The organism is Microlunatus sp. YIM B11417, from assembly GCF_059617205.1.
The window spans coordinates 1,216,960-1,274,630 of the sequence record NZ_JCAMPJ010000001.1; the positions used below are offsets into that span (position 1 = coordinate 1,216,960).

Consider the following 57,671-nt stretch of genomic DNA (forward strand, 5'->3'; position numbering starts at 1 on the left):
AAGAACGCGCTGTGGATGACGAGCGCCAGCCGGCGGGCGTCCCCGCCGGCAGTCGCCAGGTCGTCGGCGTGCGCCGGGTTCGGGTCGGGCGCCGGAGTGTTGCCGGCCATGGGTCCGCTCCTCTCCTGACCTGCGAGAACACCCATTCTGGCCCAGCCCCGGCGGCCCGCGGGTCATCCGATCGGCTGACCCCGGGCTCACCCGTCCGGCGGCGGAGGACCAGCCACTGCGACGACGCGCGGACCGGGGTCGCGGCAGCAGGCTGGAAGCACAGCACGGAAAGCCCACACCACAACGAACCCACACCACAACGACATTGGGGAGTCACACCATGCAGGTCAAGAAGTTCTCGACGCGAGTCAAGGTCATCACCGCCGCCGCGGCCGTCGCCCTGGCCGGCTTCGGCACCGCCGGCGTCGTGTCCGCCGCCGCCCAGCCGCCGGCACAGCCGCCCGCCCAGCCGCCGGCCGCGACCAAGGCCGCTGTACCCGAGAAGGCGACCACCACGAGCACCCACCTGACGATCGACGCCGCGACCGACGCCGCCCAGGCCGCGCTGGACGCCGCCGAGAAGGAGGGGCAGCGGGTCACCGTCGCCGTCGTGGACCGCAACGGCAACACCATCGTCACCCTGCGCGGCGACGGCGCGGGCCCGCAGTCCTACGAGTCGGCGGTCCGCAAGGCCTACACCGCGGTGTCCTGGAACGCGCCCACCTCGGAGCTGGTGAAGCGCCTCGAGTCGGCGCCGACCCTGAAGGACATCCCGGGCACCCTGTTCCTGGCCGGCGGCGTGCCGGTCGCCGCGGACAACGCCCCGATCGCCGGGATCGGTGTGGCGGGTGCGCCGTCCGGCGACCTGGACGAGAAGTTCGCCCAGGCCGGTGCTGCCGAGCTCCGCTGAGTTCGGCCGGTTCCCCCGAAAGGCTCTCGACGCCATCCTCGCGGTGTCGAGAGCCTTTCGGCGTCCCCGGGCGACCGGGCCGACCGCGCGGATCGCTCCGGGGGCCTTCGGAGGCGCGTTCGGCAGGCACCTCCATGATCGTCTCGACCGGTCCCGCCGGTCGCTGCCGGGACCGTGGGCGACGGAGGTCAGCGGAGCGGTGTCACCTCGATGTCGTCGAACTCGTGCTGCATGTTCGCCGCCTGGTCGCTCCAGGAGCTGAAGGTGATCCCGGTGTAGTGATCGGCTGCGTTCCAGCGGTGCGTCGTGGGAGCGAAAGCGACGCCGTTCACGCTGACCCGGGCTTCGGTGCCGGTGGTGTCGATCACGACCGGCATCCACCGCTCGTTCGGTGGCTGGGGTGCCGTGCCGAGGTCCTGCCAGCCGCCGCTGGTACGGGCCCGGACCCTCAGTCGGCCGGTGCTGCCGTCCGGTGCCACCCAGAACTGCCAGGCCGTCACGTCGGCGCCGGCGGACGTCGTGCCGCGTACGGAGAAGACGACGCCGGAGCCGTACTGGGAGGCGGCATAGGAGAACCCGGCGTGCTGCGCGGGCGTGGCAGGCGTCGGCAGGGTGGCGGTCGCGATCGCCTCCGGGTCGAGGTCGACCAGGGTGAGGCGACGCCTGCTGTCCGCGCCGGGCATGATCGTGTCGGCCGTCCACGCGTACCGGGTGTTCGTGAAGCCGCGCGGCGGCGCGTTGACCGGGTCGTTCTCGAAGGTGAACGTACCGGCCGCATAGAGCTCCAGCTCGGTGACCGCAAGATCGCCCGCGACCGCGTTGATCTTGACGTACTTCGCCCGGGTGGGCTCGAGGTCGTGGTACCGCAGCGCGTAGTCGACCGTGCCGCGGACCTTGATCACCGGCTGCTGCCAGGTCTTGCCGTCCAGCGAGAACTGGACATCGGCATCGGAGGTCTTGCCGTGGTTCAACATCAGGCCGAGCTTGTCCAGCGCATAGGCCCGGTCCAGTTCCATGATCAGCGAGCCGCCCTTCTTGACCAGGGCTGCCGAGTGGCGTTCGGCGCTACCGTCGACCGCGCCTTCGATCCGCTGCTCGGGGAAGGCCGGGTCGCCGGCGGCGACGTCGCCGGACAGCTTGGCGGTGCCGGACTTCACCTTCGTCGTCAGATCGATCTTGCCGGTGCCCGGGGTGACGGCGTCGATCATGCGCGCCCACACCCGGTGCAGCTGGCCGTACTCCTTGCAGCCCCAGATGTTGGCGCAGGCATCGCCGAAGACGACCGACTGGTTCGGGCCGACGGAGACGATCGCGGTGTTGCCGCTGGAGCCGTGGAACCGCGCCGGCTGGGTGTCGCGCGGCGCGTTGGCGAAGATCGTGCGATGTTCGTCCCAGGTACGGCCGGTGCCGTCGCGGCTGACCAGCACGGTGTTGTCCGGACGCCCGTACGTCAGCACGAGCATGCCGTTGGGTTGCAGGACGACGCCGGGATCGACCCAGCCGCGCGGGGCCCCGGCGGGCGCTTCGATGACGGTCGGCGCGGTCCAGGTCACGCCGTCGTCATCGGAATAGGTCTGGTAGAGCGAGTTGCTGCCGTCGCCGCGCAGGAACCCGATCAGGCGGCCGTCGCTGGTGCGCGAGAGCGCCATCTCGTTGCTGCCCAGCGATGCCGTGGGCGGCATGATCGCGGCGTTGCGGACCGACCAGCTCCGGCCGCGATCGGTGCTCTGCAGGAGCGCAGTGCGGCCCTTCGGGTCGCCCGCCACGGACCCGTACGCGGGCATCAGCAGCGTGCCGTCGGTGAGCTGGAGGATGCCGCGGTGCACGCGCAGCGACTGGAACTTGATCTTGTCCTGGGCGAGCTTCGCCGTGCCGCGGGTCCAGGTCCGGCCGAGATCGGTGGAGCGGGCGATCCGGAGCCCGAGCGTGCCGGCCGCGTCGGTGGCGGGGAGGAACTCCGCGGCGAACAGGGAGCCGTCGTCGAGCCGGGCCATGCTGAGGGCGATCAGCCGCTCGTCGTTGCGGGCGAAGGTGCGGGCCCCGTCGTCGGACACCGCCATGCCGTCGATGCTCTCCACGGACGCGGCGTCGCGGTTCTCGGCCCAGCTGAGGATGACCTTGCGCCGCGTCACGCCGTCGACGACCGTGTCGGTGGCGAACGCCTGGGGAAAGGCGGCGAGGTAGCCGGGACCCGGGCTGTGCACGTTCCATTCCGCGCCGGGCGTGACCACGTACGCGTCGCTCTGCGCGCCCGGCAGCAGCGGCGCCGCAGACACCGAGTCGGGCGTCGGACCGCCGCTGACGAGAACGGCCACCAGGAGACCGGCCACGGCGAACCGGGCCGGACGTCGTCGGCGCCGGTGTCGACGCCCGGAGTCGTCGGCGGAGCAGTCACGGCGTCGTGCGGGAGTGGGGGACATCGGGATTCGCCTCGCCTTCTGCGTCAGTGCATCACCGTGACCATCTCCGCTGAGTCGTTCCATGTCAACGGACGTGCAACGCTGTTCCGTGTTGCGGATCCTGGTCGGACCCGTGGCCCGGTGCCCCGGGCCGTGAGCGGTGTTCCGGAGTCCGCGTGCCGCTCTATAGAGTGCGGCCATGAGCCGATTCGTCGTGTGCGGTGAGACCTTGATCGATCTGGTCCGGGTCGCGGAACCGTCGGATGATCATTTCCGGACCACCTGGCAGGCGCTGTCGGCCGGCGGGCCGATGAACACGGCGGTCGCGCTGAGCCGGCTCGAGGCCGACAGCCACTTCCTGGGGCGGCTGTCCAGGGACGCCTTCGGCCGGCAGCTCCATGATCATCTCACCGGGGCGGGGGTCGATCTTGATCTTGCGGTGGTGACCGATCAGGCCACCTCGCTGGCGGTGGTCGAGTTGGACGCCGACGGCGTGGCGAGCTACACCTTCCACTTCGACGGTACGGCGAACTTCGCCTGGCAGCCGCAGGAACTGCCGGAACTCGGTGCCGGGGACTGGCTGCACATCGCGTCCCTCGCCTGCGTCGTCGAGCCGGGCGCCGGCGTGCTGCTCGACTGGGCCTCGGCGTCCTCGGCGCCGCTCTCGTACGACATCAACGTCCGGCCCACCGTGATCACCGATCCGCGGCTCTACTGGGCCAAGGTCGAGCCCTGGCTGGAGCTGGCCGGCCGCACCGGCGGCATCGTCAAGGCCAGCGACGCCGACCTCGCCGCCCTCGCCGAGGTCGCGCCGGGCGGCGCCGATCCGGCCGGGACCGCAGCCCTGTGGCAGGACCGGTACGGGCTGCGCGCCGTCGTGATCACCCTCGGACCGGACGGGGCTGTCGCCGTCGACGCCGACGGCCGCACCGAGGTGCCCGGTCGCAAGGTCGAGGTGGTCGACACGGTCGGCGCGGGCGACACGTTCATGGCCGGCTTCCTGGACGGGTTCGTACGCCGGCAGGGCTCGCTCCGGGACGCGCTGTCCCGAGGCGTCGCCGCGGCCGCGATCGTCTGCGAACGCCAGGGCGCCCAGCCCCCGACCGCCGCCGAGGTCGACGCCCTGCTCGGGACGCCGACGGCCGGGTAGCCCGCGGCCGGGCCCGTCCGGACACGTCCCGGCCGGCCCGGTTGATCATGGCGGATTCACAGGCGACCGTCCCTAGACTGGCGACCCGACCACCCCCGACCCCCAGGGAGTTCGTGATGCCGGATGTCCGCAGTCAACTCGACCAGCTCGTCGCAGGGGCCCGCAGCCGGCGCAGGCTGCTGAGACAGGCCGGACTGGCCGCCGTCGCCCTCGGTGCCGGGGCCGGGCTGGCCGGCTGCTCGACCGGCGGCAGCGCCGGCCCGTCGACCTCCGCCGCGCCCTCGTCCGGCGCTCCGTCGACCAGCGGCGCGCCGAGCCCGAGCGGCTCGCCGAGCGCCGGCGGCTCCAGTCCCAGCGCGAGCGGCTCGGCGTCCCAGGCCCCGCCGCAGGGGATCACCGTGGCCACCGCCGACGTACCGGAAGGTGGCGGGGTGGTGATCCAGGAGAAGTATGTGGTGACCCAGCCGGCGGCCGGCGAGTTCAAGGCGTTCAGCGCGATCTGCACCCATCAGGGCTGCCCGGTGGAGAAGGTCGAGAACGCCGAGATCGTCTGTCCGTGCCACGGCAGCCACTTCGCGATCGCCACCGGTGACCCGGTGGCCGGTCCGGCCAAGGAGCCGCTGCCGGCGGTCGAGTTCACCCGGTCCGGCGACGACCTGGTGCTGCCTTAGGAGGGCGGTGTCGGACCGGCGTTCTACGCTGAGGAATGTGGCCGACCCGACCTCCTACCGACCCAAGCCCGGCTCGATCCCGGAGCAGCCCGGCGTCTACCGGTTCTCCGACGCGGACGGGCGGGTCATCTACGTCGGCAAGGCGAAGAGCCTGCGGCAGCGGCTGAACTCCTACTTCGCCGATCCGGCCGGCCTGCACACCCGGACCCAGGCGATGGTGTTCACGGCGGCCCGGGTGGACTGGACGGTCGTCCGGACCGACGTCGAGGCGCTGCAGCTGGAGTACTCCTGGATCAAGGAGTTCGACCCGCGGTTCAACGTGAAGTACCGCGACGACAAGTCGTACCCGTGGATGGCGGTGACCTGGGCCGACGAATTCCCGCGGGTGATGGTCGGCCGCGGCAAGAAGCGCAAGGGCAACCGCTACTTCGGGCCCTACTCGCACGCCTGGGCGATCCGGGAGACCGTCGACCTGCTGCTCCGGGTGTTCCCGATGCGGTCCTGCTCCAACGGCGTGTTCAAGAACCACAAGCAGATCGGCCGGCCCTGCCTGCTCGGCTACATCAACAAGTGCTCCGCGCCCTGCGTGGGGCGGGCCGACGCCGACGAGCACCGCGACATCGTGGACGACTTCTGCCAGTTCGTCTCCGGCCAGTCCGGCCCGTTGATCAAGAAGCTCGAGCGCGAGATGGCCCGGGCCAGCGCGGCGATGGAGTACGAACGCGCGGCCGTGATCCGGGACGACATCGGCGCCCTGCAGCAGGCCATGTCGAAGAACGCGATCGTGCTCGGCGACGGCACCGACGCGGACGTGATCGCGCTCGCCGAGGACCCGCTCGAGGTCGCGGTGCAGATCTTCCACGTCCGCGGCGGCCGGGTCCGCGGTGAACGGGGCTGGGTCGCGGACCGGGTCGACGACATCGACACGGCCGGCCTGGTCGAGCAGTTCCTGCTGCAGTTGTACGCGGAGCCGGAGGACGCCGACGGCCCGGAGCAGCCGCAACTGCCGCGGGAGATCCTGGTGCCTGCGCTGCCGCCGTCCGTCGACTCGCTGACCGCCCTGTTCAGCGAGCGGCGGCAGGCCCAGGTGGCGATCCGGGTGCCGCAGCGGGGCGACAAGCGGACCCTGCTGGAGACGGTCGCCCGCAACGCCGGCGAGACCCTGGTCCGGCACAAGACCAGCCGGGCCGGCGACCTGTCCACCCGGAACCGGGCACTGGAGGAGATCCAGGAGGCGCTCGAGCTGCCGACCGCGCCGCTGCGGATGGAGTGCTTCGACATCTCCAACCTGCAGGGCACCGAGGTGGTCGCCTCGATGGTCGTCTTCGAGGACGGGCTGCCGCGGAAGAGCGAATACCGCCGCTTCGTGATCAGGGGCGTGGACGGCCAGAACGACGTCGCCGCGATGAAGGAAGTGATCACCCGCCGGTTCCGCCGGCTGATCGACGAACGGACCCGGACCGCGGCCGGTCATGATCACGGCAACGGTACGCGAGCGGCGGCCGAGGTGGCCGAGGCCGATCCGGACGGCCCGATGCTGATCGACCCGACCACGGGGGCGCCGCGAAGGTTCGCCTACGCGCCGGCCCTGGTCGTGGTCGACGGCGGCCCGCCGCAGGTGGCCGCCGCCGCCGAGGCGATGGGCGAGCTCGGCATCAACGACATCGCGCTCTGCGGCCTGGCGAAGCGACTGGAGGAGGTCTGGCTGCCCGACACCGAGGACCCGGTCATCCTGCCCCGCACCTCGGAGGGGCTGTATCTGCTGCAGCGGCTCCGCGACGAGGCGCACCGGTTCGCGATCACCCACCACCGGTCCCGGCGGAGCAAGTCGATGGTGGAGTCGGTCCTTGATCAGGTCCCCGGGCTCGGGGAAGTGCGCCGCCGTACCCTGCTGAAGCATTTCGGCTCGCTGAAGAAGCTTCGTGAGGCCAGGGTGGAGGAGATCGCGGCCGTCCCCGGCTTCGGCGACAAGACCGCGCTGGCGATCAAGGCCGCCCTGTCGGAGACGCCGAAGGCGGAGGCGATCAACACCGCCACCGGCGAGATCCTGGACTGACGCCGGTCCGTTCTCGCGTGGGTTCGTCGACAGCCACACGCATCGAGACCCGGTCGAGGTCGGTAGGTCGACAAGCCCACGCGGCCGTACGGACAACGGCGGATGTGCGGCGGGTCCGAGGGGCCGTCCGGGAGCGGGGGACGGCCACCGATCCGGGGTGTCGGCGACGGGCCGACCCACCTGGACCGGAGCGTCACCGGGGACCGCCATAATGGGGCCGGTGAACTCCAGCCAGCCGATCACGGCCGCGCCCGAGGACCTTGACCCCGCCGCCGCCCCGGCTACCCCCGACCTGCGGGTCGTCGTCGTCACCGGCATGTCCGGCGCGGGCCGGACGACCGCCGCGAATGCGCTCGAGGACCTCGGCTGGTACGTGATCGACAACCTTCCGCCGAGCGTGCTGCCCGAGGTGTGCTCGCTGGCCAGCGGCGCCGGGATCACCCGGCTCGCGGTGGTGCTCGACGTCCGTACCCGCTCGTTCTTCGAGCAGTTGTCGGCCATGTTCAGCGACCTGACCGCCCGCGGCCTGCTGCCGGAGATCCTCTATCTCGAGGCGTCCGACGACGTGATCGTGCGGCGGCAGGAGTCGGCCCGGCGGCCGCACCCGCTGCAGGGCGACGGCCGGCTGCTGGACGGCATCCACCGGGAGCGGCAGTTGCTCGCCACGGTGCGGGCCGCGGCCGACCTGGTGATCGACACCTCCGCGATCAACGTGCACCAGCTCAGCTCCCGGGTCGCCCACGCGTACGCGGGGGAGACCACCGAGCAGCTCCGGGTCACGCTGGTCTCGTTCGGCTTCAAGTACGGCATCCCGGTCGACGCCGACCTCGTGGTCGACGTCCGGTTCCTGCCGAACCCGCACTGGGTGCCGGAGCTGCGGCCGATGACCGGACTCGACTCCGAGGTGAGCGACTACGTGCTCGGTGCGGACGGCGCGAACGCGTTCCTGGACAAGCTGCAGGAGTTGCTGCAGATCATGGCGGCCGGCTACATCCGGGAGGGCAAGCGGTTCGCCACCATCGCCATCGGCTGCACCGGCGGCAAGCATCGCAGCACGGCGATGACCGAGGAGTTCGCCCGCCGGTTGCGCGCGCTCGGGCTGCCGACCAAGGTGTTGCATCGCGATGTGGGACACGAATGACCACCCCACGACGCAGTTCTCCTCCGCTGCGCTCCCCCGAACTGCGACGCGGGGACCCCGGATGAGGGAACGTTCATGAGCAGCGCCCTGCCGACACTGCCGTCGGTGGTCGCGTTCGGCGGCGGCCACGGGCTGTCGGCGTCGCTGAGCGCGTTGCGCAGGGTCACCGACAAGCTGGCGGCGGTGGTCACGGTCGCCGACGACGGCGGTTCGTCCGGGCGGCTGCGGGCCGAGTTGGACTGCCTGCCGCCGGGCGATCTGCGGATGGCGCTGGCCGCGTTGTGCGGCGACGACGAGTCCGGCCGGACCTGGGCCGAGGTGCTGCAGTACCGGTTCGCCTCCGACGGCGAGCTGAACGGTCACGCGATCGGCAACCTGCTGATCGCCGGGGTCTGGGCCCGGCTCGGCGACCCGGTGGCCGGGCTCGACCTGGTGGCCCGGCTGCTCGGTGCGAAGGGCCGGGTGCTGCCGATGGCCGCCGTACCGCTGCAGATCGAGGCGGACGTGATCGGGCTCGACGCGGCGCATCCGGACGAGACCGGGCTGGTCCGCGGCCAGGCCGAGGTCGCGACGACGACCGGCCAGGTCTCCGCGGTCCGGCTCACCCCGGGCGACCCGCCGGCCTGTCCCGAGTCGGTCGCGGTGGTCGAGGACGCGGACTGGGTGGTGCTCGGCCCGGGTTCCTGGTTCACCTCGGTGATCCCGCACCTGCTGGTGCCCGACCTCGCGTCGGCGATCTTGAACACGCGGGCCCGGCGGCTGCTCACCCTCAACATCGGCTACGACGGCGAGACGCACGGCTTCAGCGCCGCCCGGCACCTGGAATTGCTGGCCGAGCACGCGCCCTGCCTGCGGCTCGACGTGGTGCTCGCGGACAGCGCGTTCGCCGCCGACGATCCCCATCTCAGCGCGTACGCGAGCTCGCTCGGCGCCGAGCTGGTGGTGGCCGACCTGGCCGTCCGGGACGGTACGCCGCGGCACGATCCGCTCCGCCTCGCGTCGGCGTACGCGGAGATCATGAGCATCCCCGGCTGAGCTTCAAGATCACGAGATGACCAGGGGGTGGACCTCACTCCGGTCGCGAGTCTGGCATCATGCACCAATGGCCATGACAGCTCAGGTGAAGGCGGAACTGGCGACGATCAAGGTCACCAAGCCAAGCTGTCGGAAGGCAGAGGTCGCCGCGATGCTGCGGTTCGCGGGCGGCCTGCACATCGTCAGCGGCCGGATCGTCATCGAGGCCGAGCTCGACACCGGCGCCGCGGCGCGGCGGCTGCGGACCGACATCGCCGAGGTGTTCGGGCACCCCAGTGACCTGGTGATCGTCAACGGTTCCGGCATCCGGCGCGGGACCCGCTACGTGGTCCGGGTGATCAAGCACGGCGACGCGCTGGCCCGGCAGACCGGGTTGATCGACTCGCACGGCCGGCCGGCCCGCGGGCTGCCGGCCCAGGTCGTCGGCGGTGGTGCGGACGAGTGTGCGGCGGCGTGGCGGGGCGCCTTCCTGGCGCACGGCTCGCTGACCGAGCCGGGTCGTTCGATGGCGCTCGAGGTGACCTGCCCGGGGCCGGAGGCGGCGCTGGCGCTGGTCGGTGCGGCCCGCCGGCTCGGCATCGCCTCCAAGGCCCGCGAGGTACGCAACGTGGACCGGGTGGTGATCCGCGACGGTGACGCGATCGGCGCCCTGCTGACCCGGATCGGCGCCCACGAGTCCGTGCTGGCCTGGGAGGACCGCCGGATGCGCCGCGAGGTGCGGGCCTCGGCGAACCGACTGGCCAACTTCGACGACGCGAACCTGCGCCGGTCGGCCCGCGCGGCCGTGGCGGCCGGCGCCCGGGTGGAGCGGGCGCTGGAGATCCTCGGCGAGGACGTACCCGATCATCTGAAGGCGGCCGGCGTGCTGCGGATCGAGAACAAGCAGGCCAGCCTCGAGGAACTCGGTCAGCTGCACGAGCCGCCGCTGACCAAGGACGCCGTCGCCGGCCGGATCCGGCGGCTGCTCGCCACCGCGGACAAGCGGGCCGCGGAACTCGGCATCCCGGACACCGAGTCGAGCATCAGCCCGGATCTCCTCGACGCCGACTGAGCCTGTTCAGCGGGGCGGGCTCGGCTCCGGACCGGAGGAGTAGACGGCCCGGATCGTGCTGAACTCGGGCACCCGGCCGCGGTCCGGGTCGAACCGGATGAACTGGCCGGCCGGCACCGTAGGGCTCGGCTCGGTGGTCCGCCGCACCGTGAACCCGGCCTCCTCGAGCCGCTCGGTGGCGGCCTCCGGACTCAGGCCGAACAGCATCGGCAGTTCGACCAGCCGTCCCTCGGTCAGGTCCCGCGACGGTGCCTGGAAGCGGGTCTCCGGCTTCCCGTCGAGGTACTCCTCCATGGCCGGCTTCCAGATCTCCTGGCCGGCGTCGCCGCTGCCGGAACCCTCCAGGACATAGCCGGTCGACGGCACCCGGTAGCCCTTGACACCGCTGGACCGGAAGTCGTCGCCGCCGCGCTTGAACGGTTCCCGGGTGACGTCGACGGAGATCATCGCCGCGCCGGCCACGTCGGGCGTGTAGCCGGCGAACGCGACCGCCTGGTTGCCGCTGGTGGTGCCGGTCTTGCCGGCCTGCGGGCGACCGTCGTCGGTGGCGACCCGCTGCCCGGTGCCCTCGGTCATCACGCTGGCCAGCAGATCGTTCATCGCGTTCGCGACGTCCTCCTCCAGCACCCGCCGGCAGTTGCCGCTCGGTACGGCCAGCGCGCTGCCGTCCGGCCGGGTGATCGACTCGAGCACGATCGGGTCGCAGCGGATCCCGCCGGAGGCGAACGTCGCGTACGCCTCTGCCAGCGACAGCGGGCTGATCTCGACCGTGCCGAGGGTGAAGGACGGCTTGTCCTGGTAGTACGACAACGGCCGATCGGCGGTGGTGCTGACGATGCCGAGCTTCTCGGCCATTTCGACCACCCGGCACATGCCGGTGTCCAGCTCCAACTGCACGTAGTAGGTGTTCACCGAGCGCTGCGCCGCGCGGTACATGTCCATCTCGCCGTTGGTGCCGGTCGAGTTGGACACCTTCCAGTCGCCGTAGACCTTGCCCTGCCCGTCGCACGTCTCGAACGTCTCGCCGGAGAAGTCCATCGTGGCCCGCGCGTCGTACCGCTTGCTGAGCGGGATGCCCTTCTCCAGCGCGGCCGCCGAGGTGATCGCCTTGAACGTCGAGCCGGCCTGGAAGCCGCCCTGCTCGCCGATCGCATAGTTCCAGTAGGTCTCGCCCTTCTTCGTGTCGTCGCCCATCACCGGCCGGCTCTGCGCCATCGCGATGATCAGGCCGGTGCCGGGCTGGATGATGTTCATCGTGGCGATCACCGGGTCGGTCGGGCCGACCACGTCGCTGACCGCATGCTGGGCGATGTCCTGAGTCTTCGGGTCGATCGCGGTCCGGACCGTCAGCCCACCGCGCTTGATCGCGTTCTCCCGGTCGTCCGGCGTCGCGCCGAGGCTCGGCGTCTGCATCAGCGCGTCGTACACGTAGTCGCAGAGGAACGGGTAGTCGGTGCCGACGCAACCGTTCCGGGTGCCCCGGACCAGGTCCGCGTCGAAGCCGGTCTTCTTCGCCGCGGCCACCTCGGCCGGCCCGACCATGCCCAGTTCGGCCATCCGGTTCAGCACCACGTCGCGCCGTTCCAGCGCCGCGCCCTCGTTGACGACCGGGTTGATCCGGGTCGGGTTCTGCACCAGGCCGGCCAGCATCGCGGCCTGCGCCAGGGTGAGTTTCGCGGCCGAGGTGTCGAAATAGTGCCTCGCCGCCGCTTCCACGCCGTAGGCGCCGTCGCCGAAATAGGCGATATTCAGATAGCGTTCCAGAATCTCGTCCTTGGACAGTTCCTGCTCCAGGGCGATGGCATAGCGTAATTCCTGGATCTTCCGTTCGTACGTACTCTCCTGCGCGGCCCTTACGGCGGCCTCGTCGCCGCGCCGTTTCGCCTCGTCGATCAGGACCATCTTCACGTACTGCTGGGTGATGCTGGAGCCGCCCTGGGTGACCCCGCCGGACACCTGGTTGGTGAGGAACGCACGCAGGGTCCCGATCGGGTCCAGCGGGCCGTGCTCGTAGTACCGATGATCTTCGATCGCCAGCAGCGCCCGCGACATCACCGGCGCAATCTCCTGCAGGGGCTGGTAAACCCGGTTCTCGGCATAGAAGTACGCCAGCACGTCACCGTTCACGTCGAGGATCGTCGAGCGCTCCGACGGGGCCGGCACCTCGAAGTCCGCCGGCAGGTTGCCCAGCTGGTCCGACGCCGCCCGCGCCCCCAGCCCGAGACCGCCCGCGAACGGCGCCACCAGGGCGGCCACCAGAAGCCCGGCGAGGGCGCTGACGGCGACGAAGAGAACAGCCGAGGAGATGACGCGAACGACGCGCCGGGCAGACCGGAGCACCTTGTGCAGAGTAATCACGGACGCTGTGAATTCCGGCGTCGAATGCACAGGTTCTCCCCGGAACTCAGGGTGTCGAATCCTCGTTGAAATGTATTCGTGAATTCGCGCGGCCTGCGGAATTCCGTAAGGCCGGATCGACCCGGCCGGGCGGACGGGTTGCGGTGCCCGGGTCGTACGCGGAAGACTCGACGCGCTCCCTCGTCCGACCACGCCGCCGATGACAGACCAGCGGGGTGGTGGTCTAATGCACGTACCACAGCCGGTTCCGGTCCGCAATCGCTCGGCGGCGGTTCGTTAGTGTGGCCGTGGCGGGGGAATCACCCGACAGAGCTCATCTTGTACGAGGAGTGGAATCAAGCATGACGGTACGTGTTGGCATCAACGGCTTCGGCCGGATCGGCCGCAACTTCTTCCGTGCGGCGCTGGCCGCCGGCGCCGACCTCGAGATTGTGGCCGTCAACGACCTCACCGACAACGCGAGTCTGGCGCACCTGCTGAAGTACGACTCGATCCTGGGCCGGCTGCCCAGCGACGTCGTCGCGACCGACACCGACATCTCGGTCGACGGCAAGGCGTTCAAGGTGTTCGAGGAGCGGGACCCGGCCGCGCTGCCGTGGGGCGACCTCGGCGCCGACGTGGTGGTCGAGTCCACCGGCATCTTCACCGACGCCACCAAGGCGAAGGCGCACATCGACGGCGGCGCCAAGAAGGTGATCATCTCCGCTCCGGCGAAGAACGAGGACCTGACCGTGGTGCTCGGCGTGAACGACGACGCCTACGACCCGGCCAAGCACACCATCATCTCCAACGCCTCCTGCACCACGAACTGCCTGGCGCCGATGGCCAAGGTGCTGAACGACGAGTTCGGCATCGTCAAGGGCCTGATGACGACCGTGCACGCCTACACCCAGGACCAGAACCTGCAGGACGGCCCGCACAAGGACCTGCGCCGGGCCCGCGCCGCCGCGCTCAACGTGGTGCCCACCTCGACCGGCGCCGCCAAGGCGATCGGCCTGGTGCTGCCGGAGCTGAAGGGCAAGCTGGACGGCTACGCGCTGCGCGTCCCGGTGCCGACCGGCTCGGCCACCGACCTCACCTTCGAGGCCGGCCGGGAGACCACGGTGGAAGAGGTCAACGCGGCGGTGAAGGCGGCCGCCGAGGGCTCCATGAAGGGCTACCTGCGCTACACCGAGGACGAGATCGTCTCCAGCGACATCGTCACCGACCCGGCCTCCTGCATCTTCGACGCCGGCCTGACCAAGGTGATCGGCAACCAGGTCAAGGTCGTCGGCTGGTACGACAACGAGTGGGGCTACTCCAACCGTCTGGTCGACCTGGTCGGGATCGTCGGCAAGAGCCTCTGACCGAACCGCCGAGACGGCCCCGACCGGGCCGGGGTGACGTCTCGGCGAACTTCTCGCGGACTGCCGGTGCCCTCGTGCTGAGGGGCACCGGCCGTCCGCCCGGGGCGCCGTCGCCGACCGCGGTCGTGCCGCTACGGTGATCCCGGAACCGCGCCGCCGACCCCGGCCGGAGCGCGATCGAGCCGTGACAACCGCTGCGACCTGCCGCGAGAACGCTTGCGGGCCAGGCGTCCCGGCGGAGGGAAAGGATTCTTGTGAAGAGCGTTGATGATCTTGGGGACCTGCGCGGGAAGCGCGTGCTGGTCCGGTGCGACCTGAACGTGCCGCTGGACGGTGATCAGATCACCGACGACGGGCGGATCCGGGCCTCGCTGCCGACGCTGACCAAGCTGCGCGAGGCCGGCGCCAAGGTGATCGTGCTGGCCCACCTGGGCCGGCCCAAGGGCCAGGTCAAGCCGGAGTTCTCGCTGGCACCGGCGGCGAAGCGGCTGGCCGAGCTGCTCGGCACCGAGGTCGCGCTCGCCGAGGACGTCGTCGGCGAGTCGGCGACCAAGATCACCTCCGAGCTCGCCGACGGCGGCGTGGCGATGCTGGAGAACGTGCGCTTCGAGCCGGGCGAGGAATCCAAGGACGACGCGGTCCGCGGCGAGCTGGCCGACAAGTACGCGGCACTCGGCGACGTGTTCGTCTCCGACGGCTTCGGCGTGGTGCACCGCAAGCAGGCCTCCGTCTACGACCTCGCCACCCGGCTGCCCGCGGCCGCCGGCACCCTGGTGTTCGCCGAGGTCGAGGTGCTGCGCCGGCTGACCGAGGACCCGGCCCGCCCGTACGTGGTGGTGCTCGGCGGCGCCAAGGTCTCCGACAAGCTGGCCGTGATCGACAACCTGATCAAGACCGCCGACACGCTGGCGATCGGCGGCGGGATGGTGTTCACCTTCCTGGCCGCACAGGGCCTCGAGGTCGGCAAGAGCCTGCTCGAGGAAGATCAACTGGAGACGGTGAAGGGCTACCTGGAGCAGGCGAAGCAGGCCGGCAAGCGGATCGTGCTGCCGACCGACATCGTCGTCGCGCCGGAGTTCAAGCAGGACTCGACGCCCACCGTGGTCGCGGCCGACGCGATCCCCGGTGATCAACTCGGGTTGGACATCGGCCCCGAGTCCGGACAGGCCTTCGCGGAGTTGATCAAGGAAGCCAGGACCGTCTTCTGGAACGGCCCGATGGGTGTGGCCGAGTGGGAGAGCTTCGCCGCCGGCACCAAGGCGGTCGCGCAGGCGCTCTCCGACGTGGACGGGCTGTCCGTCGTCGGCGGCGGCGACTCGGCGGCTGCCGCACGCGATCTCGGGTTCAGCGACGACGACTTCTCGCACATCTCCACCGGAGGCGGGGCGTCGCTGGAATATCTGGAGGGCAAGACCTTGCCCGGCCTGTCCGTACTCGATCAGGAGAAGTGAACGACGTGGCACGCAAGCCGTTGCTGGCCGGCAACTGGAAGATGAACCTGAACCACGTCGAGGCGGTCGGCCTGGTCCAGAAGCTGGCCTGGACACTGGAGGACAAGAAGCACGACCCGGACAAGTCCGAGGTCGTCGTACTGCCTCCGTTCACCGATCTGCGCACCGTCCAGACCCTGGTCGAGGGCGACAAGCTCAAGCTCGGCTTCGGCGCGCAGGACGTGTCCGAGCACGCCGGCGGGGCGTACACGGGCGACATCTCGGCCGCCATGCTGGCCAAGCTGAACTGCTCCTACGTGACCGTCGGGCACTCCGAGCGCCGGCAGTTCCACGGCGAGGACGACGCGCTGGTCAACCGCAAGGCGAAGGCTGCCCTCGGTGCCGGGATCACGCCGATCATCTGCGTCGGCGAGGGCCTCGAGGTCCGTCAGGCCGGCGAGCACGTGCCCTACACGGTGACCCAGTTGGACGGGGCCCTGGACGGCCTGTCCGCGGAGCAGGTCGCCGGGCTGGTCATCGCCTACGAGCCGGTCTGGGCGATCGGCACCGGCGAGGTGGCCACGCCGCAGGACGCCCAGGAGGTGTGCGCTGCGATCCGGTCCCGGATCGGCGAGCTGCACGGCCCGGAGGTGGCGGACCAGGTGCGGGTGCTCTACGGCGGTTCGGTGAAGGCGAACAACGTGGCCGCGATCATGGCGCAGCCCGACGTGGACGGCTGCCTGGTGGGTGGAGCGAGCCTCGTTGTCGAAGAATTCTCCGCGATTTCACGCTTCTACGCCCTGCCGGTGATCTGACCAATCCCACCGCCGGCCGGGGGTGAGATTCGGTCAATCTTTGGGTTACAGTACCTCGGTGATTGTTGCGCCCGTTCCGATGATGACCGTGCCGGTGTTGGTCTTCTCGATCGTGCTGGTCATCACCAGCGTGATCCTGGCCCTGTTCATCCTCATGCACAAGGGGAGAGGCGGCGGTCTTTCCGACCTGTTCGGCGGAGGCATGTCGACGTCCATGGGCGGAACGTCCGTGGCGGAGCGCAATCTGGACCGACTGACGATCATCGTCGCAGCGGTTTGGCTGGCCAGCATCGTGGCCTTGGGTCTGCTCTACAAGCTCCAGAGTTGAGCGCGGACATCTCCGCTGCCGCTCCGTGTCGGCTTGATCATCGCTTTCCTGTGCTCGATATCTGAGGGAGATTTCTACCGTGGCTAGTGGGAGCGCCATCAAGGGCAGCCGTGTCGGCTCAGGCCCGATGGGCGAAGCGGAGCGTGGCGAAACGGCTCCGCGGCTCTACGTTTCGTACTTCTGCGCGAACGCGCACGAGACCAGGCCGGCCTTCGCCGCCGAGGCGCAGATCCCGGACACCTGGGACTGCCCGCGCTGTGGCCTGCCGGCCAACCTGGACTCCGACAATCCGCCGCCCCCGCCGCGGATCGAGCCCTACAAGACCCACCTCGCGTACGTGAAGGAGCGCCGCACCGATTCGGAGGCGGACGACATCCTGAGCGAGGCCCTGCAGTCCCTGCGGGACCGCCGCGCCCGCGGCGAGGTCATCTACTGATCAGCTTTTCCTGCCTCGCCGTGGACCCGACCGCGGCGAGGCGGTAGGACCCTGCGGGTTTCAAGATCATGATCGACTGCGGATCACCTTGATCAACTTCGCCCCGACCGGCGGGGTCTCAGCGGAATACTTCGTCGAGCGTCGTCGCGGTGAGGACGCGGGTGGCCCACCTCTTCAACTGTTCGGTGGTGGCCCCATGAACGGTGTCGAGGGTCGCCCGGGACAGCGGGCCGAACTTGTGCGTGAGCTGCTCCTCCAGAATGTCGGCGCCGCCCTCCGCTCGACCCTCGGCTCGGAGCATTTCTGCCGTGGTCATGTAGGCCTCCTCTACTGCCGGTCCGAGCTCCGTGAACAGTTCGCGTAGTTTCGATCCCGCCGCTGGTCTCCAGGATCGCACGGAGGTCGTCGGCCCAGGGCCGCAGGTCGTCAGCGAGGCGGGCGTTGCCGGCGGCGATCTTGAGCAGCAGCAGAGTGATCCGGGTGGACGGTGTCAGCGGCCGGTCGCGCAGTTCCTGGGCGTCGACGTGAGTCAGATCCTCGAGCAGAAAGCGGAATCGAGGCAGGTACGCGCCGGCCGCATCCCAGGTGGCGGCGTCAAGATCGAACATCTCGGAGATGTCGGTCGGGCCGTTCCACGGGCGGCGGTTGTGATGGACGACCAACGGCAACACGGCCGGCAGCCGGGTGGCTCCGCGGTGGTCCTTCAGGTAGCGGTCCCAGATCCTCACGATGTAGTGCAGCATCCGGAACGGCATCAGTGGATCGGTGCGGCTCTGGTGCTCCACCAGCACGTAGATGAAGGCATCCAAGCCGTCGAGCGGAGCGGTGAACAGCAGGTCGGTGTGCCGCCACTGAAGGTCCTCGTCGACGAAGTTCTCCGAGACCCGGGTCAGCTGATCCAGGTCGAGCCGTTCAGCCAACTCGGCGGGCAGTACCGAGCGCAGCTGAGAGGCGGCGTTCGCCGGTTCGCCGAGGACGCGGCGGAACACCGCGTCGTGATGGCTCGGCTGGGACATGGTGCCAACCTAGAGAGTCGTACCGACGTTTCGGAGATCCGCCAGATCGAGTGGTCACCACTGCAGCGACACGCCGCCGAAACGGCTGCTTTTGTGACCGGTCGACGGCGTCTTTGGGGGTTAGAGGATGCCGCGTTGGGTGAGGTCGACGGGGAGTTCGGCGGCGGCTTCGCGGTCCAGCAGCCACAAGGTACGGTCTCGGCCGCGGGCGCCGGCGCCGGGCACCTGGACCGGGCCGGTGCGGAGCAGGGCGAGGGCGACGGCCTTCGCCTTGTCGGCGCCGCTGACCAGGAACCAGACCTCGGCCGAACTGTTGATCACCTCGAGGGTCAGGCTGATCCGCTCGGGTGGCGGCTTGGGGGAGGAGCGGACGGCGATCACGCGGCCGGGTTCGTACGAGGACGGGTGCTCAGGGAACAGCGAGGCGACGTGCCCGTCCGGGCCGAGGCCGAGCAGGCAGATGTCGAAGCTCGTCGCTCCGAGTTCGTCGTCGTAGGCCTCGGCCGCGTCGTCCAGCCCGGCGCCGCCGTCGGTCGCCGGCATCGGGTGGATCCGGTCGGCCGGGATGCCGAGCGGGGCGAGCAGCGCGATCGCCGGCTCGGCGTTGCGATCCTCGCTGCCGGTCTCGACGAACCGCTCGTCGCCCCACCACAGCTCGACCCGGCTCCAGTCGACGGCGGAATTGCCGCCCTCCGCCGCGAGCCGCTGGTAGGCGCGGGTGGCGATCCGGCCGCCGGTCAGGCAGAGCCGGGCCACCCGGCCGGCCGCCTGCAGCTCGACGATCCGGGCCAGCAGCCGGGCGACCAGGGCCTCGGCGACGGCGTCCGCGTCGGCGTGCAGCAGGACGCTGCCGTCGCTCACCGGGCCGCCTTCCGGGTGCTCTTCTTCGCCGCGGCCGTCTTCTGGGCACTGCCGCGGGCGGACGCCGTCTTCTGCGTCGCGCTCCTCGCCGCGGCGGTCCGCTGCCCGGCCGACTTCTTCGCGGCGGTCTTCTTGGCCGGGCCGCGCCCGTTCCGCCGGTACGCGTTCAGGGTGGCGGCGAAGACGTCGTCATGGTCCATCCGGCGCAGTTCCTCGGTGATCAACTCGGTCACCTCGCGCCGTTTCAGCGCGACCAGCCGGTTCGGCTGCCCGGGCACCGAGTACGAGGCCAGCCGGCCGTCCGGCCGGGTGATCGCGATGTCGCCGGCCGCCGTGGTCATCCGGACCGCGGTGATGCCCGGCCCGTCGCTGGGACGCAGCTTGACCTCCACCTTGAGCCGGGACCGCAGCCAGGCGGCGAGCAGCTCGGCCGACGGGTTGGACCGCTCCGCCTCCACCTCGGCGCTGCGGATCCGGGCCGGGTACTGGTCCAGCGAGGCGGCCAGCAGCGCCCGCCAGGGCGTCAGCCGGGTCCAGCACAGATCGGTGTCGCCCTCCTCGTAGGTCTCGGCCCGCTCGCGCAGAGCCGCCAGCGGCCGGGTCGCGGCCGCCGAGTCGGTGATCCGCCGCCGGGCCAGCTGGGCCAGTTCGTCCTGGGCCGGGTTGTTCGGGCACTTCCCGGGCCACCAGATCACCACCGGCGAGTCCGGCAGCAGCAGCGGCCGGACCACCGACGCCTGGTGCCGGGCCAGCTCGCCGCGCATCCGGATGATCACCACCTCGCCGGTGGTGCCCTCGCCGATCCGTACCTCGGCGTCCAGCCCGGCCCGCCGGCCGTTGCCCGACACGACGAGCAGGATCCGGCAGGGATGCTCCCTTCCGGCGGCGACGGCCGACTCCAGGGCGTCCTGGTAATGATCTTCGTCGGTGACGATGATCAAGGTCAGCACCATGCCCATGGTGGGGGAGCCGGCGTTGCGCCGGGCCCGCAGCAGGGCGCTGGAGATCTTGGCCGACGTGGTGTCGGACAGACTGATGATCATGCTGCGTCCTCTCGGTTCATGATCACGGCCGGCGCCAGGAGAAGCCGTCGCGCGCCAGCATCAGGTTGGCCTCCTCGGGTCCCCACCCGCCCGGCTGGTACGTCTCGGGCCGGGTGCCGAGGCTGGCCCAGTAGTCCAGGATCGGGTCCAGGATCTGCCAGGACAGCTCGACCTCCTCGTGCTGCGGGAACAGCGGCGGGTCGCCGAGCAGCACGTCCAAGATCAATCTCTCGTACGCCTCCGGGGACGATTCGGTGAACGAACCGCCGTAGGCGAAGTCCATGTTGACCTCGCGGATCTCCATCTGGGTGCCCGGCACCTTGGCGCCGAACCGGAGCGTGACGCCCTCGTCCGGCTGGATCCGCAGCACCAGGGCGTTGTAGCCGAGTTCCTCGGTGTCGGTCTCGGTGAACGGCAGGTGCGGCGCCCGCTTGAAGCCGAGCGCGATCTCGGTGACCCGCCGGGCCAGCCGCTTGCCAGTGCGCAGGTAGAACGGCACGCCGGCCCAGCGCCGGTTGTCGATGTCGACCCGGATCGCGGCGTACGTCTCGGTGGTCGAGTCGGCCGGGATGCCGTCCTCCTCGAGGTAGCCCTTCACCTTCTCGCCGCCGGCCCAGCCGCCGCCGTAGATGCCGCGCGCGGTGTGCTTGGCCAGGTCCCGGGGCGGTCGCGCCGCCGCCAGCACCTTCTGCTTCTCCGCCCGCAACTGGCGCGCCTCGAACGAGGTCGGCTCCTCCATCGCGGTCAGCGCCAGCAGCTGCAGCAGGTGGTTCTGGATCACGTCCCGGGCCGCACCGATGCCGTCGTAGTAGCCGGCCCGGCCGCCGATCCCGACCTCCTCGGCCATGGTGATCTGCACGTGGTCGACGTAGTTGTTGTTCCAGACCGGCTCGAACAGCTGGTTGGCGAAGCGCAGCGCCAGCAGGTTCTGCACCGTCTCCTTGCCCAGGTAGTGATCGATCCGGAACACCGACGACGACGGGAACACGCTGGAGACGACCTGGTTCAGTTCCCGGGCGGATTCGAGATCATGACCGAACGGCTTCTCGATCACGACCCGGCTCCACCGGCCGGGCAGCTGGTCGGCCATGCCGTGCTCGCGCAGCTGGCCGACCACGGTCGGGAACAGGCCGGGCGGGATGGACAGGTAGAAGGCGTGGTTGCCGCCGGTGCCGCGGGCCTCGTCGAGGTCGGCGATGGTCCGGCGGAGCCGATCGAACGCCTCGTCGTCGCCCAGTTCGCCGCGGACGAACCGGATGCCCTCGGAGAGCTGCTTCCAGACCTCCTCGCGGAACGGCGTCCGGGCGTGCTCCTTGACCGCGTCGTGGACGATCTTGGCGAAGTCCTGGTGCTCCCACTCGCGGCGGGCGAACCCGACCAGCGCGAAGCCCGGCGGCAGCAGCCCCCGGTTCGCGAGGTCGTACACGGCGGGCATCAGCTTCTTGGTGGACAGGTCACCGGTGACGCCGAAGATCACCAGTACACACGGCCCGGCGATCCGGGGCAGCCGGCGATCCTGCGGATCCCGGAGCGGGTTTGGGCGCTCCTCGGTGATCATCAGGCGTTGCTTCCTGGGTTCGAGGCGGCCGCGGCGGCGTTCGCGGATGCAGTGGCGGCGGCCAGGGCCGCGGTCACGGTGTCGACCAGTTCGGTCCAGGAGGCGGCGAACTTCTCGACGCCCTCTCGCTCCAGGACGGCCACCACATCGTCGTAATCGACGCCGAGCTCGGCCAGCCCGTCCAGCACGGCCTGCGCGTCGGCGGCGGTGCCGGTGACGGTGTCGCCGCGCACCTCGCCATGATCGGCGAACGCCTGCAGGGTCTTCTCCGGCATCGTGTTCACGGTGTCGGCGACCACCAGCTCGGTGACGTAGAGGGTGTCCGGATAGGCGGGATCCTTGGTCCCGGTGGACGCCCACAACGGCCGCTGCCGACGGGCCCCCTTCGCCTCCAGCGCGGCGAACCGGTCGCCGCCGAACTCCTCCTCGAACAAGGCGTACGCGAGCCGCGCGTTGGCGATCGCCGCCTTGCCGCGCAGCGCCGTGGCCAGGTCGGAGCCGATCTTGTCCAGCCGCTGGTCCACCTCGGTGTCCACCCGGGACACGAAGAACGACGCCACGGAATGGATCTGGGCAAGATCACGACCGGCCGCGGCCGCCTGCTCCAGCCCGGTCAGGTAGGCGTCGATCACCGCGCGGTAGCGCTCCAGTGCGAAGATCAGCGTCACGTTGACGTTGATCCCCTCGGCGATCGCCGCGGTGATCGCGGGCAGCCCGGCCTCGGTGGCCGGGATCTTGACGAACGCGTTCGGGCGGTCCACCAGGGCCCAGAGCTGCTTGGCCTGGGCGATGGTGCCCTCGGTGTCGTGGGCCAGCCCGGGATCGACCTCGATCGACACCCGGCCGTCGACGCCGCCGGTGGCCGCCGCGGTGGCGGTCAGCACGTCGCAGGCGTTGCGGACGTCATCGGTGGTGATCTTGGTGATGGCGTCGGCCGGCGTGGTGTCCACCGCGGCGAGTTCGGCGATCTGCTCGTCGTACGCCGTGCCCTTGCTCAACGCCGTGGCGAAGATCGTCGGGTTGGTCGTGACGCCGACGACGTGCGAGTCCTTGATCAACTCGGCCAGGTTCCCGGTGTTCAGCCGGTCCCGGGACAGATCGTCGAGCCAGATCGAGACGCCGGCCTCCGACAGTGCCTTCAGTCGATCGGTCATGGGAAGTAGCTCCTCGGGATAGTTAGCGATCGTTGGTCGCCGCGCCAGGGTTCGCCGCGTCGTCCCCCGGGCCGATCGGGCCGGATGCGGCGGTGTGTGCCGGGGCGGGCCCGGACAGGGCCTTGGCCGCTGCCACGCTGTCCTCGGCCGCCGCGGTGACGGCCTCCGGCGTGAAGCCGAACTCCTTGAACACCGTGCCCGCCGAGGCGCTCGCACCGTAGTGGTCGATGCTGACGATCCGGCCGGCGTCGCCGACCAGGTCCCGCCAGCCCTGCCGTACGCCGGCCTCGACGCTGACCCGGGCCCTCACCTGGGGTGGGATCACCGAGTCGCGATAGTCGTCGTCCTGGGCGTCGAACCATTCCTTACAGGGCAACGAGACCACTCGGGCCGCTATTCCCTTGGCCTTGAGTTGATCTTGGGCGGCGACCGCCAGCTGCACCTCGGAGCCGGTACCGATCAAGATCACGTCCGGGTCGCCCTCGGCGTCGCGCAGCACGTACCCGCCCTTGGCCACCCCGGCGGCGTCGGCGAAGCCGTCGGCGCCGCGCGGGAAGGTCGGCACGTTCTGCCGGGTCAGCGCCAGGCCGGCCGGGCGGTCGGTGTTGGACAGGATCGTCGCCCAGGCCACCGAGGTCTCGTTGGCGTCCGCCGGCCGCACCACGTCCAGGCCCGGGATCGCCCGCAGCGCCGCGATCTGCTCGATCGGCTGGTGGGTCGGGCCGTCCTCGCCGACGCCGATCGAGTCGTGCGTCCAGACGTACGTCACCGGCAGCTTCATCAGCGCCGCCAGCCGGACCGCCGGCCGCATGTAGTCACTGAAGACCAGGAAGGTGCCGCCGTACGGGCGGGTCCCGCCGTGCAGCACGATGCCGTTGAGGATCGAGCCCATCGCGTGCTCCCGGATGCCGAAGTGCAGCGTGCGGCCGAACGGGTTGCCGGGGAACTTCTTGGACTGCCGGTCGTCGGGCAGGAAGCTCGGCTGATTGTCCATCGTCGTGTTGTTGGAGCCGGCCAGGTCGGCCGAGCCGCCCCAGAGCTCGGGCAGCACGTCGGCCAGCGCGTTCAGCACCTTGCCGGACGCGGCCCGGGTGGCCAGGCCCTTCGGGTCCGCCTCGAAGACCGGGAACGCCTTGGCCAGATCGTCGGGCAGCGCCCGCCGGCTGAGCCGGTCCAGCAGCGCCTTGCGCTCCGGGTTGGCCGCGGCCCAGGCCTCGAAGCCCTTGGTCCACTCGGCCTCGGCGGCGTCGCCGCGCTCGCCGAGCTTGCGGGTGTGCGCGAGCACCTCGTCGGCCACCTCGAAGGACTTGGCCGGATCGAAGCCCAGCACCTCCTTGGTCGCCGCGACCTCTTCCTCGCCGAGCGCGTTGCCGTGCGCGCCGCCGGTGCCCTGCAGGGTGGGGGCCGGCCAGCCGATGATCGTCTTCAGCTCGATGAAACTGGGCTGGTCGGTCACCTCGCGGGCCGCCGCGAGGGCCGCGTCGAGCGCCGCGACGTCCTCGACGTAGCTGGTGTCGCCGTTGGTCCAGTCGACCGTCTGCACATGCCAGCCGTACGCGGCGTAGCGGGCCGCGGTGTCCTCGGAGAGGGCGATGTTGGTGTCGTCCTCGATCGAGATCTTGTTGCTGTCGTAGATCAGGGTCAGGTTGCCCAGTCGCTGCGTGCCGGCCAGCGAGGACGCCTCGCTGGCGATGCCCTCCTCGATGTCGCCGTCCGAGGCGAGCACGTAGATCTGGTGATCGAACGGCGAGGTGCCGGGGGCGGCCTCCGGGTCGTACAGGCCGCGCTCACGACGGGCCGCCATCGCCATCCCGACCGCGTTGCCGACGCCCTGGCCGAGCGGCCCGGTGGTGGTCTCCACGCCGGCCGTGTGGCCGTGCTCCGGGTGGCCCGGCGTCTTCGAGCCCCAGGTACGGAGCGACTTCAGGTCGTCCAACTCGAGGCCGAAGCCGCCCAGGAACAGCTGCAGATAGAGGGTCAGGCTGGAGTGCCCGCAGCTGAGCACGAACCGGTCCCGGCCGATCCAGGACGGGTCGTTCGGGTTGTGCCGCATCACCTTCTGGAACAGCAGGTACGCCGCCGGGGCCAGGCTCATCGCCGTGCCGGGATGGCCGTTGCCGACCTTCTGGACGGCGTCCGCCGCGAGCACTCGTACGGTGTCGATCGCGCGGGCGTCCAGCTCGGTCCAACCCTCCGGCAGCACGCTCTTCTCTGTGGTGTTGGTCACTCGGTTTCCCCTTGCTCGGTCGGGCCTTCGATCAGGCCTGAGCCTACTCGGAGCGCACCTCGGCGTCGTGCCAGGGCGGAGGTGTGGACACGGGTCGCCGGGCCGAGTGTGCGCCCGCCGACGAGGGACCCTAGACTGCCGGAGGCGGACTGCCCACCGTAGCGGTTTCCGCCGAGTCGTTGACCCCCGAGTACGAGTGAGCGAGACAAGTCTGTGACGAGCGTCGAGGTGCCCGGTCCGACCGCGACCGAGCCCCGATCCGACCCGCAGACGGACCAGTCGGCCGTCCGCGTCCGCGACGTGCTCGCGGCCTATGTGGGCCTGACCAAGCCCCGGATCATCGAGCTGCTGCTGGTCACCACGGTGCCGGCCATGTTCCTGGCCGCGCGGGGCATCCCGTCGCTCGCGCTGGTCGCGCTGACCCTGGTCGGCGGCACCCTGGCCGCCGCGAGCGCGAACGTCTTCAACTGCGTGCTGGACCGCGACATCGACGAGCGGATGCGCCGGACCCGGCGCCGGCCGTTGCCGCGGCACGCCGTCGGTCCGCGGGCCGCCACGATCTTCGGCGCCGTGCTCGGCGTGGTGTCGACGCTCTGGCTCGGCCTGCTCGTGAACTGGCTGTCCGCGTTCCTGGCGCTGGGCGCCAACGCCTTCTACATCTTCGTCTACACGCTCTGGCTCAAGCGCCGTACCTCGCAGAACATCGTCTGGGGCGGCATCGCCGGCTGTTTCCCGCCCCTGATCGGCTGGACCGCCGTGACCGGGTCGCTGGACTGGGCGCCGTTCATCCTGTTCGGGGTCGTCTTCCTCTGGACGCCTCCGCACACCTGGGCGCTGGCCATGCGCTACCGCGAGGACTACGCCGCGGCCGAGGTGCCGATGCTGCCGGTGGTCAAGTCGGCCCCGGTGGTGGCGAAGCGGATCTGGATCTACTCGCTGGCCACGGTCGGCATGTCGCTGCTGCTCTGGCCGGTGGCCGGCACCGGCTGGCTCTACCCGCTGGTGGCCGGCGTGCTCGGCGCCGCGCTGATGGTCGAGGCCACGCTGCTGGTCCGGCGTGCCGCGCAGGGCCGGACCGACGCCGCGCTGAAGCCGATGCGCCTGTTCCACTGGTCCAACTCCTACCTGGCCCTGCTCTTCGTCGCCGCAGCAGTGGACCCGCTGATCTTCGGCTGACCCGACGATCGCGGTGCGAGAGCACCGGGGAAACTCCTGGCGCGGAATTCGCATTCCAGGTGAATTTGTGGCATCCAGGGGTAGCGGACCGCCCATTCCGCAGGGTTGACTCTCAGGTACAGGCAACTTTTCGGCTCGACTGCGAGGAGACGAACGATGTGCACTGACCACGAAACCACCCAGCCGACCGGGACCCTGCGGAGACGCGGTTTCCTCCGTGGCGTCGGCATCGCCGGGCTCGGCGTCGCGGGCGTCGGAGCGCTCGGCGTCTCGCCGGCGTTCGCGGCGACCTCCCAGAACGGCTGGCCGGCCGCCGAGAACCTGGCCGTGAACCGGGACTTCAACGTCGGCGGCGTGAAGTTCCCGCAGGGCGTCGCACCCGGCGCGCCGGAGACCATCCTGGGCTTCGTCGCCCGGCAGTACGTCGAGACGGTCGAGGCGCTGATCACGCCGGGCTGCTGGGGCTTCAACTACCGCACCATCGGTGGCGGCACCACGCTGTCGAACCACGCCAGCGGCACCGCGCTCGACTTCAACGCGCCGAAGCACCCGCAGGGCAGCCGGGGCACCTTCAACGCGGCCCAGGTGTCGGCCATCCGCGCCATCCTCAACTACTGCGAGGGTGTGGTGCGCTGGGGCGGCGACTACTCCGGCACCGCCGACGAGATGCACTTCGAGTTGAACAAGCCGCCCGGCGACCCGGCCGTCGACGCACTGGTGGCCAAGATCGGCGGCACCCCGCCGCCCCCGCCGACGATCAAGGAGGGCAGCTCCGGCGAGGCGGTGAAGCGGGCCCAGACCGCGCTGAACGCGAAGGGCAACTACGGCCTCGTCGTCGACGGCGTGTTCGGCGCCAAGACGAAGGCCGCCGTGATCGACTTCCAGACCAAGAACGGGCTGACCGCGGACGGTATCGTCGGGCCGAAGACCTGGGAGAAGCTGCTCGCCTGACCGGGCCCGCCGAGAGGAGAAACGATCATGAGAGTCAAGAAGTCGATCATGGGCGTCATCCTCGGGGGTGTCGCCGCGGTCACGCTGGTGGCCGGCATGATCATCGTCGGGGCGACCGGTTCGGCGCGCGCCGAGGACCCGGCGACGTTCTTCGCCGCCGCCAAGGACCCGGCGCAGGCCGGCGAGCGTGAGTTCGGCGTACCGGCGTCGGTGGCGATGGCGCAGGCGGCGCTGGAGTCCGGCTGGGGTGAGTCGTCGTTGACCAAGGAGGGCAACGCCTACTTCGGGATCAAGTGCGGCACCGACAACGGACCGATCTCCAACCGCTGCATCGAGAAGGTCACCCAGGAGTGCGATCCGCAGGGCAACTGCTGGGACGAGGTGGCCCTGTTCCGCGGGTACGCCAGCGCCACCGACTCGTTCCGTGATCATGGCCACTTCCTGCGGAACCGGCCGCGCTACGCCGCCGCTTTCGATCACACCGGCAATCCCGACCAGTTCATCCGCGAGGTGCACAAGGCCGGCTACGCCACCGATCCGGCGTACTCGGACAAGATCATCTCGATGATGCAGAAGTACGACCTCTATCAGTACAACGTCGGTGGCGGTACGCCGAGCAAGCCGACGATCAAGGAAGGCTCGAAGGGTGCCGCGGTCAGTGAGTCCCAGCAACTGCTGAACAGCAAGGGCTCGTACGGGCTCACGGTCGACGGCGTCTTCGGTGCCAGGACCAAGGCCGCGGTGATCGACTTCCAGTCCAAGAACGGGCTGACCGCCGACGGTGTCGTCGGTCCGCAGACCTGGGCCAAGCTGCTCGCGTGAAGCGGGCTTCGCCGGGTGCGGCGGGGTAGCTTGTCGCCATGCAGATCTCCATCGACACGAGCTTCCTGCCGCACCAGGACCCGGAGGCGTCGCTGACCTTCTACCGCGACGCGCTCGGGTTCGAGGTGCGTAGCGACGTCGGCCGGGGCACGATGCGCTGGATCACCGTCGGCCCGCCCGGGCAGCCCGGCACCTCGATCCTGCTCGCTCCGGCCGGCGCCGATCCGGGAGTCACCGAGGACGAGCGGCGGACCATCGCCTCGATGATGGCCAAGGGCACCTACGGCTGGATCCTGCTGTCGACGCCGGATCTGGATGCGACGTTCGAGAAGGTACGCGCGGCCGACGCCGAGGTGATCCAGGAGCCGACCGAGCAGCCGTACGGGGTGCGTGACTGCGCCTTCCGCGACCCGGCCGGCAATCAGATCCGGATCCAGGAGGTCCGCTGACCCCTCCCCGGGCTGCGCATAACGCGCAGCCGAAGCTGCGTGATTTGCGCAACACGGGCTAGGCTGAGCGGGTGGGCGCTGAGCAACGACGGGCGGAGATCCTGCGGCTGGCGACCGAGCACGGGCCGGCCGGCGTCGACGACCTGGCCGGCCGGTTCGGGGTCACCGCGTCGACGATCCGGCGCGACCTGGCCCGACTGAGCGACAGCGGGCGGCTGGCCCGCACCTATGGCGGAGCGATCGCGGTACCGGAGACCTCGCTGCGGCAGCGCGGCGGCGAGGCCGCGGACGCCAAGCGGGCCATCGCACTGTGGGCCGCCGGCCGGATCGAGCCGGGAGCCTCGGTGCTGCTCGACGCCGGCACCACCGTGGCCCTGGTGGCGCGGCAGCTGCCGGCGGGTCTCGGGGTCACCGTGACCACGGCGAGTATTCCGGTGATCGGCCAGTTGCACGGCCGGCGGGATGTCGCCACCGTCTGCCTCGGCGGCCGGGTCCGGGCCCTCAGCGACGCCTTCGTCGGCCCGCTCACCGAGGCGGCCCTGGAGCGGCTCAGCTTCGACGTCGCGTTCCTCGGCGCCGACGGGGTGACCAGCGACGGCGGCCTCTGCGAGGCCGAGCCCGAACAGACCCGGCTCAAGGAGCTGATGGCACGCCGGTCCCGCCAGGTGTACGTGCTCGCGCACGCGGCCAAGCTGAACCACCGGCCGTTCCACGCCTGGGCGCGACTGGACCGCCCGTGGACCCTGGTCACCGACGACGCGGCCCCGGACTCCGTGGTGGCGGAGTTCCGGGCCGCCGGCATCGAGGTCGTCCTGGTCCCGACGCCGGGCCCGTCGTGACGCTCCGGGTCACGGTGGTCGGCGACGACCTGACCGGCACCGTCGAGAGCGCCGCCGTCTTCCACCGGTACGGCTTCGCCGGCACGGTCGGGATCGGCCTCCGGCCGGACGCCCGGCCCGTCCCGGGCACGACGATCTGGACCGTCGACACGGACACCCGGCAGCGGCCGGCCGACGAAGCCGGCGAGCGGGTCCGGACCGCACTCCGGGCGGCGCCGGCACCGATGCTGGTCGCCAAGCTCGATTCCATGCTGCGGGGCCGGCTGGTCGCCCACCTGGCGGCCCTCGAACCGGACCGGTATCCGCTGGTGTGTGCGCCCGCCCTGCCGGTCCAGGGCCGGGTGGTCGTGGGCGGCGCGGCCCGCCGGGCCGACGACGGCCGGCTGATCGGAGCTCGTCCGCTGCCCGACCTGCTCGCTCCGCTGCCGACCGCCGTGCTGCCCGAGCTCGCGGTGCCCGAACTGGCGGACCGGATTGCGCAGACCGCGCAGGCCGGGCGGATCGCCCTCTGCGACGCCACCGACGACGCGGCGCTGGACCGAGTGGTGGCGGCGAGCGTGGCCCTGCCCGGCATTCGCTACGCCGGCTCGGCCGGCCTGGTCGCTGCCCTCGCCCGCCGGCTCGCCGTTCCGGGCCCTGAGCCTGTCGAAGGGCAAGGCCCGCTCGGACTCGGCCCTTCGACAGGCTCAGCGCGCGTTCGGCCGGCCGTCCTCTTCGTCGTCGGTACGGCAGCGTCGCCGGTCACCGGCCAGCTCGAGTCGCTGACCGCCGCGGCGCCCGGCACCCGGGTCTGGACCCGGCCGCACGATCCCGGCGGCTGGCCGGACCGGACGGCGGCCGAGGTGCGGGCCCAGCTGGCCGGCGGCGGCCCGGCCGTGCTGCGGCTCCCCGAACTCGCGCCGGGCCGCGAGGCGAACGAGCCCGACGACGCCCGCCTGGTCGCCGAACTCGCCGCGCTCACCGAACGCGTGATCGCCGGCACCGACGCCTCCCTGGTGCTGACCGGCGGCCACACCGCCCGGGCCGTGCTGGACCGGCTCGGCGTCGCCGCGCTGGACCTGTGTGGCGAGATCCACCACGGTGCCGTCGAGCTGCGCACCGCCGACGGCCGGTGGCTGGTGACCCGGCCCGGCAGCTTCGGCGGACCCGACTCGCTGGTCCGCATCCTCGACCGACTGTCCGCCCCGACCCGACAGGACCACCCATGACCATGATCAACACCGGGAACGAGCCGCCGCTGGTGGCGGTGACGATGGGCGACCCGGCCGGCGTCGGGCCGGAGATCTGCGTCGGCGCGCTGCGCGGCGACGGCCCCGCGGCCGAGGTGGCCAGGCTCTGCCGACCGGTGGTGATCGGCGACGCGGCCCGGCTGCGGCAGGCGGCCGAGATCCTGGCCGTGCCGGTCGAGGTGATCACCATCGACGAGCCGGCGCAGGCCCGGTTCGCCCCGGGCGTGATCAACACGATCGACCTGGGCCTGGTGCCGGCCGACCTGCCCTGGGGCGAGGTCAGCCCGGTGGCCGGCGACGCCGCGTACCACTTCATCCGGGTCGCCGCCGAACTCGCCCAGCGCGGCGAGGTCGCGGCGATCTGCACCGCGCCGATCAACAAGGCCGCGCTGCACGCCGGCGGCCACGTCTTCCCGGGCCACACCGAACTGCTGGCCGCCCTGACCGGCACGCCCGAGGTGTCGATGATGCTGTCCACGCCGAAGGTCAAGGTGATCCACGTGACCACCCACGTCGGGCTGCTGGACGCGATCGCCATGATCGAACCCGGCCTGGTGGAACGCACCATCCGGCGCGGCCAGGACGCCATGCTCGGCGCCGGCCTGGAGCGGCCGCGGATCGGGGTCTGTGCGATCAATCCGCATGCGGGGGAGAACGGCCTGTTCGGGTACGGCGAGGAGGCGACCAAGATCGAACCGGCGATCGCCGCCGCCCGCGCCGACGGGATCGACGCCCGCGGGCCGCTGCCCGCCGACACCGCCTTCTTCCTGGCCGGCCGAGGCGACTACGACCTGATCGTGGCGATGTATCACGACCAGGGCCACGGCCCGGTCAAGGTGCTCGGCATCGAGGCCGGGGTCAACATCACCGTCGGCCTGCCGGTGATCAGGACCTCGGTCGACCACGGCACCGCGTTCGACATCGCCGGCACCGGCCGGGCCTCGGCCGACAGCATGATCGAGGCACTCCGCCAGGCCGCCGGACTCGGCCGCCGGCGCCTCGGTCCCTGAGCCCGTCGAAGGTCAGCCCGACCGGGCTAGGCGCTTCGACAGGCTCAGTGCGCGGAGGCGATCAGTGGGTCCAGTCCAACTGAGGCTCCGGTACGCGGAGCGTCCGGCCGTGCTCCTGCGCCTCGGCCCGGGCCAGCTGATCACCCCGGCGGTAGCGGAACACCCGCCCCGGGAAGATCACGAAGATCTCCTCGTCGTTGTGGAAATCGGCATACCAGCCCGGCTGGTCGAGCACCTCGGCCAGCGCGTCGGCGAGCTCCACCGCGTGCTCGTCGGCGACCTCGAACACGAACTCGGTCCACACCGGCGGCTGGTCGGCCGACGCCGTCTTCACCGCGTAGCGGCTCAATCGGCGCGTGATCAGCGGGAACGCCTCCAGGCTCGTCCCGACCCGCAGGCTCTCCATGATGATGGCCCCGTCGTACACCCGTCTGCTCCTCTCGTCGTACCGTCAGCGGGACGCTACGCGGGGCCACTGACAGCGGGTCCAGCGAACCGTTGCCGGGGCATGATCATCACTTAGGGAATTCCTGAGCCGGTGTTGATCATCAGCTGGGATTCGGTCGGCTAGAGTTTCACCCAGGTCGGCTCTCCTGGGTACCCGCAGGCCCGGTTGAGAGCCGACCGACCTCTTTCCTGCGGAGCCTCTTGATCAGCTTCCTGATCAGTGGCACGGTCAGTGCGAAACCGATGATCATCAGGCTGACCAGCGATGCGTACCGGTCGATGGTGAGCACCAGATCGACCGCGTGCTGGCCCAAGCCGTAGCCGAGACCGGCGACCAGCCCGGTGATCAACAGCGACCCGAGCGCGTCCAGCAGCAGGAACGGGATCAGCCGCATCCGGGTCCAGCCGGCCAGCGCGAAGATCACCGGGCTCGGCACCCCGGGCAGCGGCGCCAGCACCACGGCCAGCCACAGCAGCCAGGGATTGAGCTGCCGGGCGTTCTCGGCGAACCGCTTGGTCCGCTCGCTGGTGGTGAAGAAGTTGATGATGCCGAGGCCCCACTGCCGGCCGGCCCACCAGGTCAGCCAGTCGAGTTTGATCATGCCGGCGACGCCGGCGACGATGGCCAGCCACAACGGCAGCTCGCCGATCCGGGCGAACGCTGCGGCGGTCCCGATCTCCGCCAGCCCGCCACCCAGGAACTCGAGCAGTACCGGGTTCGAGGCGATCAGGAACGGCCGCAGCGGCCGGACCACCAGCCCGAGGACGATCACCCCGCCGATGGCGGCCATCAGCGCGACGTCGACTGCGGTGGCCCGGCCCTGCCAGGGCACCCAGCGCCGACCCTGCTCGGCGAACGGAAGGCTGCTCATGCTGCCGAGCCTGCCCCCGCCGCGGCGTCGGCGGCACCTGCGTGCTGTCACCGTCGGGCCTGCAGTGTGCAGGTCCCGACGGGCGGCTCAACCGAACGGGCCGCCGTCGGCGAAGGCGAGCGCGGCGAAGCGTTCCCCGATCCGGCGCTGGGTCGCGGCGTCCGGATGCAGCCCGTCGGGCAGCGGCAGCTCGGCGGTGTCGCCGTCGCCGTACAGCAGCAGGCCGTCCAGGTAGTGCAGGTTAGGATCCGCGGCCGAGCGCTGCTCGACGATCCCGGCCAGCTCGGACCTGATCATGGTCAGCGACAGCCTGCCGGCGGCCCGCTCGGCCGGGTCGCCGGTCGCGACGAAGCTCAGCCGCCCTTCGGCCAGCCCGGCCGGATCCATCGCGCTGGGGCCCGGGACGTCCTCGTGGATCGGGCACAGGATCGACGAGACCACCAGCAGCGGCGCGTCCGGGTGGCCGTCCCGGAGCGTGTCCAGGAAGCCGTGCACGGCGGGGCCGAGCGCGCGCTGTCCCAGCAGGTCGGCGTTCACCAGGTTGATCCCGAGCTTGACACTGATCAGGTCCGCCGGGACATCCCGCATCGTCCTTGCCGTGAAGGGATCCAGCAGGGCGTTGCCGCCGAGGCCGAGGTTGATCAACTCGACGCCGCCGAGCGCCGCCGCCACGGCGGGCCAGGTGCCGGTCGGATGGTCGGCGTTCGAGCCGTGGCTGATCGAGCTGCCGTGGTGCAGCCAGACCCGGCGACCGCGGTCCGGTGCCGGTTCGACCCCGGCGTCCGTACGGAGTGCGATCACCTCCGTGACCTCGTTGTGCGGCAGCCAGAGCTCGACGTCCTTGACCCCGCCGGCCAGGCCGGTGAAGCGGACCGTGCCGGCCGGCCCGGGCTCGAGCCGGGTCGTCCAGGTCGACAGGTCGGTGATCAAGGCGTTGCCCTCGGCCAGGCTCGCCTGACCGGCGAGCGCGCCGTCGACGACGAGGTCGTACACGCCGTCCGGGCGCGGCGGTGCGCCCGGATAGACGCGCTTGGTCGGCAGGGCGTCCAGTTCGATCACCGTGGCCGCGGTGCGGAACGCGAGCCGTACCCCCGAGGGCTGGGTCTCGGTCCAGCCGAGTTCCTCGGTGACACCGCGCTGCCGGGCGTGCCGCGGCAGCCGGTGCGGCAGCAGGCCGTGCTCGGTGGTCTCCAGCTCGACGGCGCCGCGGATCAGGTCCGCGGTGATCGGGGTGGTGATCACGATTCGCTGGTCCCTCCCGGATCGTCGACGTCACTGCGGCAGAATCGTACGGGTGCCGCTGCCCGAGACCTTCGGCCGGCTGCGACGAGTCCGCCGGCTCGGCTCCGGCGCGTTCGCCACGGTCTGGCTGTATCGCGACGACGTTCTCGCTGCCGACGTGGCGGTCAGGACGCCGGCGGAGGGCCGGGCCGATCTCGGCGAAGTCTTCCTGCACCAGGCGCGGATGCTCCGGGCCGTGCGATCGGACCACGTCGTCGAGGTGTACGACCTCGGCCGGACCGCCGACGGCACTCCCTTTCGGGTGCTGGGCTACGCCGACCTCGGCACGGTCGCCGACCTCCTCGCCGACGGAACGCCGGCGCCGACGGAAGCCGTTGACCTGATCGACCAGGCGGCGCGCGGACTGGCGGACCTGCACGCTGCCGGCGTGGTGCACCGGGACGTCAGGCCGCAGACGCTGCTGCTGTGCTCGGACCCGGACCGAGGCCGGCGGGTGCTGGTCGCGGATCCCGTCCCGGCCGAGCCGGCCTCTCCCGGCCAGGCCGACGCTCGGGCCGACGTGTACGGGCTCGGGACCGTCGCGTACCGGTTGTTCGGCGGGCCACCGGACGAGGTCGGGCCCGCGGGGCCGGTCGGCGAGGTGATCGCCCGTGCGCTGGACCCGGACCCGGACCGGCGCTGGCCGGATCCGCCGGCGTTCGCCGAGGCGCTGCGGGCCGCGGTCACCGAGGCCGATCGCCCGCGGGCCGCCGCCGCAGTGCCCGCGCGGCGACGGTGGCATTGGGTCGCGGCCGCGGCAGCGGTCCTGCTGGCCGCGCTGCTCGGGCTGGGTCTCGCCGCCGGCACGCCAGGCCGGCCGTCCTCCGGTCAGCCGGTGGCGTCGGCTCCGGCCGCCTACTGCACCGGGCTGGTCGAGCAGGGCGAGGCGCTCAGCGGCCTGTCGGCCTCGGACCCGCAGGATCTGCGCCGGGGAACGTCGGCGGTGCACACGATCCGCCGGTTGGCGCCGCCGGAGGTCGCCGCCGACTGGGCCAGCCTGGACGATCCGCTGCTCGCCTTCGAGGCGGCGCTGACGGAGACGGGCACCAGCTGGGAGGAGTACGCCGCGGACCCGGACCGGGCCCACCCGCGGGTGGTCGAGGCCGCGGCCGCCATGCGGCGCGACCTCTCCGGCGCGGCGGAGACGCTCGGCCGGATCCAGCAGCACGCCCGGCAGGCCTGCCGTTGATGATCTTGCTCGGGGCCCGCCCGGGACCGTTCAGTCGAGGCCGACCTCGACGGCGCCGCCGTTGATCCGGACCGGATAGCTGCGCAGCGCGAGTTCCGGAGCGGACAGTCCGACGCCGGTACGGAGGTCGTAGATCTCCTTGTGCAGCGGGGAGGCGACGGTCGGCGCTTCGCCGCGGGACCCGACGATGCCGCGGGCCATCACCTCCGCGCCGGTGTGCGGATCGGTGTTCGAGGTCGCGTACACCTCGCCGTCGTCCAACCGGAACAGGGCCACTTGCGTCGCGGCGCCGTGATCGTCGATGATCAACGCCGCCTCGCCCCAACCGGGTTCGAGGTCGTCCAGCCGGCACACCGGGATCCAGGTCCGGGTGGCCACGGGTTCAGTGATCGTGATCATGGTGCGGCCAGCGTAGGCGTGGGGTTGTTGCGGGCGGATGGCTGCTTCGTATCAGCAGCGTTACGGCCTCCTCACAGCCCGGAGCGTGCACCGTGTGATCGCTGTCATGCCGCGGTTACATCGGGGAAATGGCCGGGTAATCGCGGCTGCTTAGCGTCGAGCCATGACCCGACGAGTAGTGGTGGTCGGCGGTGGACCCGCGGCCCAGCGATGCGTGGAACGACTCGTGGCCGGCGATCCGGCCGGCGAGTTGTCGATCATGGTTCTGACCGAGGAGCCGTGGGCGCCGTACGACCGGGTGGCGCTGTCCCGCCGGCTGACCGGCGACGTCGACCTGACCCTCGGCGATCCCGGCCTGTGGCAGCACCCGAACGTGACGCTGCGCACCGGCGAGCGGGTCACCGAGATCGACCGGGAACGCCGCTACGTGAGGACGACGGCGGCCGATCACGCCTACCACGAGCTGATCCTGGCCACCGGGTCCTACCCACTGGTGCCGCCGATCACCGGCGCCGGCGACTGCCACGTCTATCGCACGCTGGAGGACGTCGACCGGCTGCGCGGCGAGCTGCGCACGCTGCCCGAGACGCTCGGGCGGAAGCCGCGGGTGCTGGTCGTCGGCGGCGGCCTGCTCGGCCTGGAGGCGGCCGGCGGCGTGGCCGAGCTCGGCGCCGAGGCGATCGTCGTGAACGCGGCCGGCTGGCTGATGAACACCCAGCTCGACCAGGGCGGCGGCGAGGCGCTCGGCCGGCTGATCGGGGACACCGGTCACACCGTGCTGCTGGACGTCTACCCGACCGAGGTACGGGTCGACGGCGCCGGCCGCCGGGTCGAGCTGAGCGACGGCCGGGAACTCTCGGTGGATCTGGTGATCATCGCGATCGGTGTTCGCCCCCGGGACGAACTGGCCCGGCAGGCCGGGCTGGCGGTCGGGGAGCGGGGCGGCGTGGTGATCGACGACTGCTGCCGTACCTCGGACCCGGCGATCTTCGCGATCGGCGAGGTGGCCTGCTTCGACGGCCGGACCGTCGGCCTGGTGGCGCCGGCGACCGCGATGGCCGACGTGGTCGCGGACCGGCTGACCGGCGGCGATGCGCGCTTCGCCGGCTTCGACACGGCGACCAAGCTGAAGCTCTCCGGGGTCGAGGTGGCCTCGTTCGGCGACGCGTTCGGGCAGCTGCCGGGCTGTCTCGAGGTGGTGTACGCGGACCCGGCGCGCGGGCTCTACCAGAAGATCATCGTCACCGGGGACGCCAAGACGTTGCTGGGCGGCATCTTCGTCGGCGATGCGGATCCCTATCCGTCGTTGCGGCCGCTGCTGGGCCGGGACCTGCCCGAGCCGCCCGGCCGCTATCTCTCGGTGGCGGGCGGCGACCGGCCGGCGACCGAGCTGCCGGACGACGCGATCCTGTGCTCCTGCAACAACGTGCCGGTCGGCACCGTGAAGAAGTTGATCAACGAGGATGCCTGTACGGACCTGGGTGAACTGAAACAGTGCAGCCGGGCCGGCACCGGCTGCGGTTCCTGCGTGCCGATCCTGAAGCGGACCCTGGACGCGGAGTTGATCAAGGCGGGGATCACCGTCTCGACAGCGCTCTGCGAGCACTTCGCCTCGTCCCGGCAGGAGTTGTTCGACGGTGTACGGGTGCTCGGCCTGACGTCGTTCGAGGAGGTGCTGAACCGTTACGGGACCGGCCGCGGCTGCGACATCTGCAAGCCCGTGGTCGCCTCGATCCTGGCCAGTCAGGGCGGCGCGTACATCCTGGACGGCGGTCGCGGCGGCCTGCAGGACACCAACGACCGGGCGCTGGCCAACCTGCAGAAGGACGGCACCTACTCGGTGGTGCCGCGGATCCCCGGCGGCGAGATCACGCCGCAGAAGCTGGCCGTGCTGGCCCAGGTCGCCGAGGAGTACGGGCTCTACACCAAGATCACCGGCGGGCAGCGGATCGACCTGTTCGGGGCCCGGCTGGAGCAACTGCCGGAGATCTGGCGCCGGCTGGTCGACGCAGGCTTCGAGTCCGGTCACGCCTACGGCAAGGCGGTCCGGACCGTGAAGTCCTGCGTCGGCTCGACCTGGTGCCGGTTCGGCGTCCAGGACTCGGTCGGCCTGGCCGTCGACCTGGAGCTGCGCTACCGCGGTCTGCGGGCGCCGCACAAGATCAAACTCGGCGTCTCCGGCTGCGCCCGGGAGTGCGCCGAGGCCCGCAGCAAGGACGTCGGGGTGATCGCGACCGAGGCCGGCTGGAATCTCTACGTCGGCGGCAACGGCGGCTTCCAGCCGGCCCACGCCGTCCTGTTCGCGTCCGACCTGGACACCGCCACGCTGGTCTCCTACATCGACCGGTTCCTGATCTACTACGTCCGCACCGCGGACCGGCTGCAGCGAACCTCGGCCTGGCTGGCCTCGATCGACGGCGGTCTTGATCACGTCAAGTCGGTGGTGATCGACGACTCGCTCGGGATCGCCGAGGAACTGGAGGCGGCCATGGCCGATCACGTCGACCGCTATGTCGACGAGTGGGCGGCGACGCTGGCGGACCCGGACCGGTTGCGCCGGTTCCGGCCGTTCGTCAACGCGCCCGCCGCAGCGGCGTCCGGTCCGCCCCTGATCTCCGGCCCGGCGATCGGGCGCCGGTCATGATCGGCGAACTGGACCTGACCGGCAGCGTGGTGCTGTTGATCGGCTCCGAGTCCACCGGCCGGCGGGCCGACCGGCGCTACCGGGCGGCCGGCGCCCGGGTCCGCCGGGTCGGCGCGTCCGAACTGCCGCACAGCGACGACCCGGTCGCCTGGCGGCTGGCCCTGCTGCCGGTGGCCCAGGTGCCGCCGGCCCGGTGCGTGATCATCGACGGCGACCCCGGGTTGCCGTCCGGGCGCGTGGCGGCGATCCGGCAGCAGTGCCGTCGGTTGGGCGTGCCGACGGTGCTCGAACCGGCAGCCGGCGCGGACGGCCGGGTGACCCTGGTCGGCGGCGGGCCGGGCCCGGAGGACCTGCTCACGATGGCGGCCCGGGCGGCGCTGGCCGATGCCGACGTGATCTTGTACGACCGGCTGGCGCCGCACGAGCGGCTGGCCGAGCTGGCCCCGGGCGCGACCCTGGTCGATGTCGGGAAGCGGCCGTACCACCATCCGGTGGGGCAGGACCGGATCAACGAGTTGATCATTCGCTACGCCCGGAGCGGCGCCTCGGTGGTCCGGCTCAAGGGCGGCGATCCGTACGTCTTCGGGCGAGGCGGCGAGGAGGTCGAGGCCTGCCGCCGGGCCGGGATCGAGGTCCGGGTGGTGCCCGGCGTGTCCAGTGCGATCGCGGTACCGGGCGCGGCCGGCATCCCGGTCACCCAGCGCGGGGTGAGCCGGTCCTTCACCGTGATCTCCGGCCACGAGGCGTTGTCCGACGAGGAGTTCGACGCGCTGGTCCGGGCCGGCGGCACGCTGGTGATCATGATGGGGGTGGCGAACCTGCATCAGCTGGGTGCCGGGCTGGTCCGGGCCGGGCTGGAGCCGGACACCCCGGCCGCGGTGATCGAGCGCGGCCTGCGACCGGGGCAACGGACCACGTTCGGCACCATCGGCACGCTGCCCGGCGAGGCGGCCCGGATCGGGGTCCGGTCGCCCGCGGTGATCATCGTCGGCGAGGTGGTCCGGGCCCACGCCGACCTGGCTCCGTTGCTGGTCACGGCCGGCCTGGGCCAGGCATGAGCCTCACCCCGACGCCGTCCGGAATCCCCGCCCTGCAGGGATTCCGGGTCGGCGTGACGTCGGACCGGCGGTCGGAGGACCTGATCACCGCGCTGGAACGGCGCGGTGCCGAGGTGCTGCACGCGCCGTCGCTGCGGATCGCGGTGAACGAGTCGGACGCGTCGCTGATCGAGGACACCCGGCAGCTGATCGCGGCCCGGCCCGAGTTCGTCCTGATCACCACCGGCTACGGGATGCACCGTTGGCTCGAGGTGGCCGACGTGGCCGGCCTGGGCGCGGAGCTGATCGACACCCTGGAGCGGTCCCGGGTGCTGGCCCGCGGGCCGAAGGCGCTCGGCGCGATCCGGGCCGCCGGCCTGGACGAGGCGTCGCTCAGCGATGCGGAGACGACGGCCTCGCTGGTCGACGCGGTGATCGCCGGCGGACCGGGCAGCCGGGTCGGGATCCAGTTGCACGGTTACACGGACGAGGTCCAGCTGGCCCGGCTGCGCGAGGCCAGTGCCGCGGTGCACACGGTGGCGCCGTACCGGTGGACGTCGGTGACCGGCGACGATCGCTCGCAGCGACTGGTCGACGCCGTCTGTGACCGGGCTCTTGACGCGCTCACCTTCACCAGCGCGCCGGCTGCCGATGCCACCCTGGCGCTGGCCCGGGCCGGTGGCCGGTGGCCGGAGTTCCTCGCCGCGTTGCGTTCCGACGTGATCACCGTCGCGGTCGGCCCGGTCACGGCGGCACCGTTGATCGAGGCCGGGATCGACGTGATCACCCCGGACCGGTATCGGATGGGTGCCCTGATCCGGCTGGTCTGCGACCGGTTGAACCGGGACCGGGTGCGGCGGTACCGATCCGTGGTCGGCGCCGGCGGGGAGGTGCTGGAGTTGCGCGGCCAGACGGTCCGGGTCGGCGACCGGCAGGTCCGGCTCGGCCCGACCGCACTGGCGCTGTTCCGCCGCCTGGCCGACGCCGAGTCGGCGGTGCTGTCCCGGGACCAGCTGATCGACGGGCTGAACGATCAGACCGACACCCACGCACTCGAGGTCGCGATCAGCCGGCTGCGCCGGAACCTCGACGTGCCCGGCTTGATCAGCACGGTGATCAAGCGCGGTTACCGGATGAACGTCCGTCGCCTCACAGCCCCCGAAACCGACTGTGCGCAAGAGCTAACCGGGTCGTGACCCGATCGCGCCCAGCCCGACACGGCGCCTTCCTAGCCTGAGGTCAGGCAGCAGTTCCATGATCATCGAGGAGACGAGATGGCGCTCGACATCGATGCGGCCGGTCAGGCCCGGACGGCAACGGCGGTCGCCCCGACCCGGCGGCCCGGCCGCTGGCTGGACGACTACGACCCGGAGGACACCGTCCAGTGGGCCAACGGCGGCCGGGCCATCGCGCACCGGAACCTGCGCTGGTCGATCTTCACCGAGTTCCTGGGCTTCGTGGTCTGGGGACTGTGGAGCATCGTGGTGGTGTCGCTGCCGGCCGCCGGGTTCCGGTTCAGCACCTCGGAGATCTTCTGGCTGATCTCGCTGCCCAGCCTGGTCGGAGCGACCATGCGGTTCCCGTACACCTTCGCGGTGGCACGGTTCGGCGGACGGAACTGGACCATCGTGTCCGGCCTGCTGCTGCTGATCCCGGCGATCGGCCTGGCCCTCGCGGTGGCGAATCCGTCGACCCCGTTCCCGGTGATGTTGCTGATCGCCGCCACGGCGGGATTCGGCGGCGGCAACTTCGCCTCGTCGATGGCCAACATCACCTACTTCTTCCCGCGGACCGAGAAGGGCTGGGCGCTCGGCCTGAACGCGGCCGGCGGCAACCTCGGGGCGTCGGTCGGGCAGCTGGTGGTGCCGATCGTGATCACGATCGGCGCGGCCGCGGCGGTGAACCTGCCGATGGCGGGCCTGGTCTGGATCCCGTTGATCATCGTCGCGGTGATCGGCGCCTGGCGCCGGATGGACAACCTGTCCGGTGCGCGGTCCGATGTCGCGGCCTCGCTGGCGGCGCTGCGGCAGCCGCACCTGTGGATCATCGCGGTGCTCTACATCGGCACCTTCGGCTCGTTCATCGGCTTCGCCGGCGTGTTCCCGAAGTTGATCAGTGACGCGTTCCCGTCCTACTCGGGTTTCAAGGTCGGCGCGGCGACCGTGTCGCTGGCCTTCCTCGGCGCGTTCGTCGGCTCGCTCGCCCGGCCGTTCGGCGGCCGGCTGGCCGACCGGTTCGGTGGCGCGCGGCTGACCGCGTTGTCGTTCGTCGCGCTGGCCCTGGGCGTGTCCGGCGCGATCTTCGCGATCAGGTCCGGCAACTTCTGGATCTTCCTGGCCTGCTTCTGTTTCCTCTTCATCGCCACCGGCGTCGGCAACGGCTCCACGTACCGGATGCTGCCGGCGGTCTTCCATGCCGCCGGCGGGATGAGCGGGGCACGGCTGGCGGCGGCGTCGCTCGGCATCGTCTCGGCGATCGGCGCGTACGGCGGCTTCGTGATCCCGCAGGTGCTGCGGATCTCGTACGAGCAGACCAAGGGGTACGACCTGGCGTTCGGCTGCTTCGCCGGTGCGTATCTGATCATGCTGGCGATCACCTGGTTCTGCTACCTGCGGCCGGGTTCGCCGATGGCCGCGCGGCGGATCTGAATGGCGGCGACGCACTGCCCGTACTGCGCGCTGCAGTGCGGCATGGAGCTGGCTCCGGGCGCGGCCGGGGTCGAGGTGGCCGGCCGCGACTTCCCGACCAACCGCGGCGGGCTGTGCCGCAAGGGCTGGACGTCGGCCGCGGTGCTCGGCGCGCCGGACCGGGTGACCGAGCCGCTGATCGCCGATGGGCGCGGCGGCTTCGCGGTCGCGTCCTGGGACACCGCGCTGGACCTGATCGCCGAGCGGTTGACCGACCTTCGCTCCCGGTACGGGGCGGACGCGAACGGGGTGTTCGGCGGCGGCGGGCTGACCAACGAAAAGGCCTATCTGCTGGGGAAGTTCGCCCGGCTCGCGCTCGGTACGGCCATGATCGACTACAACGGCCGGTTCTGCATGTCGTCGGCCGCGGCGGCGGCGAACCGGGGGCTCGGCCTGGACCGCGGGCTGCCGTTCCCGGTCACCGATCTCGATCAGGCCGGTCAGTTGCTGCTGCTCGGCTCCAACGTCGCCGACACGATGCCGCCGTTCGTGCAGCACCTGGACGGGATCCGGGCCGGTGGCGGCCTGATCGTCGTGGACCCGCGCCGTTCGGCGACGGCGGACCTGACCGCGGACGGCGGCGGACTGCACCTGCAGCCGGTGCCGGGGACCGATCTCGCCCTGCTGCTCGGCATGATCAGGATCGCCATCGCCGAGGACCTGGTCGATCATGACTACCTGGCCGCGCGGACCGAGGGCTTCGAAGCGCTGGCCCGGTCGGTGGCCGGCTGGCACCCGGCCAGGACCCAGACCGTCACCGGGGTGCCGGCGACGCTGATCCGGCAGGCCGTACGGCTGCTCGCGTCCCGGGCCGGGAGCTACGTGATCACCGGCCGTGGCGTCGAGCAGCACGCCGACGGGACCGACACGGCGACCGCCGCGATCAATCTGGCCCTGGTGCTCGGGCTGGTCGGCCGGCCCGGCTCCGGCTACGGCACCCTGACCGGTCAGGGCAACGGGCAGGGCGGTCGCGAGCACGGTCAGAAGGCCGACCAGCTCCCCGGCTACCGGCTGATCACCGACCCGGCCGCGCGGGCCGCGGTCGCCGAGGTGTGGGGCGTGCCGGCCGACCGGCTGCCCGGCCCCGGCCTCCCCGCGGTACGGCTGCTGGCCTCGATCGGCGAGCCGGGCGGGATCAGATCCCTGCTGGTGCACGGTTCCAACCCGGTCGTGTCGGCGCCGCGCTCGCTGGCGGTCGGCGAACGGCTGCGCGGGCTGGACTTCCTGGTGGTGTCCGACTTCGTGCTGTCCGAGACGGCGCGGCTCGCCGACGTGGTGCTGCCGGTCACCCAGTGGGCCGAGGAGGACGGCACGTTGACCAACCTGGAGGGCCGGGTGATCCGGCGCCGCGCTGCCGTACCGCCGCCGGCCGGGGCGCGCAGCGAGTTGTGGATCCTCACCGAGCTGGCCCGTCGGCTCGGCGAGACCACCGGTTTCAGCGATGATCCGGAGACCGTGTTCGACGAACTGCGGCGCGCGTCCGCCGGCGGTCGCGCGGACTACTCCGGGATCAGCTACGCGCGGCTGGACGACGGCGAGGCCTGCTATTGGCCGTACCCGCAGGGCGGCCGGTCGACACCGCGACCGTTCGCGGACGGCTTCCCGACGCCGAACGGCCGGGCGAAGTTGATCACCGTCGAGTACCGGGGACCGGCCGACCGGCTGCACCGGCGTGGCGAGCTGGTGTTGATCACCGGGCGGCTGCTCGAGCACTACCAGTCCGGGGCCCAGACCCGCCGGGTTCCGGAGCTGGCGTCGGCCCGGCCGGAGGCGATGCTCGAGATCCACCCGGCGACCGCGGCCGCGCTGGGGATCGGCGACGGCGACCGGGTCCGGCTGCACAACGACCGTGGCGAGTGCCAGGTCCGAGCCGCCTACAGCAGGGCGATCCGGCGCGACACCGTCTTCCTGCCGTTCCACTTCCCGGACCGGCAGCGGGCGAACCTGCTCACCACGGAGGTGACCGACCCCGTGTCCGGGATGCCGGAGTTCAAGGTCGCCTCGGTCCGGGTCGAGCTGATCGCGGTCGACGCGCCGATGGACATTCAGCCTGTGGAGGTGGCGGAGTGAACGGACCGGAACGCGTGGTGATCATCGGCTTCGGCCCGGTGGCGGCCCGGCTGATCGACCGGTTGCGCGCGGCCAACCGGAGTCGACGGGCGGCCGGCGAGCCGGAGCAGTTCGCGATCACCGTGATCGGAGCAGAGCCGGAACCGGCCTACCACCGGGTCATGATCGGCGAACTGGCCACCGGCGTCGCGACCCGGGCCTCGCTCTGGCTGTCCGATGCGGCGGAGCTGATCGGCGACGGCGTGGACGTACGGCTCGGTGCCGTCGTCACCGAGGTCGACCGGGAGGCGCGGACCGTGGTGCTGGCCGGTGGTGAGGTGATCGGCTGGCACCGGCTCGTGTTCGCGACCGGAGCCCGCGCCTACGTTCCTGCCCTGGAAGGACTCTCCGGCCGGATCGACCGGCGCGAGCTGAGCGGCGTGCAGGTGCTGCGGTCCCTCGACGATGCCGACCGGCTGCGCGACTCGGTGGCGGCCGACCGACGGATCGTCGTCCTCGGCGGCGGCGTACTGGGCCTGGAACTGGTGCTCGGCCTGGCCCGGGCCGGGCTCGACGCCACGTTGATCCACTCGGGCCCGTACCCGATGGCCCGCGCGCTCGACGCCGACGGCGGCCGGTTGCTGCTGCAGTCGCTCCGGGCCGCCGGTGTCTTCGTCGTGTCCGACGTGATCTGCCGGGCCCTGCTCAGCGAGTCCGATGATCATGGCCGCCGGTTCACCGGGATCGAGTTCTCCGACGGCCGGTTCGTCCGCGGCGACGAGCTGGTGCTGACCTGCGGAGCGCTGGCCCGGACCGAGCTGGCCGAGGCGGCCGGGCTGCGCTGTCACAACGGGATCCTCGTCGATCATGATCTCGCCTGCTGGGGTACGGAGTCGATCTTCGCCATCGGCGACTGCGCGGAGGTGCGGTGTGCTGAGAGTCCGTACTGTCCGGAGTGCGCCGAGCGCCCGCTGAAGACCTCGGCCCCGGCCGGGTTGATCGCGCCCGGTTGGGAACAGGCGGAGGCGCTGGCCGACCGGCTGATCGACGGTACGCCCTCGCGGGTGGGCACCGGCATCGACGGCATGATCCAGCTGAAGGCCGATGATCTTGATCTGGTGGCCGCCGGTGACACCCTGGCCGGCCCCTGGACGCCGGGACTCGAGGTGGCCCAGTGGCTCGACCCGGCGCACGGCCGGTACGTGAAGATGATCACCCGGGCCGGGCGGCTGACCGGCCTGGTCAGCCTCGGCATGCCGAACGCCGGGGCGGAACTGGCCTGGCTGTACGACACCGGGGCCGAACTGCCCTGGGACCGCTCGCTGCTGCTCCGCGGCGACGGCCCGGACGGCGGCGACGAGCCCTCCGGCGCCCCGGTCTGCCGCTGCAACGGCGTGCCCAAGGAGACCGTCGAGGCCGCGATCGTCGCCGGCTCCCGTACCGTCGCCGACGTGGGCCGCGAAACCCGCGCCGGCACCGGTTGCGGCGGCTGCCGGAGCAAGATCGCCGCTCTGCTCGAGGACCGACAACCCCAGCGCTGAAGGAGGGCTGCGACGATCATGGGAAACTGCCGATCATGGACCGACGACACCTCCGCGCCGAGATCTCACGGACCGACGGTCTCGATTCTCTGATCTTCACGCCGTCGCGGATCCCAGAGCCGTGGCCGGTGCTGCTCTTCCTGCACGGCTCGGGGGAACGGGGCGACGACCTTGAGCTGGTCACGGTCCACGGTCCGCCGAAGCTGGCGGCCGAAGGGGACGAGCTTCCGTACCTCCTGGTCGCCCCGCAATGCCCGGCCGACAGTTGGTGGACCTGGCATCAGGACGCGTTGATCGCCCTGCTCGACGAGATCGAAGCCGGATTCCCGGTCGACCCGTCCAGGGTCTACCTGACCGGCCTGAGCATGGGCGGCATCGGCAGTTGGGAGTTGGCGATCCGCCATCCCGATCGGTTCGCCGCCCTGGTGCCGATCTGTGGCGCCGGCCAGCCGTGGCTGGCGGGACGGTTGCGCGACGTCCCGGTTCGGGCGTTCCACAACGCCCACGACGAGTCGGTCCCGGCCCGAGGCACCAGCGACATGGTCGCCGCTGTCGAACGTGCCGGCGGGCGGGCCGAGGCCACGATCTACGACGCGCAAGGACACGACGCCTGGACGAACGCCTATCAGGATCCCGAACTCACGCGCTGGTTGCTGGCACAGCGCCGCGGCGCCTGACCGGCAGAGGCGGCGGGCACCTGGCTGCTGTCGTCATTTCTCCTCAGCTCACCTGATGAAGCGCTTCAGCGGCTTCCAGCGTTCGAGCTGTGGAGTTCTCGCGACACCCTCCAGCGCCTCCGGGCCGGGTGGCGTGGTGCAGGGGGCCGGAGTTGATCGTCCACGTCGCCGGCAGCGTCCGGGTCGGCGAGTTCCGGACCGCGCCGGCCGGCGACCGGCCGCGCGAGGCCGCCGACGACTACCGTCGGCCGGAGCGGGACACCGCCGAATACCGGGACGCCAACGTCCGCGAGACCCAGATGGCCGCCGCTCAGCTGACCGGCAGCGTTGCCGACCTGCTGGCGGATTCCCTGGGCGACGCGAGCGCGGCGCTGGCCGACGATGATCTTGATCGCGTCGTCGAGGTGGCCCGGGTCGGACCGCTGCGGCTCTCCGACTGGCTGTCGACCCGGGTGATCTCACTGGCGGCGCACGGCCTGGACGTCGCGCTCTCCCTCGACCGGCCGCCGTGGACGACGAGGGAGGCGCACGCGGTGATGGCGCCCGTGTTCCTCTCGCTGCTGGGCCGCGACTGGCCGGCCGGTCTGGGCTGGACCGAGGCCCGCGAGTTGGCCGTCGCGACCGGGCGGGCCGGGCTCACGGACGCGGAGCGGGACCTGCTCGGCCCGGACGCGACTCGAATTCCGCTGCTGTCGTAGGCGACTCGGCTCGCCGCCGCAGCCGGCGGTCGAGCCAGACCAGTCCGGCGACCGTCAGCGCGGCGATCACGGCGAGGCCGACCTGATCGACGACGGTGCGGGCCATGATGATCAGTCCCGCGATCGTGTGGGCGACCAGGGCGCCGCCGATCACGGCCAGGCTGTGCCGATCGGTCCAGCGGGTCGAGTTGATCATCCGGGTCAGCAGCCGGTAGGCGATCGCGACACCGGCGATCGCCGCGGCGACGGGGATCAGGACGGTCATCCCGACGGTGAAGGCCGGCTGCCGGGCGCCGAAGATCGGGAAGGTGAGAAAGAGCACGATCATGATCGCCATGGCCGAGCCCAGATAGAGGGCCGGCAGCCCTGGCACCTGACCGTCGTGCGGCCGCGGCGAGGCCGGCGGCACGACGCGCAGGGCCAGGAAGCCGAGGACGATGATCACGGCGCCGCAGCCGATCAGGAACGGCACCGGGGCCTGATAGCCGGGATCCTGTGACGGCGGCACACTGACCCGGAGCAGGATCACCCCGATCAGGGTCACGATCGCGGCGATGATCATGCCGCCCCGCTTCAGGTACGGGCGACCGCGGTGGCTCGGGAACAGCAGATTGACCACGGCGATCGGGATGATCACGGTGAAGATGCCGTGATAGATCATCTGGGCGACCCAGTAGGGCACGTTGAACCCGAGGATCCGGGCGCCCCAGTCCGCCGCGTGGTAAAGGTTCGGGCTGGTCAGCGCCTGCAGCCCGAACCCGTCCTCCAGGAGTTCGTACGCGATCGCGAGCAGGACCAGGCTGGGCCAGCCGCGACCGGTACGGACCACGAGCTCGCGGATCAGCAGCACTCCGGCGCCGTACACCGGCATCCAGATGATCACCAGCCAGGCCAGCGTGATCGGTGTCGAACCGAGCGCGAGCTCGGCGATCAGCGGGGTCAGGACGATCAGCGCCCAGGCCGCGCCGCGGTGGCCGGGGCGAGCCGGCTTCGGATGGGTGTGGGTGTTCATGTTCGTGGCCTCCGTCGATGGGTTGCCTGCCGCAGGGTGGTGATCAACTCGTCCCGGTAGTGGTCGAGGTCGAGGCCGGGGTCGCGGGCCCAGTCGCGGAGCAGACCGTCGAGCGCACCGCGAACGACGCCGGCCATGATCGCCGGGTCGAAGGTTCGGAACTCGCCGGCTCGCTGACCTTCCTGGAACAGCAGCGCCAGCGCGTCGAGCTCGCCCTGGAGCCGGGCGGCGACCGGCCGGTAGTCCGACTTGAGCGTGCCGGCGATGATCTCGCCCAGCGCCCCGATCCGGTGTGGCTCGGCCCGGTAGAACGCGACGCTGCCGGCGATGAAGGCGTCCAGCATCCCGGCGGCGGAGCCGGACGCGTCCATGGCGGGCCGGATGGCTCGGTGCCCGGCCGCGTAGCAGTCCTCGACGACGGCGTCGATCAGCGCGGTCCGGGTCCGGAAGTGGTAGTTGATCAGCGCCCGGCTGACGTCGATCCGCTCCGCGATCCGGCCCATCGAGGCAGCCGCATAGCCCTGTTCGGCGATCACGCGGATGGCCGCGTCCAGGATCTGCGCGCGGCGAGCGTCCTCGATGAAGGTCACCGAACCGAGGTTAACAGTGATGACAGAATCCTGACAGGGGTGTCAGGAAGTGGAGTCGAGCGGGTCTCACAGCTGCGCGCGGAAGTCCTCGGCGAGTGTCTCGGGCCAACCGGTGAAGTTGATCACCAGGTCTTCGGCGTGAGTGAGCTGATCGATGGCTCCGACCCGGGGCAGGTCGCGCAGCTTCGGATCGGTGATCGACGCGACGAGGGCGTCGATGTAGGCGCCCGAGTTCAGCACCGGGTAGGGCCGGACGGCCCCGTTGACGCCGACCTCGAACGGCCCGATCGCCGGCGGCACCGGCTCGGTCAGCGCGAGCGCGTTGTGCCGGTGCCCGGCCAGGATCAGGGCCTGCAGCAGCGGCGCGTCGTCCCGCCCGGTCGGCGCCTCGGTCAGGGCGCGATCGACCAGGTCGCCGAGGTCGTCCGCGGCCGCGAGATCGTCGAAGGCGCGGCTGAACCACTTGTCGTACGGCCGGTAGCGACGTTCCTGCAGCAACGCCAACTCCATGATCAACCGGCACAGCCGGGCGATGATCAGCCGCGCGCCGCGAAGATCACCGAGCTCGACGGAGCGGCCCAGGAAGGGCGCCTGGTTGCCGATCAGGTACCACTGTGCCGCCAGGATCCAGCGCCAGACGTCGTCCGGATACCAACGGTACGTCTCGCGCAGCCGGGTCAGCTCGCCGAGATCGTCGCGGAACACCCGGCCGGCGGTGAGCTGCAGCAGGTGCTGCTGCGGCACGCTCAACCAGGTCGCGATGTCAGGGCGGTCCGTGCTGATCGTCGGAAGCCGACGGGCGAGCCAGTCGGTCAGCGTAGCGATCTCGAGATGGTGTGCGTCCCGGCCGGCGTCCAGGGAGAACCAGCTCGTGGGCCGATCGAGGTAGTGCGCCGGAAGTCCTCGCTCGATCCGTTCCCGGACGGGCGCCACGTCCGCCGCGGCGAGAAACACCTGGAGCCGCGGTCCCCACTCATGGTCCGTGGACCGCGCGGTGTCGTACCCGAGCACCTCGGACCCCTCGCCGATCAGGCAGGCCGTGTGCGGCCGCTCGATCAGCGGTGCCACGACCTCCCGGTAGAAGCCGTGCGCCAGGTCCAGCCCCTTCACGAACTCCGCCATCCGGCCGACGCTAGTGCCGCCCTCGTCGACGCGCGAGTGAATTCCTCGTCGGCCGACGGCCGCGCAGCCAGTGGCTCAGGAGGTCCAGCGGAAGGTGGCGCGGGCGGCGACGCCGCTGATCACCAGCCAGCCCACCAGCACCAGCACCGGCCACCACAGCGGAGTACCGGCTGCCGCGGCGCGCAGTCCTTCACCCAGCGCGGCGGTGGGTAGGAACGGCAGGACGGGGCGCAGGACTTCCGGATAGCTGTCGATCGGGACGACCAGGCCGCCTGCTGCGGCGAAGATCAGATAGACGAGGTTCGCCAGCCCGAGGGTCGCCTCGGCGCGGAGCCGGCCGGCCAGCAACAGGGCCAGGCAACTGAACGTCGCGATCGCCAGCACCATGATCAACAGTGCGGCCAGTGCCGGCACCGACCCGAACCGCGGGCGCCAGCCGAGCAGCAGGCCGACCGCCGAGATCACGACCAGCTGGCCGGCCACGATCATGATCACGGCCAGGGTCTTGCCGGCCAGCAGCCCGGACCGGCCGAGGGGAGTGGCGGCCAGCCGTTCCAGCACGCCGTACCTCCGCTCGAAGCCGGTCGCGATCGCGACCGAGGTGAAGGCGCTGGACCAGACGGCGAGCCCGAGCACCGACGGGACCAGGCTGCCGAGGTCGCCGAACGGGCCGCCGACGATCCGGCCGATGATCATGATGCCGACCGGGATCACCAGGGCCAGCAGCAACTGCTCGCCGTTGCGGACCAGCAGCGTCGCCTCGATCACGGCGTGCTGCAGGATCCGGCGGGAGGCCGGGGCGGCCGCCGGGGCCGGCGTGAAGTCCAGGGCGGTCATGGCGTTCCCGGGTGGGTCGAGGACAGGAAGATCTCCTCCAGGCTGGCACCGTCGGCGGTCAGCTCGGCCACCGTACCGGCGATCTTGATCACGCCGCCGTCCAGGATCGACACCTGGTCGGCCAAGGCCTCGGCCTCCTCCATCGCATGCGTGGTGAGCAGGATCGCCACACCGGCGGTACGGAGCTCGCGAAGCAGGTCCCAGGTCGCCCGGCGGGCGTGCGGGTCCATCCCGGCGGTCGGTTCGTCGAGGAAGATCAACTTCGGCCGGCCGATCAGCGCCCCGGCCAGGTTGACCGCCTGCTGCTGACCGCCGGACAGCCGGCGGTACGGGATCCGCGCGTACGCGTCGATGCCGAGCCGCTCCTGCAGCGCTGCCGGATCGAGCGGCTCGCCGTACAGGGAACTCAGATAGCGCAGCAGTTCCCCGGGCCGCACCCCGGACCAGGCACCGGTGCTCTGCGGCATCATGCCGACGCCGGCCAGGGCGGTCGGCGAGCCCGGCGTCGCACCGAGCACCGAGATCCGCCCGCCGTCGGGCGTGATCAGACCCGAGCAACAGCGGATCAGGGTGGTCTTGCCGGCCCCGTTCGGTCCGAGCAGGGCGGTCAGCCGGCCGTGCTCGACCCGCAGGTTCACGTCGGCCAGGATGCTGCGGCCGCCCAGCCGTACCGACAGCCCGTCGATCGACAGGGCGGGATCCGGCTCGGGCACGGAAGCGATCCTACGGCGCCCGGATTCGGTTAGCGTGTCGACATGGACCTCCCCGTGCAACCGCCGGTGAAGCCGATGCTGGCCAAGTCGGTCAAGCAGATCCCGGCCGGCGACTTCAGTTACGAGCCGAAATGGGACGGCTTCCGTTCGATCATCTTCCGCGACGGTGACGAGGTGGAGATCGGCAGCCGCAACGAACGCCCGATGACCCGCTACTTCCCGGAGATGGTGGAGGCGGTCAAGGCCAACTTCCCCGAGCGCGCGGTGATCGACGGCGAGCTGATCGTGATCGGCGAGTCCGGCGACCGGCTCAACTTCGACCTGCTGCAGCAGCGGATCCACCCGGCCGCGAGCCGGGTCAAGCTGCTGTCGGAGCAGACGCCGGCCCGGTTCATCGCCTTCGACCTGCTGGCGCTCGGTGACGAGGACTACACCGACCGGCCGTTCACCGAACGCCGCGCCGCTCTCGAGCAGGCGCTGGCCGAGGCCGACGCGCCCGTCCACCTCACCCCGGTCACGCGCGACGCCGGGCTGGCCGAGGACTGGTTCACCCAGTTCGAGGGCGCCGGCCTGGACGGCGTTGTGGCCAAGGGGCTCGCGGTCACGTACCAGCCGGACAAGCGGGTCATGTTCAAGATCAAACACGAACGGACCGCGGACTGTGTGGTGGCCGGCTACCGGACCCACAAGAGCGGCCCGGACGCGATCGGCTCGCTGCTGCTCGGCCTCTACAACGACGACGGTGATCTTGCCTCGGTCGGAGTGATCGGCGCCTTCCCCGCGGCCCGGCGGAAGGAACTGTTCACCGAGCTGCAGCCGCTGGTGACCACCTTCGATGATCATCCGTGGGCCTGGGCCAAGCAGGAGGAAGGCACCCGTACCCCGCGCAACGCCGAGGGCAGCCGGTGGAGCAACGGCAAGGACCTCTCCTTCACGCCGCTTCGGCCGGAGCGCGTCGTCGAGGTCCGGTACGAACACATGGAGGGCGTCCGGTTCCGCCACACCGCCCAGTTCAACCGCTGGCGCCCGGACCGCGAACCGCGCTCGTGCACGTACGAGCAGCTGGAGGAGCCCGTGAAGTTCGACCTCGGCGACATCCTGGCCGGCTGAGGGTGATGGGCTTCGCCAGCCTGACCGCGTTGGCGTCCTGTCGACTGACGGAAGTACCGCGACCTTCGCGGCAGGGCGAGGCGCCGCGGGACCTGGAGCGCCGACTGGCCGCGATCAACTCGGCCTACCACGCGGGTCCGGGCCCGTTGGCCGTGTGCTGGCATCGTCCCGATGCGGCAGGTCCGGTTGAGGTGCATGTCGCCGGTCCGGCCCTGGTGTCGCCCCTCGCGGAGTCCGGCGAGGCTATGGTCAGCCTTCCGACCGGCGGCCGCGGTCGGACGACAGCGCCGGGCGTCTTGGCCGGGACGTTGCGAGAGGTGCCGTACTGGGCTCCGATCGGGATCGCTGCCGATCCGGTTGCTGATCCTCCCGGCCGCCCGCCTCAGCTCGACCACCGGCCACCATCGCTCGAGGACTGCCTGTTGCAGGTCTGGCACGAGCCGTTCAGTTGGCTGGTGATGGCCGAACCGGTCGTCGGTGATCAGTTGGAGGAAGCCGTTGCCGAGGTCAGCCATGAGCTACGGCGAGCGGCCGCGCGGTCCGGTGCATCGCCGGAGCACACACTGGCAGCGGAGCGATTGCGCCGGCGTCACCGCGAGCTGAGCTTGGGCGAGACCGGCGGCTTATGGCGAGTGCGCTATCTGGCCGGAGGAGGATCGGCTGCAGCAGCTCGGCGGATCGCAGCGGTCCTCGCTGCGTCGGTCGGCGTCGACGACCTGCCCTACACCCTCGTTCCTGCCCGCGGCGCTGCTCGACTTGACTCCGCCCTGGACGACTCAACCGTCCGGTCCGAGTACGTCAGCTCCCGACTTCTCGCTGCCCTTGCGGTGCCTCCCGCGGTCGAGATTCCCGGCGTTCGCTTCCGCCTGGCGCCGGAGTTCGACGTCACCACCGAGCCCGAGGCCGACTCGAGTCGGCAGCCGGGCGTCCGCCTGGGTACGGTTCTCGACCGCCAGCGGCGGGCCGCCGAGGACCTGACACTGCCGTTGCCGAGCTTGAACCGGCACACCTTCGTCTGCGGCGCCACGGGTGCCGGCAAGTCGCAGACCGTGCGTGGGTTGTTGGCGACCGCGACGGAGCAGGGAATTCCGTGGCTGGTGATCGAACCCGCCAAGGCGGAGTATCGCCTGATGGCGTCGCGGCTGAAGGCAGCGGGACAGCAGGTGATCGCGATCCGGCCCGGAGCTCCAGATCAGCCGCCGGCCGGGCTGAACCCCTTGGAACCCGCCGTCGACAAGGCGGGGAATCGCTTCCCTCTGCAGACCCATCTTGATCTTGTACGGGCCTTGTTCCTGGCTGCGTTCGAAGCGGACGAGCCGTTCCCGCAGGTCCTCAGTTCGGCGCTGACGCAGAGCTACCAGAAGCTCGGCTGGGACCTCGCGCTCGGCGAACCGGCCAGGCCTGGAATCGTGCCCCGGTACCCGACCCTCGGTGATCTCCAGCGGACCGCCGCCGATGTCGTCGACGACATCGGCTACAGCCAGGAGATCACCGACAACGTGCGCGGCTTCATCGCGGTCCGCCTCTCCAGCCTGCGGCTCGGCACGACCGGTCGGTTCCTGGAGGGCGGCCATCCGCTCGATCTCGATGCGGTGCTGCGGTCCAACGTCGTGTTCGAGATCGAAGACGTCGGTGACGACCGGGACAAGGCCTTCCTGATGGGCACGGTCCTGATCAGGCTGGTCGAACACCTCCGTCTTGAGCAGAAGCACAACAACGGACCGTCGACCGGTCTGCGCCACCTGACGGTGTTCGAGGAGGCGCACCGCCTGCTCCGCAACGCGACCGAGGGTCCCGCCGCCCACGCGGTCGAGATGTTTGCCGGGCTGCTGGCCGAGATCCGCGCGTACGGCGAGGGCTTGATCATCGCCGAGCAGATCCCGTCCAAGCTCCTGCCGGACGTGATCAAGAACACCGCCGTCAAGATCGTCCACCGACTTCCGGCTCAGGACGACCGCGACGCCGTCGGTGCCACCATGAACCTGACCGAGGCGCAGTCCGACTACCTCGTGACGCTGCCACCCGGGCAGGCCGCGGTCTTCACCGACGGCATGGACTACCCGGTCCTGGCCGCGATGCCGGACGGAACGGTCCTGGAGGACTCGTCAGTTGCATCCGGCCCGGGCTCGCAACTGGTGAAGTCACGGACCGCAACCTGTAGCCGCTACTGCCACGCCGAACCCTGCACGACACGCCAGATGATCATGGCGGGGCGTGCCCTGCGAAACGAACCGCATCTCGTGCTGTGGTCGGAACTGGCGGTCGTGGCGCACCTGATCGGCCGGACTGTTCCGGTGCCGGATGACCCGTTGCTCCAGACGATTCGGCGAATTGCTGCCCGGACGCGTGAGTGTGCGATCTCTCACGCGGTGGACGACGCCGTCGCCTCGCGCTCGACGGTGATCTCGGATCGGATCAGTCCCACCGGGTTAGCGGATCATGTCGCCTCGACGCTGCGGGCCATGATCGCCACCGGCGGACATCACATCGGGAGCGAGCCCGAGTGGCTGGCGACGCCGTACCGCTGGTCGGTGATCCAGGATCGCCTGACACGCGCGCACCGTGATCTTCCCGATGCCGGGCGTCACCCTGAGAGTGCGGCGTGGGAACACGAGACCAGCCGGCCGATCCCGGGCCAATCCGTCCGGGAGCAACTCCGGACGGTGTCGGCATGGGTTGATTCGGCTCAGAAGGACCACGAGTCGATGCGGCTCATCGCTTTCGGAGATCCGTTCGGGCCGGGGCTCGTCGCGGCGGTCGGCATTGCGCCGGACCATCCCGAGTGGGACGAACGCCTTGGCTCGATGCTCACATCGTTTGTCGCCTGTCGCTGGCCGCTCGCACATTTCGCGACGATCGGGGCCGGCTGATTTCGTGACGGACTCCGGCTGATCCGGTCCGGCCGACTCGAATCGAAGCGAGGGCGATGGTCGCGCCGGGGACGGTTCGCGTGACAGGGTTGAGGCAGTCGAACGAGGAGGTGGTGACGGTGGCTTTCGACAGGCCGGCGAAGGAACAGGAGATGCCGAGTGAGTCGCCCGCCGCCGACACACGGAATCAGGCGGCCGACCAGTCCGGGGCGTCCTTCAATCGCGCGGCGACGAACCATCCGGAACGCGCGACGGAGAGCCTGCGAGAGGATGAGGATGCGGAGCTCCTGGCCGCATTGGAGAGCCGGAACCGCACCACGAATGCGGACGGCAGTGGTGAGGGCGTGCGTCGTACCGACATCCGGAGCGCGGAGCGAGCCCGCCAGGCGGATGACGGCGCCGGCGATCCGGCGGTTGAGGAGCCCCGGGCTGACAGCCGTCCGCAGGAAGCACGCGATCCCGACCTGAGCGGCCGAAGCGCCCGCGGCTGGGCCGACCGGGGCGACACACAACCGGACTCTGAAGCGGTGAACTGCGAGGACGAAGCGGAGCGGGGTGACGGATCGCAGGATCACGCGGCAACAACCGGCGAGACTGCGAACGATGGTGATGATCATGACCGTGCTGGGATCGCCGCGGGCGAGAGTCCGGGCGGTGGCCGCGAGTCGCGGCTGGCACACGACGCGAAGGACGCCGACGCCACACCCGTGGATCAAGATCGCCGGTCAGATCATCGGACGGATGACGCTCGGCAACGGGACCTATCGGCCGAGGGCAACCGAGGTCCCGACCCGCAGTCCCGGACCATGGGGCCCCAGGACGTGCCTTCTGAGCAAGGACCGCCGGAGGCGGGTCGCACGGTGCATGATCCCGGCGCGAAGGAGGGCGGATCGCGAGCTGCCGATGCCAATCGATCACGATCCGAACAGTCGGGCAAGGGAAGTGGGCCCGCCGAGGCCGGACGGAAGGCGGAGTCCAGGATCGATCAGTTCGCCACCGGGGCTGACTCCAAGCCGTCTGAGAGGGATTTGAGCCCGAAAGCTCGCGACACTGATCCGCAGGACATGGTCATCACGATCGAGGTTCAGAAGCCACCGGACCAACTTCCGGAGGATGATGACAAGAAGCGGCCCGCCGACAAATTCAGGCGTGCGGTCAACAACAACCTGGACTCGATATTGAAGGAAACCAAGGACGGAGTCAATGTCACGAGGGACATTCTGAATCCTCCGCCGCCGTCAGGTCGTTCTGAGACGAGAGTCAACGATGGTCCCCATATCCACCAGTCGCCGCACGGTGTGCCGGATGTTGGCGGAATGGTGTCGGGAGTAGTGTTTGCTGTTGCACTCACGGCTGAATGGCTGGCGCGTGTTTGGAAGAAACATACCGAGAGAGATCATCAATGAGTAACGAGAGAAATTCCGTCGCAGCTTTGCGTGCCTATCTTCACGGAGACATGGATGAATTCGGTAGCATTTCCGAGTCCCTCTCCGAGGTGCAATCGCGAGAGTTGGCGTCCTTGATTCCGGCAGCCTTCTTCACGGCGGCCGAGAAAAGGTTCTCGCTCGACGATCCGAGGCCGGCGGTGATCGAGTTCGTGACCAGGATCCGGCTCCGCTCCGATCGAGTCGCCGCTGCTCTTGATCCGCGGGTTGCCGAGCGTCTCCTGCTTGCGGTGGTGAGTGACGAGGAGATCGATGACATCGACGGCGACGTACAGGCAGCTCACTACGGGCCGCTTCTTGCGGGATTGGTTCACGATGCTCAGATGTCCAATTCTGACCTGGACAACTTCCTCCTCGAGGCGCATGGGCTCGCGATGACGTGGCTTGATGGTGAGTGACGGGAGGCCTGCCGCGGATGCATTCGGATCAGCGTGCTGTCGACACGCTTCGTGCCCATCTGTCTGGTGACTTCGCCGCCGCGGCTGAAGGCTATGGGAGACTCACTGGAGACGGTGCCACAGAGGCTTGGGTTCTATATGCGGCCCACGTCTCGGCAACCTTTATCCTGGCTGCCGGGCGACATTTCGGGCAGACGTACGATCGTGGTCAAGTCGTTCGCTATGTCGCGGATATTCGCCTGAGAAGCCAGGAGAACGCAGAACTGGACCCGCAGTTGGCCGAAGTTCTGTTTCTGAACGCGTTGGGCGACGGCGATGCCATCGAGGGCGACCCTCTGGCCAGACTTCGCACCGAGATGGTGCTACTCGAATCCATGGTCCGGGACGCACAACTCCGGGACGCCGAGATTCTCGATCTGGTCCAGGACGCATCGGCGCGGGTGCCTCACTGGTTCCCCGGAGCGGAGAGTGAGTGATGTCCGATTCCAACCTCGAGGAACTGGCGGACCTGGCCACGCCCTGGGCGATCCGGGTCGTGATCACGCTCGGCCTACCCGAGCTGCTGGCCGACGGACCACGATCGGCTGAGGAGTTGGCCGAT

The 57,671-nt window shown here is 70.8% G+C and carries 52 protein-coding genes (2 of these 52 only partly in view); 34 read left to right on the forward strand and 18 right to left on the reverse strand.

What is annotated here, in order from left to right; all coding sequences use genetic code 11:
* Positions 1–110 carry the 5' end (the start) of a sensor histidine kinase gene (locus AC6CCG_RS06195; protein WP_496653598.1) on the reverse strand. The gene continues 1,123 nt to the left of window position 1, outside the view, so the window shows 110 of its 1,233 coding nt (coding positions 1–110); the start codon lies at positions 108–110; the stop codon falls past the left edge of the window.
* A gap of 221 nt (positions 111–331) precedes the next feature.
* Here AC6CCG_RS06195 and AC6CCG_RS06200 point away from each other — a divergent pair, with 221 nt between their 5' ends.
* Positions 332–901, forward strand: a complete 570-nt coding sequence (locus tag AC6CCG_RS06200) for a GlcG/HbpS family heme-binding protein (protein ID WP_496653599.1) — start codon at positions 332–334, stop codon at positions 899–901.
* A 188-nt stretch (positions 902–1,089) separates the two neighbouring features.
* Here AC6CCG_RS06200 and AC6CCG_RS06205 read toward each other — a convergent pair whose 3' ends face one another.
* A complete protein-coding gene (locus tag AC6CCG_RS06205) occupies positions 1,090–3,216 on the reverse strand; it encodes an exo-alpha-sialidase (RefSeq protein ID WP_496653600.1) in 2,127 nt (708 codons plus the stop codon).
* A gap of 283 nt (positions 3,217–3,499) precedes the next feature.
* Here AC6CCG_RS06205 and AC6CCG_RS06210 point away from each other — a divergent pair, with 283 nt between their 5' ends.
* From AC6CCG_RS06210 to whiA, 6 genes are all read left to right on the forward strand, one after another.
* Entirely contained in the window at positions 3,500–4,450 is a 951-nt protein-coding gene (locus AC6CCG_RS06210) for a carbohydrate kinase family protein (protein ID WP_496653601.1), read from the forward strand.
* 116 nt (positions 4,451–4,566) lie between these two features.
* Positions 4,567–5,121: a Rieske (2Fe-2S) protein gene (locus tag AC6CCG_RS06215; protein WP_496653602.1), complete on the forward strand. Its 555-nt coding sequence runs from the start codon at positions 4,567–4,569 to the stop codon at positions 5,119–5,121.
* Positions 5,122–5,158: 37 nt separating this feature from the next.
* On the forward strand, positions 5,159–7,177 hold the full coding sequence (uvrC, locus tag AC6CCG_RS06220) for an excinuclease ABC subunit UvrC (protein WP_496653603.1): 2,019 nt from the start codon (positions 5,159–5,161) through the stop codon (positions 7,175–7,177).
* Positions 7,178–7,415: 238 nt separating this feature from the next.
* Positions 7,416–8,318 (forward strand): RNase adapter RapZ, encoded by a 903-nt coding sequence (gene rapZ, locus AC6CCG_RS06225; protein ID WP_496654395.1) that lies wholly within the window; start codon positions 7,416–7,418, stop codon positions 8,316–8,318.
* A gap of 75 nt (positions 8,319–8,393) precedes the next feature.
* The gene (locus tag AC6CCG_RS06230) at positions 8,394–9,353 is read left to right on the forward strand and encodes a gluconeogenesis factor YvcK family protein (RefSeq protein WP_496653604.1); all 960 of its coding nucleotides are present in this window, start codon (positions 8,394–8,396) and stop codon (positions 9,351–9,353) included.
* A gap of 67 nt (positions 9,354–9,420) precedes the next feature.
* Positions 9,421–10,404 (forward strand): DNA-binding protein WhiA, encoded by a 984-nt coding sequence (gene whiA / locus AC6CCG_RS06235; protein ID WP_496653605.1) that lies wholly within the window; start codon positions 9,421–9,423, stop codon positions 10,402–10,404.
* 6 nt (positions 10,405–10,410) lie between these two features.
* Here the strand turns inward: whiA and AC6CCG_RS06240 are convergent, their stop codons facing one another.
* Positions 10,411–12,744 carry a transglycosylase domain-containing protein gene (locus tag AC6CCG_RS06240; protein ID WP_496653606.1) on the reverse strand — a complete coding sequence of 778 codons (2,334 nt, stop codon included), beginning with the start codon at positions 12,742–12,744 and terminating at the stop codon, positions 10,411–10,413.
* A gap of 359 nt (positions 12,745–13,103) precedes the next feature.
* Between AC6CCG_RS06240 and gap the strand changes: the two genes are divergently transcribed.
* The 5 genes from gap to AC6CCG_RS06265 all read left to right on the forward strand — a co-directional run bounded on the left by gap (position 13,104) and on the right by AC6CCG_RS06265 (position 17,117).
* Complete coding sequence (gene gap, locus AC6CCG_RS06245) at positions 13,104–14,108, forward strand: type I glyceraldehyde-3-phosphate dehydrogenase (protein WP_496653607.1); 1,005 nt, start codon at positions 13,104–13,106, stop codon at positions 14,106–14,108.
* A gap of 254 nt (positions 14,109–14,362) precedes the next feature.
* A complete protein-coding gene (locus tag AC6CCG_RS06250) occupies positions 14,363–15,559 on the forward strand; it encodes a phosphoglycerate kinase (protein WP_496653608.1) in 1,197 nt (398 codons plus the stop codon).
* Between the two features lie 5 nt (positions 15,560–15,564).
* A complete protein-coding gene (gene tpiA, locus AC6CCG_RS06255; protein ID WP_496653609.1) occupies positions 15,565–16,353 on the forward strand; it encodes a triose-phosphate isomerase in 789 nt (262 codons plus the stop codon).
* Between the two features lie 82 nt (positions 16,354–16,435).
* Positions 16,436–16,681, forward strand: coding sequence for a preprotein translocase subunit SecG (gene secG / locus AC6CCG_RS06260; RefSeq protein WP_496654396.1), 246 nt, complete (start codon positions 16,436–16,438; stop codon positions 16,679–16,681).
* Between the two features lie 79 nt (positions 16,682–16,760).
* Positions 16,761–17,117 (forward strand): RNA polymerase-binding protein RbpA, encoded by a 357-nt coding sequence (locus tag AC6CCG_RS06265; protein ID WP_496653610.1) that lies wholly within the window; start codon positions 16,761–16,763, stop codon positions 17,115–17,117.
* A gap of 92 nt (positions 17,118–17,209) precedes the next feature.
* Here AC6CCG_RS06265 and AC6CCG_RS06270 read toward each other — a convergent pair whose 3' ends face one another.
* The 6 genes from AC6CCG_RS06270 to tkt all read right to left on the reverse strand — a co-directional run bounded on the left by AC6CCG_RS06270 (position 17,210) and on the right by tkt (position 24,976).
* Positions 17,210–18,133: an Rpn family recombination-promoting nuclease/putative transposase gene (locus tag AC6CCG_RS06270; protein WP_496653611.1), complete on the reverse strand. Its 924-nt coding sequence runs from the start codon at positions 18,131–18,133 to the stop codon at positions 17,210–17,212.
* A 120-nt stretch (positions 18,134–18,253) separates the two neighbouring features.
* Complete coding sequence (gene pgl / locus AC6CCG_RS06275) at positions 18,254–18,994, reverse strand: 6-phosphogluconolactonase (protein WP_496653612.1); 741 nt, start codon at positions 18,992–18,994, stop codon at positions 18,254–18,256.
* Complete coding sequence (locus AC6CCG_RS06280; RefSeq protein WP_496653613.1) at positions 18,991–20,037, reverse strand: glucose-6-phosphate dehydrogenase assembly protein OpcA; 1,047 nt, start codon at positions 20,035–20,037, stop codon at positions 18,991–18,993. The genes pgl and AC6CCG_RS06280 overlap by 4 nt, the downstream gene beginning before the upstream one ends.
* A 22-nt stretch (positions 20,038–20,059) precedes the next feature.
* Complete coding sequence (zwf, locus tag AC6CCG_RS06285) at positions 20,060–21,595, reverse strand: glucose-6-phosphate dehydrogenase (RefSeq protein ID WP_496653614.1); 1,536 nt, start codon at positions 21,593–21,595, stop codon at positions 20,060–20,062.
* Positions 21,595–22,749: a transaldolase gene (gene tal, locus AC6CCG_RS06290; protein WP_496653615.1), complete on the reverse strand. Its 1,155-nt coding sequence runs from the start codon at positions 22,747–22,749 to the stop codon at positions 21,595–21,597. The genes zwf and tal overlap by 1 nt, the downstream gene beginning before the upstream one ends.
* 22 nt (positions 22,750–22,771) lie before the next feature.
* On the reverse strand, positions 22,772–24,976 hold the full coding sequence (gene tkt / locus AC6CCG_RS06295) for a transketolase (protein WP_496653616.1): 2,205 nt from the start codon (positions 24,974–24,976) through the stop codon (positions 22,772–22,774).
* A 213-nt stretch (positions 24,977–25,189) separates the two neighbouring features.
* Here tkt and AC6CCG_RS06300 point away from each other — a divergent pair, with 213 nt between their 5' ends.
* The 7 genes from AC6CCG_RS06300 to pdxA all read left to right on the forward strand — a co-directional run bounded on the left by AC6CCG_RS06300 (position 25,190) and on the right by pdxA (position 31,452).
* The gene (locus AC6CCG_RS06300) at positions 25,190–26,152 is read left to right on the forward strand and encodes a heme o synthase (protein WP_496653617.1); all 963 of its coding nucleotides are present in this window, start codon (positions 25,190–25,192) and stop codon (positions 26,150–26,152) included.
* 156 nt (positions 26,153–26,308) lie between these two features.
* Complete coding sequence (locus AC6CCG_RS06305) at positions 26,309–27,103, forward strand: peptidoglycan-binding protein (protein WP_496653618.1); 795 nt, start codon at positions 26,309–26,311, stop codon at positions 27,101–27,103.
* Between the two features lie 27 nt (positions 27,104–27,130).
* Entirely contained in the window at positions 27,131–27,925 is a 795-nt protein-coding gene (locus AC6CCG_RS06310; RefSeq protein ID WP_496653619.1) for a glucosaminidase domain-containing protein, read from the forward strand.
* Between the two features lie 38 nt (positions 27,926–27,963).
* A complete protein-coding gene (locus AC6CCG_RS06315; protein WP_496653620.1) occupies positions 27,964–28,374 on the forward strand; it encodes a VOC family protein in 411 nt (136 codons plus the stop codon).
* Between the two features lie 71 nt (positions 28,375–28,445).
* Entirely contained in the window at positions 28,446–29,213 is a 768-nt protein-coding gene (locus tag AC6CCG_RS06320) for a DeoR/GlpR family DNA-binding transcription regulator (RefSeq protein WP_496653621.1), read from the forward strand.
* The gene (locus tag AC6CCG_RS06325) at positions 29,210–30,421 is read left to right on the forward strand and encodes a four-carbon acid sugar kinase family protein (protein WP_496653622.1); all 1,212 of its coding nucleotides are present in this window, start codon (positions 29,210–29,212) and stop codon (positions 30,419–30,421) included. Before AC6CCG_RS06320 ends, AC6CCG_RS06325 begins: the two co-directional genes overlap by 4 nt.
* Positions 30,418–31,452 (forward strand): 4-hydroxythreonine-4-phosphate dehydrogenase PdxA, encoded by a 1,035-nt coding sequence (pdxA, locus tag AC6CCG_RS06330; RefSeq protein ID WP_496653623.1) that lies wholly within the window; start codon positions 30,418–30,420, stop codon positions 31,450–31,452. Before AC6CCG_RS06325 ends, pdxA begins: the two co-directional genes overlap by 4 nt.
* Positions 31,453–31,513: 61 nt before the next feature.
* Here pdxA and AC6CCG_RS06335 read toward each other — a convergent pair whose 3' ends face one another.
* The 3 genes from AC6CCG_RS06335 to AC6CCG_RS06345 form a co-directional block, all read right to left on the reverse strand.
* A complete protein-coding gene (locus tag AC6CCG_RS06335) occupies positions 31,514–31,879 on the reverse strand; it encodes a hypothetical protein (protein ID WP_496653624.1) in 366 nt (121 codons plus the stop codon).
* A gap of 148 nt (positions 31,880–32,027) precedes the next feature.
* A complete protein-coding gene (locus AC6CCG_RS06340) occupies positions 32,028–32,771 on the reverse strand; it encodes a DedA family protein (protein WP_496653625.1) in 744 nt (247 codons plus the stop codon).
* A gap of 87 nt (positions 32,772–32,858) precedes the next feature.
* Positions 32,859–34,013, reverse strand: coding sequence for a GDSL-type esterase/lipase family protein (locus tag AC6CCG_RS06345; protein ID WP_496653626.1), 1,155 nt, complete (start codon positions 34,011–34,013; stop codon positions 32,859–32,861).
* A gap of 52 nt (positions 34,014–34,065) precedes the next feature.
* Here AC6CCG_RS06345 and AC6CCG_RS06350 point away from each other — a divergent pair, with 52 nt between their 5' ends.
* On the forward strand, positions 34,066–35,241 hold the full coding sequence (locus AC6CCG_RS06350; RefSeq protein WP_496653627.1) for a protein kinase domain-containing protein: 1,176 nt from the start codon (positions 34,066–34,068) through the stop codon (positions 35,239–35,241).
* A gap of 30 nt (positions 35,242–35,271) precedes the next feature.
* Here AC6CCG_RS06350 and nirD read toward each other — a convergent pair whose 3' ends face one another.
* The gene (gene nirD, locus AC6CCG_RS06355; protein ID WP_496653628.1) at positions 35,272–35,640 is read right to left on the reverse strand and encodes a nitrite reductase small subunit NirD; all 369 of its coding nucleotides are present in this window, start codon (positions 35,638–35,640) and stop codon (positions 35,272–35,274) included.
* A gap of 163 nt (positions 35,641–35,803) precedes the next feature.
* Here nirD and nirB point away from each other — a divergent pair, with 163 nt between their 5' ends.
* From nirB to AC6CCG_RS06395, 8 genes are all read left to right on the forward strand, one after another.
* Entirely contained in the window at positions 35,804–38,284 is a 2,481-nt protein-coding gene (gene nirB / locus AC6CCG_RS06360; RefSeq protein ID WP_496653629.1) for a nitrite reductase large subunit NirB, read from the forward strand.
* On the forward strand, positions 38,281–39,342 hold the full coding sequence (cobA, locus tag AC6CCG_RS06365; protein ID WP_496653630.1) for a uroporphyrinogen-III C-methyltransferase: 1,062 nt from the start codon (positions 38,281–38,283) through the stop codon (positions 39,340–39,342). The genes nirB and cobA overlap by 4 nt, the downstream gene beginning before the upstream one ends.
* A complete protein-coding gene (locus AC6CCG_RS06370; protein ID WP_496653631.1) occupies positions 39,339–40,517 on the forward strand; it encodes a uroporphyrinogen-III synthase in 1,179 nt (392 codons plus the stop codon). The genes cobA and AC6CCG_RS06370 overlap by 4 nt, the downstream gene beginning before the upstream one ends.
* A gap of 78 nt (positions 40,518–40,595) precedes the next feature.
* Entirely contained in the window at positions 40,596–41,969 is a 1,374-nt protein-coding gene (locus AC6CCG_RS06375) for an MFS transporter (RefSeq protein WP_496653632.1), read from the forward strand.
* A complete protein-coding gene (locus AC6CCG_RS06380) occupies positions 41,970–44,078 on the forward strand; it encodes a molybdopterin oxidoreductase family protein (RefSeq protein ID WP_496653633.1) in 2,109 nt (702 codons plus the stop codon).
* Positions 44,075–45,598: an FAD-dependent oxidoreductase gene (locus AC6CCG_RS06385; protein ID WP_496653634.1), complete on the forward strand. Its 1,524-nt coding sequence runs from the start codon at positions 44,075–44,077 to the stop codon at positions 45,596–45,598. Before AC6CCG_RS06380 ends, AC6CCG_RS06385 begins: the two co-directional genes overlap by 4 nt.
* 35 nt (positions 45,599–45,633) lie before the next feature.
* Positions 45,634–46,275 (forward strand): carboxylesterase family protein, encoded by a 642-nt coding sequence (locus tag AC6CCG_RS06390; protein WP_496653635.1) that lies wholly within the window; start codon positions 45,634–45,636, stop codon positions 46,273–46,275.
* A gap of 152 nt (positions 46,276–46,427) precedes the next feature.
* Positions 46,428–46,973: a hypothetical protein gene (locus AC6CCG_RS06395; protein WP_496653636.1), complete on the forward strand. Its 546-nt coding sequence runs from the start codon at positions 46,428–46,430 to the stop codon at positions 46,971–46,973.
* Here AC6CCG_RS06395 and AC6CCG_RS06400 read toward each other — a convergent pair.
* From AC6CCG_RS06400 to AC6CCG_RS06420, 5 genes are all read right to left on the reverse strand, one after another.
* Positions 46,912–47,985: an AF_0692 family protein gene (locus AC6CCG_RS06400; protein ID WP_496653637.1), complete on the reverse strand. Its 1,074-nt coding sequence runs from the start codon at positions 47,983–47,985 to the stop codon at positions 46,912–46,914. The two genes, AC6CCG_RS06395 and AC6CCG_RS06400, sit on opposite strands and share 62 nt — an antisense overlap.
* Positions 47,982–48,575, reverse strand: a complete 594-nt coding sequence (locus tag AC6CCG_RS06405; RefSeq protein ID WP_496653638.1) for a TetR/AcrR family transcriptional regulator — start codon at positions 48,573–48,575, stop codon at positions 47,982–47,984. The genes AC6CCG_RS06400 and AC6CCG_RS06405 overlap by 4 nt, the downstream gene beginning before the upstream one ends.
* Before the next feature lie 66 nt (positions 48,576–48,641).
* Positions 48,642–49,697 (reverse strand): DUF4037 domain-containing protein, encoded by a 1,056-nt coding sequence (locus AC6CCG_RS06410; protein ID WP_496653639.1) that lies wholly within the window; start codon positions 49,695–49,697, stop codon positions 48,642–48,644.
* Between the two features lie 75 nt (positions 49,698–49,772).
* Entirely contained in the window at positions 49,773–50,534 is a 762-nt protein-coding gene (locus AC6CCG_RS06415) for an ABC transporter permease (RefSeq protein WP_496653640.1), read from the reverse strand.
* Entirely contained in the window at positions 50,531–51,247 is a 717-nt protein-coding gene (locus tag AC6CCG_RS06420) for an ABC transporter ATP-binding protein (RefSeq protein WP_496653641.1), read from the reverse strand. Before AC6CCG_RS06420 ends, AC6CCG_RS06415 begins: the two co-directional genes overlap by 4 nt.
* Before the next feature lie 42 nt (positions 51,248–51,289).
* Between AC6CCG_RS06420 and AC6CCG_RS06425 the strand changes: the two genes are divergently transcribed.
* The 6 genes from AC6CCG_RS06425 to AC6CCG_RS06450 all read left to right on the forward strand — a co-directional run.
* Positions 51,290–52,357: an ATP-dependent DNA ligase gene (locus AC6CCG_RS06425; RefSeq protein WP_496653642.1), complete on the forward strand. Its 1,068-nt coding sequence runs from the start codon at positions 51,290–51,292 to the stop codon at positions 52,355–52,357.
* A gap of 5 nt (positions 52,358–52,362) precedes the next feature.
* A complete protein-coding gene (locus tag AC6CCG_RS06430; RefSeq protein WP_496653643.1) occupies positions 52,363–55,227 on the forward strand; it encodes an ATP-binding protein in 2,865 nt (954 codons plus the stop codon).
* 119 nt (positions 55,228–55,346) lie between these two features.
* A complete protein-coding gene (locus AC6CCG_RS06435; protein ID WP_496653644.1) occupies positions 55,347–56,633 on the forward strand; it encodes a hypothetical protein in 1,287 nt (428 codons plus the stop codon).
* Positions 56,634–56,683: 50 nt separating this feature from the next.
* A complete protein-coding gene (locus AC6CCG_RS06440; protein WP_496653645.1) occupies positions 56,684–57,070 on the forward strand; it encodes a hypothetical protein in 387 nt (128 codons plus the stop codon).
* Between the two features lie 17 nt (positions 57,071–57,087).
* A complete protein-coding gene (locus tag AC6CCG_RS06445; RefSeq protein WP_496653646.1) occupies positions 57,088–57,546 on the forward strand; it encodes a hypothetical protein in 459 nt (152 codons plus the stop codon).
* Positions 57,546–57,671, forward strand: the start of a protein-coding gene (locus tag AC6CCG_RS06450; RefSeq protein WP_496653647.1) for a methyltransferase. It continues 873 nt past the right edge of the window; the window shows 126 of its 999 coding nt (coding positions 1–126); its start codon is at positions 57,546–57,548; its stop codon lies beyond the right edge, outside the window. The genes AC6CCG_RS06445 and AC6CCG_RS06450 overlap by 1 nt, the downstream gene beginning before the upstream one ends.

What these genes read in the sequence shown, in the direction of transcription:
- AC6CCG_RS06200 (WP_496653599.1), top strand. Translation starts at nt 332, where the DNA reads ATGCAGGTCAAGAAGTTCTCGACGCGAGTCAAGGTCATCACCGCCGCC.
- AC6CCG_RS06210 (WP_496653601.1), top strand. Translation starts at nt 3,500, where the DNA reads ATGAGCCGATTCGTCGTGTGCGGTGAGACCTTGATCGATCTGGTCCGG.
- AC6CCG_RS06215 (WP_496653602.1), top strand. Translation starts at nt 4,567, where the DNA reads ATGCCGGATGTCCGCAGTCAACTCGACCAGCTCGTCGCAGGGGCCCGC.
- AC6CCG_RS06230 (WP_496653604.1), top strand. Translation starts at nt 8,394, where the DNA reads ATGAGCAGCGCCCTGCCGACACTGCCGTCGGTGGTCGCGTTCGGCGGC.
- whiA (WP_496653605.1), top strand. Translation starts at nt 9,421, where the DNA reads ATGGCCATGACAGCTCAGGTGAAGGCGGAACTGGCGACGATCAAGGTC.
- gap (WP_496653607.1), top strand. Translation starts at nt 13,104, where the DNA reads ATGACGGTACGTGTTGGCATCAACGGCTTCGGCCGGATCGGCCGCAAC.
- secG (WP_496654396.1), top strand. Translation starts at nt 16,436, where the DNA reads ATGACCGTGCCGGTGTTGGTCTTCTCGATCGTGCTGGTCATCACCAGC.
- AC6CCG_RS06270 (WP_496653611.1), bottom strand. Translation starts at nt 18,133, where the DNA reads ATGTCCCAGCCGAGCCATCACGACGCGGTGTTCCGCCGCGTCCTCGGC.
- AC6CCG_RS06280 (WP_496653613.1), bottom strand. Translation starts at nt 20,037, where the DNA reads ATGATCATCAGTCTGTCCGACACCACGTCGGCCAAGATCTCCAGCGCC.
- zwf (WP_496653614.1), bottom strand. Translation starts at nt 21,595, where the DNA reads ATGATCACCGAGGAGCGCCCAAACCCGCTCCGGGATCCGCAGGATCGC.
- tal (WP_496653615.1), bottom strand. Translation starts at nt 22,749, where the DNA reads ATGACCGATCGACTGAAGGCACTGTCGGAGGCCGGCGTCTCGATCTGG.
- AC6CCG_RS06305 (WP_496653618.1), top strand. Translation starts at nt 26,309, where the DNA reads ATGTGCACTGACCACGAAACCACCCAGCCGACCGGGACCCTGCGGAGA.
- AC6CCG_RS06310 (WP_496653619.1), top strand. Translation starts at nt 27,131, where the DNA reads ATGAGAGTCAAGAAGTCGATCATGGGCGTCATCCTCGGGGGTGTCGCC.
- AC6CCG_RS06315 (WP_496653620.1), top strand. Translation starts at nt 27,964, where the DNA reads ATGCAGATCTCCATCGACACGAGCTTCCTGCCGCACCAGGACCCGGAG.
- pdxA (WP_496653623.1), top strand. Translation starts at nt 30,418, where the DNA reads ATGACCATGATCAACACCGGGAACGAGCCGCCGCTGGTGGCGGTGACG.
- AC6CCG_RS06340 (WP_496653625.1), bottom strand. Translation starts at nt 32,771, where the DNA reads ATGAGCAGCCTTCCGTTCGCCGAGCAGGGTCGGCGCTGGGTGCCCTGG.
- nirD (WP_496653628.1), bottom strand. Translation starts at nt 35,640, where the DNA reads ATGATCACGATCACTGAACCCGTGGCCACCCGGACCTGGATCCCGGTG.
- nirB (WP_496653629.1), top strand. Translation starts at nt 35,804, where the DNA reads ATGACCCGACGAGTAGTGGTGGTCGGCGGTGGACCCGCGGCCCAGCGA.
- cobA (WP_496653630.1), top strand. Translation starts at nt 38,281, where the DNA reads ATGATCGGCGAACTGGACCTGACCGGCAGCGTGGTGCTGTTGATCGGC.
- AC6CCG_RS06370 (WP_496653631.1), top strand. Translation starts at nt 39,339, where the DNA reads ATGAGCCTCACCCCGACGCCGTCCGGAATCCCCGCCCTGCAGGGATTC.
- AC6CCG_RS06375 (WP_496653632.1), top strand. Translation starts at nt 40,596, where the DNA reads ATGGCGCTCGACATCGATGCGGCCGGTCAGGCCCGGACGGCAACGGCG.
- AC6CCG_RS06380 (WP_496653633.1), top strand. Translation starts at nt 41,970, where the DNA reads ATGGCGGCGACGCACTGCCCGTACTGCGCGCTGCAGTGCGGCATGGAG.
- AC6CCG_RS06390 (WP_496653635.1), top strand. Translation starts at nt 45,634, where the DNA reads ATGGACCGACGACACCTCCGCGCCGAGATCTCACGGACCGACGGTCTC.
- AC6CCG_RS06400 (WP_496653637.1), bottom strand. Translation starts at nt 47,985, where the DNA reads ATGAACACCCACACCCATCCGAAGCCGGCTCGCCCCGGCCACCGCGGC.
- AC6CCG_RS06410 (WP_496653639.1), bottom strand. Translation starts at nt 49,697, where the DNA reads ATGGCGGAGTTCGTGAAGGGGCTGGACCTGGCGCACGGCTTCTACCGG.
- AC6CCG_RS06415 (WP_496653640.1), bottom strand. Translation starts at nt 50,534, where the DNA reads ATGACCGCCCTGGACTTCACGCCGGCCCCGGCGGCCGCCCCGGCCTCC.
- AC6CCG_RS06425 (WP_496653642.1), top strand. Translation starts at nt 51,290, where the DNA reads ATGGACCTCCCCGTGCAACCGCCGGTGAAGCCGATGCTGGCCAAGTCG.
- AC6CCG_RS06430 (WP_496653643.1), top strand. Translation starts at nt 52,363, where the DNA reads ATGGGCTTCGCCAGCCTGACCGCGTTGGCGTCCTGTCGACTGACGGAA.
- AC6CCG_RS06440 (WP_496653645.1), top strand. Translation starts at nt 56,684, where the DNA reads ATGGATGAATTCGGTAGCATTTCCGAGTCCCTCTCCGAGGTGCAATCG.
- AC6CCG_RS06445 (WP_496653646.1), top strand. Translation starts at nt 57,088, where the DNA reads ATGCATTCGGATCAGCGTGCTGTCGACACGCTTCGTGCCCATCTGTCT.